This window comes from Pseudomonas sp. GL-B-26 (assembly GCF_019947405.1).
In the GTDB taxonomy this organism is placed as follows: Bacteria; Pseudomonadota; Gammaproteobacteria; order Pseudomonadales; family Pseudomonadaceae; genus Aquipseudomonas.
In genome coordinates this window covers 1-55,677 of record NZ_JAGYGJ010000010.1, presented here as the reverse complement: position 1 = coordinate 55,677, position 55,677 = coordinate 1, and the positions used below count along the sequence as shown (strand labels likewise).

Sequence of the window (55,677 nt, the reverse complement as noted above, 5' to 3'; positions counted from 1 at the left end):
TTCCTGAGATACGGGTTCATACCTTCTCGCCGAAGCATAAACGACCATACGTAATTCGCTCCATTGACATCTGCAAAAAGCTTGTGGTTCACGAATGACTTAAATCTGATTCGATCACATCCGCTGACGATCGTGATGCCCGAGCGACGGGGAGAAAGTAGGCGCTTTGAAAATAGCATGGTGCATAGCTCCACTTGGCTATGAGGGGAAATAATGGACGCCATTCTACACGTAGGCGACACTCTGACGAGTGTTGCCAATTACTCCGCCTGACTCTTGCATTCAGGTGCGTCTCTCTGCCGGGCTGGAATATCATGAAGAAGTTCGGCCGGGAGTTGTCCCGGATTACCGGTTGATAGCAATACGGTCGAGCGTGCCATGCGGCCCTTCGACTGTATCTACCAGCAACGTCTCCTCAAACCCTGATGATTTCACATCCTGTAACGGACACATTTTTGACAGGCTCCAGACATCGCCTAAGTTTGGGAGGCAGCTTCGGAAAAGCTGCTTTCCCAATTGATGTCATGGAGCGTCATTTATGCGTACTGGCTATTTCTACTCTCTGGTTTTTGCCCTGCTCACCAGCGCCTCTATTGCTGCCATTGCTGCGCCGACGGCCAAGCCTGAGGCTGGCAATGCACCCCTGGTGCTGGAGGTTTCTCCCAAGGCGCAGTCCGGCAAGGTCGATCTGAATCAGGCCGATGCGCCAACCCTTCAGCGCGAGTTGTCCGGTGTGGGCGAGGCTAAGGCCAAGGCGATTGTTGCTTATCGTGAGGGTAATGGGCCGTTTGCGTCGGTGGACGAGTTACTCGAAGTGAAGGGGATCGGTAAAGCCATTCTGGATAAGAATCGCGAGAAGCTTGAGGTGAACTAAGCTTATACGTCAGCGCCAGGGGCCGGTCATTGATCGGCCTTTTTGCTATCTGGCGAATGCTGTGATGGTGTGCCTTTCGTCGTGATGAGAAAAATTACGTCTATCATATGCGAATAAGATTATGCCTATAATAAAAGACTTTTCCGCCAAGGCATCCGAGCCTCAGGCGCTTGTCTTTCCTTTAGGCGTCTCCCAGGAGCACAGTCATGAATTCTGTCCAGTCCCAAGGTACGGCCCTCGTCACCGGTGCTTCTTCCGGTATCGGTGCAATTTACGCGCAGCGGTTGGCGGCGCGTGGTTTTGATTTGTTATTGGTTGCCCGTGATCAAGAGCGGCTGGAAGCGGCGGCTACCCAGTTGCGCGCCGAGCATGGCGTTCAGGTCGAGGTGCTCAAGGCGGATCTGACGCAGAAGGATGAGGTGCTGAAGCTTGAGCAGCGTCTTCGCAGCGATTCGAGTATCAGCCTGTTACTGAACAACGCCGGTGTTGCAACGGATGGTTTGTTGGCCAATGCAGACATGGATCAGCTGGAACGCTTGATTCAATTAAATGTTACGACGGTCACGCGACTGGCCTCGGCAGCGGCCGCCAGTTTTGCCAAGGCGGGTCGGGGGACGATCATCAATATTGCGTCAGTGGTGGCGTTGTTTCCCGAGCGCTTCAACGCAACTTACAGCGCCAGCAAGGCCTATGTGTTAAGTCTGACGCAGTCGTTGAACGCCGAGCTGGAGGGCACCGGGATCAAGGTGCAGGCGGTGTTGCCAGGTGTAACACGCACCGAAATCTTCGAGCGCTCCGGTATCGATGCTACCCAGATTCCGGAGGATATGGTTATGGACGCCGGGGAGATGGTCGATGCCGCGTTGTCGGGTCTGGACCAGGGTGAGTTGATCACCATTCCTTCGTTGCCGGATGCGGCCGACTGGGATGCCTTCGTTGCGGCGCGTCATGTATTGGCGCCGAATCTTTCCAAAAGTAAGGCTGCCGCGCGTTACACGTGAGGCGTCATCAATCGGCTTGAGGTATTTGCGGTATGAGTGATCGTCGAGTAGTTGTAACGGGCATGGGCCTGGTGTCGCCATTGGGTTCTGGCGTCGAAGCCGTTTGGTCGCGTCTGTTGGCCGGGCGTTCCGGGTTGCGCAATTTGCCGGACGAGGTGGTTGCCGATTTGCCGGCGAAGGTCGGGGGCGCTGTGCCGACGCTGTCTGAGGATCCCGAGGCGGGGTTTGACCCGGACCGGGCGACGGCGCCTAAAGAGCAGAAGAAGATGGACCGCTTCATTATGTTCGCCATGGAAGCGGCGCGTCAGGCGCTGGAGCAGGCTGGTTGGCAAGCGGCGGACGCCAATGCCCAGGAGCGTACGGCAACCATTATCGGTTCCGGCGTGGGTGGTTTCGGTGCGATTGCCGATGCGGTGCGCACCACGGACAGCCGTGGGCCGCGACGTTTGTCGCCATTCACTATTCCTTCATTTCTGGTCAACCTCGCCGCGGGTCATGTGTCGATCCAGCACGGTTTCAAGGGGCCATTGGGTGCGCCGGTGACAGCTTGCGCGGCCGGGGTGCAGGCGATTGGTGATGCGGCGCGGTTGATTCGTTGTGGCGAGGCAGACATTGCAGTATGTGGCGGCGCGGAAGCGGCGATCGATCGCGTCAGTCTCGCCGGGTTTGCTGCTGCTCGCGCGTTGTCCAGCGGTTACAACGACACCCCGGAACGTGCCTCGCGGCCGTTCGACAGTGACCGGGATGGCTTCGTCATGGGGGAGGGCGCTGGCCTTCTGGTGATCGAATCCCTGGAACATGCCCTGGCCCGTGGTGCTCAACCGTTGGCAGAATTGGTCGGTTACGGCACCAGTGCCGACGCCTATCACCTGACGGCAGGTCCCGAGGATGGCAGCGGTGCGCGACGGGCGATGTCGCTGGCGTTGGCTCAAGCGGGCATTTCGCCGGCGCAGGTGCAGCATCTCAACGCTCACGCAACCTCGACCCCGGTCGGGGACTTGGGAGAGTTGGCAGCCATCAAGGCGTTGTTCGGCACGGATAACAAAATCGCCGTGACGTCGACCAAATCCGCCACCGGGCATTTGCTCGGCGCGGCGGGCGGTATCGAGGCGATCTTCACGCTGTTGGCAATTCGCGATCAGGTCGTGCCGGCCACCCTCAACTTCGACAACCCGGACCCCGCCGCCCAAGGCGTGGACATCGTCCACGGTAAAGCGCGGCCGATGGCCATCGAATACGCGTTGTCCAACGGCTTCGGGTTTGGTGGCGTGAATGCCAGCGTGCTGTTCAAGCGTTGGGAGGGTTAGTCCCGGGGCTGTTTGAGATAGGCGCGAGTCACGTCGAGAATCTGCTGCGCCAGGTCGGGATTCTCGACACTGCGTGACAGCAGTAAAGCCCCGACCAGTGTCGACATGATGACGATGCTTTGGTCGGCGGCGTCCTCGTCTTCAAGAGTGCCTTGCACTTGTTCGAGCCGTGCGTTGAGCACCACATCAGTGGTCGGGCTTTGCTGCCCGCGCAGGCCGAGTTCCGATGACATGGTCGGCAATGGGCAACCTTCATCGGGTGAAGTCTGGTGCCATTCGGACAAATAGGCGTCGATGAACGCTTCCAGCGGACGATCTTGAGCGAAAAGCTCGGCGCAAATCACATCGACCTGCTCGCCCGCGGCTTGCAAAGCCTTTTCCACCAGTTCGTCCTTGGACTTGAAATGCGAGTAGAAACCGCCGTGAGTCAAGCCCAGTGCTTTCATCAGCGGTTGCAGACCTGTCGCGCCAATGCCATCGCGGCGAAAGCGCGCTGACGCTTCCTTGATGATGCGTTGGTGGGTCTGGGCTTTATGGTCCTGCGAGTAACGCATCGGGTATCTCCGCAACAATGCGCCATATTAACCAATGAAAATGGGATGGTGATTGTACTTCTACTTCTAAAAAGCATGCAGATGAGTCCAACGCCGTCCTGCTGTCTAGAATGAACTGGCACGAATAGTGATTACTCATTAACTGACGATTGTTGAACAATCACGAGGCAATGAGTATGAACAGCGGACTGTCCCTGGCCGACCACATCACACTTGAATTGCGCGCCGACATCATTGGCGGCCGTTTGCTGCCCGGCATGGCGTTGGTGGAAAACGATCTGGTGTCTGCCTACAACGCATCCCGCAATACCATTCGCGAAGCGCTGCATCGCCTGGGACAGGAAGGCCTGACCCGTTATGTGCGCAACAAGGGCGTGATGGTGCGCAGGCTGGGCGTCGAGGACGTGCGGGATCTGTTCAAGGTCAGGCGCACCCTGGAGTTGCAGGCCATCAGCGCGAGTCAGCCGCTGCGCGACTATCAATCCGACCGGATGCTCGAAGCCCTGGAAGCCACCGAGCTTGCCCGGGAGCGCGAAGACTGGCGCGCTGTCGGCACCCACAGCCTGGCTTTTCATCAACACATCGTCGGATTGCTGCGCAGTCCGTTGTTCGATGAGTTCTTCACCAACGTCGTCGCGCAATTGCGCCTGGTGTTCTGCACCGCTCCCGATGAGTCTCGTTTTCAGGCGCCCTGGCTGGCGCGCGACCGGCAGATCCATGAGTTGTTGGCCGAGGGCGACAAACGAGCGGCCGAGGACGCCATGAGCCTTTATCTCGACGATTCCGAACACCTCCTGTTGCAAATGCTTACCCCAGTTTCCCATCACTGATCGAGGATTCGTGCCATGTACAAAGACTATCCGGCGGCCTATCAAGTCAGCAAAGGCTCAGCCTTGCAGGTGGACAAAGCCTTCTACGAACGGATTCGCGACAAGAAGGACGGGCGCACGCTGATCGAAGAATTCGAGGTGCCGATCCGCACCGGTCGTGCCTGGAAAGTGCCGGCCGGGCATGTGTTTCGCGTGACCACGCCGGTCGGGCCGCAAGTCGGGGATTTCAACGTCTGGAATGCCAACGATCCCCGGGAGCGTTTGTGGGCGGCACGGACCCGGCAGTTACAGGGCGCACACGTCAGCACCCATGACCGGCTCTGGTCGAACCTGCCTTTTTTGCGGCCGCTGGTGACCATCACCGATGACAGCCTGGCCGGTTACGGCATCGACGAACATGGCGGTCGCTTGCATGATTTGCTCGGCACCCGCTGCGATCCTTATGTGAACAAAATGCTCACCGGTGAAGATTTCCATCATCACTGCCACTCGAACCTGACCCGTGCGGTGCTGCCTCACGGGCTGACCGAGTTTGACGTGCATGACGTGCTGAATATTTTCCAGTGCACGGGCCTGAACCACGACGACATGTACTTCATGAAAGCCTGTCCGGCGCAGAAGGGCGATTACCTGGAATTCTTTGCCGAAATCGATCTGCTGTGTGCGCTCTCGACCTGCCCGGGAGGTGATCTGTCACTGGCCATGTGGGGGCCGGATGCGCAGGATCCGCTGAGCGTTTGTCGCCCGCTCGGGGTAGAGATTTATCGTTTGGAGGATTCGTTGCTTGAGGGCTGGAGCCAGCCGGAACGCGCTGCATACAAAGGGCTGCACGGCCTGCACATCGCCAAGGCCGATTGGGAAAAATAAATCGAAAAATCGCAGCCTCCGACCCCCGTAGGAGCTGCCGAAGGCTGCGATCTTTTGATCTTTTGAACTAGCGGTCCTGCGCATCCTTGGCGTCCGCTTCCGCGTTGCGTTCAGCGACGCGTTTGCGTTGCTCTTCGGTCAGTTCGACCTTGTTGGCGGTGTCACGCAACATCATCAAACCACCAACGATCGAGCCGATTGCAACGATCAGAATCAACCAGGCATACCAGGGCATAGGGCTCTCCTTGAGGGCAGGCCGATTGGCGGGTTTTGCCAACCGATCGTGCATACCACTTTGAGCGATTAATTTTCGCAGTGGTTCCATTCTATGCCTGTTACGTCTTACACATTCCTCGTAGGAGCTACCGAAGGCTGCGATCTTTTGATTTTGGCGTCATTACGATCGCTAAAGATCGCAGCCTTCGGCAGCTCCTACGCGGATCGTGTCTTTATAAGCCAGTCAGCATCGCGTCCGCCGGCGCATCGGCACGCAATTGCGCCGTGAGCATGAAATACACGAACCCCACCGCCATGAAGCCCAGGAAGATCAACCCGATCAGCGTGTTGAACCAGGCCATCGCCACCAGGCAGACCACCGCCAGCACCAGCGCAATGAACGGCACCAATGGATAGCACGGCGCGCGAAAGGTGCGTTCCAGATTCGGTTCGGTTTTGCGCAGTTTGAACAGGCTGAGCATGCTCATGATGTACATCACGATCGCCCCGAATACTGCCATTGTGATCATCGCCGCCGTCAGCGTCATGCCGCCCAGGTTGATCAAACCATCACTGTAAATCGCGGCGATACCGATCACGCCGCCAGCGATGATTGCTCTGTGCGGAGTCTGGAAACGTGACAATTTGGCCAGGGACGCCGGTAGGTAACCGGCGCGGGCGAGGGCGAAGAACTGCCGCGAGTAGCCGAGGATGATTCCGTGGAAACTCGCCACCAGGCCGAACAGGCCGATCCACACCAGCATGTGCAGCCAGCCCGAACTTTCGCCCACCACGGTTTTCATCGCTTGCGGCAGCGGGTCGTTGATGTTCGACAGGGTGCGCCAGTCACCGACGCCGCCGGCAAAGAACATCACACCCATCGCCAGCAATACCAACGTCAGAATGCCGCTGATGTAGGCCTTCGGAATGGTGCGTTTCGGATCCTTGGCTTCTTCGGCGGCCATGGCGGCGCCTTCGATGGCCAGGAAAAACCAGATCGCGAACGGGATCGCCGCGAACATCCCGGCAATCGCCGGCGCGCCGAACACATCGGAACCGGCCCAGCCGTTCAGCGCGAAATTGCTGAAGCTGAACGCCGGAGCGACCACGCCCATGAACACCAGCAGTTCGGCCACTGCGAGTACGCAGACCACCAGTTCGAAGGTCGCCGCCAGTTTCACCCCGAGAATGTTCAGGCCCATGAACACGATGTAGGCACCGACCGCTGCGTGTTTCGGATCAAGCGCTGGAAATTGCACGTTCAGATACGCACCGATCGCCAGAGCGATGGCCGGCGGGGCAAAGACAAATTCAATCAGTGTCGCCAGCCCCGCGATCAATCCGCCTTTCTCGCCAAAGGCGCGGCGGCTGTAGGCAAAGGGACCACCAGCGTGAGGAATCGCGGTGGTCAGCTCGGTGAAACTGAAGATGAAGCAGGTGTACATCGTGGCGACCATAAAGGACGTCACCAGAAAACCGAGTGTGCCAGCCACGCCCCAGCCGTAGCTCCAGCCAAAGTATTCACCGGAAATCACCAGCCCGACCGCAATGCCCCACAGGTGCAGCGTGCCCAGCGTGGGTTTGAGTTGTGTGTTCATGCGTTGCTCCCTGAACGGTTTGGAAAGCTCGGAGGAGGGCGTTTGCAGTGGGCGTGCCAGTGTTGTGATGGCGGTCGTAAAGTGCAGAAAGGCGTCGTATCGGGGATGTTCGGTGCTGGATGTGCATTTTTTGTGCGTCAGTTGAGGGCGTTGTTGTCTGTTGTGCCGCTATCGCGGGCAGGCTTTGAATAGTTGTCGGGTTTGAAAGCCACCCCTCACCCCAGCCCTCTCCCCAATGGGGAGAGGGGGAAAGGGAGCCGATCTTCATCGCTTTCGAAACCTGATTCGCTCGCGATCGCGAATCGACACTTGAGTTCGACTCGGTATTTCAGGTCGATGTAAATCCAAGAACACCTCGGTCAGTCCCCTCTACCTCTGGGCGGTCCGACGTTTCGGGAGGGCTAGGGTGAGGGGCGGTTATCCCTGACACACCGGCAAAGCCCGCTGTAACGCCGGCATAAATCGACTCTTTACGCTTTCTTTATGCCCAGCCAACACCCTCGATCTCGTTCCTTTACAGCCTCCCTGCCGACAATGGCTCCACACGCGGCAATACGCCGTAACACGGAGAACTTCCATGAGCGTTCTGGACGGGGTGTCACTGCTACTGGCAGTGGGGCTGTTCATTTATCTGTTGGTTGCGCTGTTGCGCGCGGACCGGAACTAGGAGCGGCTATGCACAGTTATGACTATTGGCTGATCCTCGCCTTCTTCGCCCTGGTGCTGATTCCGGCACCGTTTCTGGGGCGCTTCTACTACAAGGTGATGGAAGGTCAGCGCACTTGGCTTTCGCCGATTCTCGGACCGGTGGAACGCGGGTGTTATCGGGTGGCCGGCGTTGATCCGCAGGCCGAACAGAGCTGGCAGAAATACACCCTGGCCTTGCTCGCCTTCAACCTCGCGGGCTTTTTGCTGTTGTTCGCGATCTTGCTGTTTCAGGATCACCTGCCGCTGAATCCGCAAAACTTGCCGGGCCAGGAGTGGACGCAAGCGTTCAATACTGCCGTCAGCTTCATGACCAATACCAACTGGCAGTCCTACAGCGGCGAAGCGACCTTGAGCTACCTGAGTCAGATGGTCGGCCTCACCGTGCAGAACTTCGTCAGCGCCGCCACCGGCCTCGCTGTGCTGGTTGCCCTGTGTCGCGGTATCGGTCGCAAGTCGAGTAAAACCCTCGGCAACTTCTGGGTCGACATGACCCGCGCCACCCTCTACGGCTTGCTGCCGCTGTGCCTGCTGCTGGCGTTGTATCTGGTCTGGCAGGGCGTGCCGCAAACATTCGCTCAGTACGTGAATGCGGTGACGATGCAAGGCGTCGATCAGGTGATTCCGCTCGGCCCGGCCGCCAGCCAGATTGCGATCAAGCAACTGGGCACCAACGGCGGTGGCTTTTTCGGCGTCAACTCGGCGCACCCGTTCGAGAACCCGACGGCGTGGAGCAACCTGTTTGAGGTCGGCTCGATCATTCTGATCCCGGTGGCGCTGGTGTTCACCTTCGGCCACTACGTGAAAGACCTGCGTCAGAGCCGCGCGATCATCGCCTGCATGCTGGCGCTGTTCCTGATCGGCGGCGCGACGTCGCTGTGGGCTGAATACCAGCCGAACCCGACCCTGAACAATGTCGCCGTCGAACAGACTGCGCCGCTGGAAGGCAAGGAAGCACGCTTCGGCACGACCGCCACGGTGCTGTGGTCGGTGACCACCACCGCGGCGTCCAACGGTTCGGTCAACGGCATGCACGACAGCCTCAACCCGCTGAGCGGCATGGTCGCGATGGTCAACATGATGGTCGGCGAAGTGATCTTCGGCGGCGTCGGTGCCGGGCTCTACGGCATGTTGCTGAACGTGTTGATCGCGGTGTTCCTCGCCGGGCTGATGATCGGCCGCACCCCGGAATACCTCGGCAAGAAACTGCAGGCGAAGGAAGTCCAGTTGCTGGTGGTGACCTTGCTGGTCATGCCGGTCGGTGTGCTGGTGCTCGGCGCGATTGCCGCGAGCCTGCCGGGCCCGGTCGCGGCGGTGAGCAACCCCGGTCCTCACGGTTTCAGTCAGTTGCTTTATGCCTACACCTCGGCCAGTGCCAACAACGGTTCGGCGTTTGCTGGATTTGGGGCGAACACCGCGTTCCACAACCTGATGCTGGGCCTTGGCATGTTGATCGGTCGCTTCGGTTACATCCTTCCGGTTCTGGCCCTGGCCGGCAGCCTGGCGATGAAGAAAACCGCCCCGATCGGCCAGAACAGCTTCCCGACCCATGGCCCGCTGTTCGTGACCTTGCTGACCGTGACCATTTTGCTGGTGGGTGGTTTGACCTTCCTGCCGACATTGGCGCTGGGTCCTATTGCTGAACATTTGAGCTTGGGCTTCTGAGGAATCAATGATGAATATGCCCGCAACTAAAGCCGCCGCCGTCAAGGCGCCGGAACAACCGAAAACCGCGATCTCGGCCCTCTGGCGTCCGGCGCTGGTGCAAGCCTTCGTCAAGCTCGATCCTCGGCAATTGCAACGTGCGCCAGTGATGCTGGTGGTCGAACTGACCGCGATCCTGACCACCGTGCTGTGCTTCATTCCCGACAGCAGCGTGCCGACTTTTGTCGCCGCGCAAATCGCCTTGTGGTTGTGGTTCACCGTGCTGTTTGCCAACTTCGCCGAAGCACTGGCCGAAGGTCGCGGCAAGGCCCGCGCCGACAGCCTCAAGGCCGGTAGCGAAGGCCTGAGTGCTCGGCGCAAAACCAGCACCGGCGCCTTTCAAGTGGTGCCGGCCACCAGCCTGCGCAAGGGCGATGTGGTCCGCGTTGAGGCGGGGGAAATGATCCCCGGTGACGGCGAGGTAGTCGAAGGTATCGCAGCGGTCAACGAAGCGGCGATTACCGGTGAGTCCGCGCCGGTGATTCGCGAATCCGGCGGCGACCGTTCTGCCGTCACCGGCAATACTCGCTTGGTGTCCGACTGGCTGTTGGTGCGCATCACCGCCAACCCGGGTGAGTCGACACTCGATCGCATGATCGCTTTGGTCGAAGGTGCCAAACGCCAGAAAACCCCGAATGAAGTGGCGCTCGACATCCTGCTGATCGGCTTGACCCTGATCTTCCTGCTGGTGGTCGTCACCTTGCAACCGTTCGCCCACTTCGCCAACGGCAGCCTGCCGCTGGTGTTCCTGGTGGCGTTATTGGTCACGCTGATTCCGACCACCATTGGCGGTTTGTTGTCGGCCATCGGTATCGCCGGGATGGACCGTCTGGTGCGCCTGAATGTGATCGCCAAATCCGGTCGTGCGGTGGAAGCGGCGGGGGACGTACACGTCTTGCTGCTGGACAAGACCGGCACCATCACCTTCGGTAACCGTCGTTGCACTGCGGTATACGCGGCACCTGGCGTCACCGCCAAGGAACTCGCCGAGGGCGCATTGTTCGCCTCGCTGGCCGATGACACGGCTGAAGGTAAATCCATCGTCGAGTACCTGCGCGGCACTCAGCCGCAACCTGAGCCGGCCACCGAGTTGCTCACCGCCGTACCGTTCAGCGCCGAGACGCGTCTGTCTGGCGTCGACTATAGGGGCCGTGTTTATCGCAAAGGCGCGGTGGATTCGTTGCTGGCCTTCGTTGGCCTGAAACGTGCCGATCTGGCCGCGCCGCTGTCCCGGGAAATCGACAAGATCGCCCAGAGCGGAGGCACGCCGTTGCTGGTCTGTGCCGACGGTAAATTGCTCGGCGCGATTCACCTCAAGGACGTGGTCAAACCCGGTATTCGCGAGCGATTCGCCGAGTTGCGCAAACTGGGCATCCGCACCGTCATGGTGACCGGCGACAACCCGCTGACCGCTGCGGCGATTGCGGCCGAGGCGGGTGTCGATGACGTGCTGGCTGAAGCGACTCCAGAGAAAAAACTGGCGCGTATTCGCCACGAGCAGAACGACGGGCGCCTGGTCGCCATGTGCGGCGACGGCGCCAACGACGCTCCGGCCCTGGCCCAGGCGGACGTGGGCATGGCGATGAACGACGGGACGCAAGCGGCACGCGAGGCGGCGAACATGGTCGACCTCGACAGCGATCCAACCAAACTGCTGGACGTGGTGCAGATCGGCAAGGAATTGCTGGTGACCCGCGGTGCGCTGACGACGTTTTCCATCGCCAACGACGTGGCCAAGTACTTTGCGATTTTGCCGGCGTTGTTCGCCTCGATCTATCCGCAACTGGGCGTGCTGAACGTCATGCACCTGAGCAGTCCGCAGAGCGCGATTCTCTCGGCGATCGTGTTCAACGCCTTGATCATCGTGGTGCTGATTCCATTGGCATTGCGCGGCGTGCGCGTGCAGGCGGCCAGTGCGGCGGCGTTGCTGCGACGCAATCTGCTGATCTATGGATTGGGCGGGATTGTGGTGCCGTTTGTGGGGATCAAGGCGATCGACATGCTGTTGACGGCGTTGCATTTGGTTTGAGGCTGAAATCGACCCCCTCACCCTAACCCTCTCCCGGGGGGAGAGGGGACTGACCGAGGTGTTCTTGGAGCTACATCGACCTGAAATATTGAGTCGAACTCAGGTCTTCAAAAGCTTGAAGATCTGCTCCCTTTCCCCCTCTCCCCTATGTGGAGAGGGCTGGGGTGAGGGGTGGATTTCCCTGACACCCCACTACTTCTCCAATTTCGAGGATTTTGAAATGTCCACAATGATACGCCCGGCCCTGAGCCTGCTCGTCCTGATGACCCTGATCACCGGCGTCGCCTATCCACTGGTGGTCACCGGTGTCGCCCAAGTCGCATTCCCGGACCAGGCCAATGGCAGCCTCATACACGACGCCGATGGCAAGGTCCGCGGTTCCTCACTGATTGCCCAGGATTTCGTCGGCGACGCCTGGTTCCATCCACGGCCATCCGCCGGCGCATTTGCCACTGTGTCGAGCAGTGCCAGCAACCTTTCGCCGAGCAACCCGGCCCTGGCCACTCGGGTGATCGACGATGCCAACAAACTGCTGGTGCCGGGACAGGGGCCAGTGCCCTTGGCGATGGTTACCACCTCGGGCAGCGGTCTCGATCCACACTTGCCACCGGCCGCGATTGCCTATCAACTGGCGCGTGTTGCCGCGGCGCGCAATCTGCCGGTGGCGACCCTGCAACAATTGATGGATGCGCACATCGAGCAGCCACTCGTTGGCCCGCCGGTGGTGAATGTATTGGCGTTGAACATCGCGCTGGAAAACCTGTAGATCTGCGGTGGGGCCATTCGCGAGCAAGTCGAATCGTCGCACCGCCGCTCCCACATTGGAATGCGATCAAATGTGGGAGCGGGCTTGCTCGCGAAGACGGCCTCACAGACACCACATCAACATCTGAAAAAAGAGACCCCCGAACATGAGTGACTCCGGCCGCGCCGACGCGCTGTTAGCAGACCTGCCCCGCGACGGCCGTGGCCGGCTCAAGGTTTTTCTCGGCGCCGCACCCGGTGTCGGCAAGACCTACGCCATGCTGCAAGCGGCCCACACCCAATTGCGCCAGGGTGTGAAAGTCATTGCCGGCGTGGTCGAAACCCACGGTCGCGCCGAGACCGAAGCGCTGCTCGGCGGCTTGCCGCAGCAGCCGTTGGTGCGCTCGGAATACCGTGGCGTGATGCTCGAAGAAATGGACCTCGACGGCCTGCTCGCCGCCAAACCGAAACTGGTGCTGGTGGACGAACTGGCCCACAGCAACGCGCCCGGCAGTCGTCACACCAAACGCTGGCAAGACATTCAGGAACTGCTCGCTGCAGGCATCGACGTGTTCACCACGGTCAACGTCCAGCACCTGGAAAGTCTTAACGACAAAGTGCGTGGCATCACGGGTGTGCAGGTCCGCGAAACCCTGCCGGACTGGGTGCTGCAAGAAGCCTACGAACTGCTGCTGATCGACCTGCCGCCGCGCGAGCTGCTCGAGCGTCTGCGCGATGGCAAGGTCTACGTGCCGGAGCAGGCGAGGGCGGCGATCGACGCCTTTTTCACCCAGACCAACCTCACGGCGCTGCGGGAACTGGCGATGCAAACCGCCGCGGCTCAGGTCGATGATGATTTGGCCCAGGGCTATCGCCAACTCGGCCAAGCGGCGCCGGCGGTGCGCGGTCGCCTGTTGGTTGGCGTCGATGGCGATGCACAGGCTGAGCGGCTGGTGCGTCACGCCAGTCGCGTCGCCCAGCGTCGGCATTTGCCGTGGAGCCTGGTGCATGTGGACAACGGCAGTGTGCGCGACGAGCAGTCGCGCTTGCGTCTGCAAAGTGCTCAGCAATTGGCCGAACGCCTCGGCGGCGAAGTGGTGCTGCTGCGCGCCGGTGAGGTGGCGAAAACCCTGATTCAGCACGCCGCCGAACGCCGCGCGAGTCTGGTGTTGGTCGGTCAGTCCCGGCAGCGTTTGCGTCGGCGGTTGTTCGGCGGCGGTCTGGCGTCACGTTTGTTGCGCGATGCGCGCGGGCTGGAAATCAACGTCCTCGACAGCGATCACGAACAGTATCAGCCGCGTCAGCGTTCGGCGCAGGCACTGCTGTGGTTCGACTACGCGCTGGCGCTGGTGGCGACGGTGCTCGCCAGTGCGTTGGCCTGGGCGGTGGCAAGTGTCTTGCCGCTGCCCAATATCTCGCTGGTGTTCCTCGCCGCGGTGTTGCTGGTGGCGGTGCGCAGCAGCCTCGGCCCGGCGCTGGCCTGTGCGGCGCTGTCGTTTCTGACCTATGACTTTCTGTTCATCCCGCCGAATTTTTCCTTCCGCATCCAGCGCGAAGAAGACGTGCTGACCTTGCTGTTCTTCCTGCTGATGGCGGCGCTGACCGGTAACCTCGCGGCCCGACAACGGCGCCAATTGCAGGCGCTTCGCGACACTCAGGAAGAGACCACCGAACTGCTCGACCTGTCGCGCAAACTCACGGCCGCCACCGACCGCCAGGCGGTGGTCAGCGCAGCGGCCCAGCACCTCGATGGCTGGAGTGATCTGCAACTCTGCCTGCTCAATCGAGACGGGCAGGGCGGCTGGAAAGTCGAAACCGGTGGCCCGCTGGAATTTTCCGAAGCCGAGCGCGCTGCCGCCGATTGGGCCTGGCAACACGATCAACCGGCCGGCGCGGGCACCGGCACGCTGCCGTTCGGGCGTTGGTGGTGGTGGCCGTTGTCGGTGGAAGACGGGCCGCTGGCATTGCTCGGTGTGTGTGCCAAAGAGGGCCAGACCTTGAGCGGTCAGCGTCGGCGTTTGTTGACCGCGCTGAGCCAGCCGCTGGCCCAGGCGCTGGCCCGGGCGCAATTGGCCGAAGACCTGGAAGCCGCTCGGCTGCACGGCGAAACCGAGCAACTGCGCAGTGCCTTGCTGGCCTCGGTGTCCCATGATTTGCGCACACCGCTGACCTCCATGCGCGGTAGCATCGACAGCCTGTTGGCCCTCGGTGAGGCGATCCCGCTGGAGGATCGCCGCGAACTGCTTGAAGGCACTCGCGATGAAGCCGAGCGCCTCGATCGCTACATCCAGAACCTGCTGGACATGACCCGCCTCGGGCATGGCGCCCTGAAGCTGGCGCGGGACTGGGTATCGCCGGCCGATATCGTCGGCAGTTCGCTCAATCGTCTGCGGGCGGTGCTGGCGCCGTTGCAAGTGACCACCGAAGTGCCGCCGCAGTTGCCGCTGCTTTACGTCCACGCCGCGCTGATCGAACAGGCGCTGGTCAACGTGCTGGAAAACGCCGCGCGCTTTTCACCGTCTCATGGCCGTCTGCAACTGCGCGCCGGGGCCGATGACAGCGAGCTGTTTTTTTCGGTGAGTGATGAAGGACCGGGGATTCCGCAGGAAGAGCGGGCGAAGATTTTCGACATGTTCTACACCGCCGCGCGCGGTGATCGTGGCGGGCAAGGCACCGGGCTGGGCCTGGCGATCTGTCAGGGCATGGTCGGTGCTCACGGCGGGCGGATCAGCGTCGCCGATGGCATCGAAGGGCGCGGCACCTGCATCACCTTGCACCTGCCGTTGCAGGCTCAGCCGGCCTTTGAAAATTAAGAGCCGAAAGTGAAGCCTGATCCTGCTTGCGCTACTCTCCTGCCACTTCTTTGTGTTGATGTGAATTCATGAGCCAGACCGCGACCATTTTGGTCATCGATGACGAACCGCAGATCCGTAAATTTCTGCGCATCAGCCTCGTCTCCCAGGGCTACAAAGTGCTGGAGGCCGGCACCGGCAGCGAGGGCCTGGCCCAGGCTGCACTGAATAAACCGGACCTGCTGGTACTCGACCTCGGCCTGCCGGACATGGACGGCCAGCAAGTGCTGCGCGAGTTTCGCGAGTGGTCGACAGTGCCGGTGCTGGTGCTCTCGGTGCGCGCCAGTGAAGGGCAGAAAGTCGAAGCGCTCGACAACGGCGCCAACGACTACGTAACCAAGCCGTTTGGCATTCAGGAATTTCTTGCGCGGGTGCGTGCGTTGTTGCGTCAGGCTCCGGCGGGAGAAGCTCAACAAGCGGCGCTGACGTTCGGCCCGTTGACCGTCGATCTGGCGTATCGCCGGGTGTTGCTCGACGGCACCGAAGTCGCGCTGACCCGCAAGGAATACGCGGTACTGGCGCAACTGGCGCGGCATCCGGGGCGGGTCATCACCCAGCAGCAATTACTCAAGGATATTTGGGGGCCGACTCATACCGAGGACACTCACTACCTACGGATTGTGGTCGGGCACCTGCGCCAGAAACTGGCTGATGACCCGACTCAGCCGCGGTTTATCGTCACCGAGGCGGGAGTCGGGTATCGGTTGTTGAGTGAGGACAGTCTTTAGTTTTGTATTGAATGATCCGGCCCCATCGCGAGCAGGCTCGCGAAGGGGCCTTATCATTCACTCGAGAAGTTCAGGAATCCCGCTCATTCTCATACCGATCCAGCGTATCCCGCGCAATCTCCCGCCCTAGCGCGATCAGTTCCGGTGCCTTGTAAAACTCGAAAAACCGGCACACACGTTTCGGCACGTTGATCAAAATATCCGGCGGATAACCGGCGATCTTGTACTGCGCCAATGAGGTTTGCATCACCTCGAAACTCTGGTTGATCAGGTCCAGCAAAGATGCCGGCCCAACGTTGTCGATGATGAACGAGCCGGTGGCGGACTTCGGCGCGCCGGCGCGTTCGGGGGCGGCCGCCGGTTGCTGGGCTTCGGGTTCGGCGGATTCGATCCACGGGTTGATCTCGGCCGCTTCCGCCATCAACGCTTCCTTTTCCAGCAGCAACAATTGTTCCGCCTGTTTGCGGCGGAAGGGCAATTTTGAACCGAGCGAGTTGATCAGGCTGTCGAAACGGGTCTTGAATGCCGCCGGGCGCTGGATCACCGGCAGTTGATAGTGGCGCTGGTTGGTGGAGTTGAGGTTGACCGCGATGATCAGGTCGCAATGACTCGACACCACCGGCACGATTGGTAAAGGGTTGAGGATGCCGCCGTCCACCAGCATGCGGTTGCCCTGCATCACCGGGGTGAACAGGCTGGGAATCGCTGCCGAGGCGCGCATGGCCTGGTGCAGGCAGCCTTCCTGAAACCAGATTTCCTGCTGGTTGGTCAGGTCGGTGGCCACCGCCGTGTAGGGGATGCGCAAGTCTTCAATATTGATCTCGCCGACGATCTTGCGGATCTGCCCGAAAACCTTCTCCCCGCGAATCGCGCCCAGACGAAAACTGACGTCCACCAGGCGCAAGACATCGAGGTAATCGAGGCTTTCGATCCAGTTGCGATATTCGTCGAGTTTACCGGCAGCATAGATCCCGCCAACGACCGCGCCCATGGAACAACCGGCGATGCAGGCGATGTCGTAGCCACGCCGTTCGATCTCTTCAATGACCCCGATATGGGCGTAGCCCCGGGCCCCACCTGAGCCCAGCACCAGCGCGACACGCTTTTTCATGAATCGCCCTCGTCTGACAAGGTTCAACAATGCACCCATCGAGGGGCGCGCTTCAATCGCTAAGGTCGCTCCGCGAGGCGAGGGCGTCGTTTTTTCGATACTCTTTGGCGGCAGATGGGTATTCTCGCGAGCACTTGAGTTTCCGCGGCGGGACCAAGGCACTTTTCACGCGCCAGACCGTCTTAACTGCACGACTGTTTACCTATCTTTGAGGTGTGAATAATGAAAGCCTGGATCTGTGTGCCTTTGATTGCCCTGGCACTCGCCGGTTGCGCCGGCAAAACCGCTTACCGTGACAGCTGCGGCAACGGGATCGATGCCGCGTGGCGTGAACTGGATCTGGCCAAGGCCGAAGGTTTTGCCGGAACTGTCAGCTATTCCAAGGCCCTGTCGTTGCTGACCGGCGCCAAGACCCAGCAGCAATTCGAAGCGTTCGAAGGCTGCGCCAAGAAGGCCGAGAAGGCGCGTTTTTATATTCGTGAATCGCGCGCGGGGCGCTGAAAGCAGCTCTAAGCTCTAAGCTGCAAGCAATAAATCGGTCGCCCCGGATTTCGGCTGGCGGCTTGCAGCTGTTTACGGAGTAAAACCCCATGATTAACCGGTTGGTGGCTCATGTACTGGGCCTGGAAGTCCGTTTGCTGGCCTGTCAGGCACGCTTGAGTGCGCGCACCGACCCTGAAGCGCTGCACGATCTGCGCACCACGGTTCGCCGTTTGCGCAGTCTGCTGCGGCCATTGCGCGGCTTGCCCGGAGTCGAACAGCTGGAAGCGGCGGCGTCCCGGGTCGGCGACCTGACCACGCCGTTGCGCGATCGCGAGGTGCTGGCGGCGTACCTGCTTGAGCATGATCAACCCGAGGCGGCCCATCGGCGCATGGCACAGATGTCCGAGGCTTACCCGGCGGTCGCGACGAGTCCTGAAGTGGCGCAGTTGCTGATGATCCTCGACGCCTTTCCGCGTTTTCTGCGGGCCTCCCAGCGTCAGGGCTTGCTCAAGGGCTTATGCCCGCGCATCGAAAAACGTTTGGCCAAACAATGGAAGAAACTCGATCAGGCCCTGCACGATCCGGCGCATGATCGCCACCGTTTGCGCCTGCTGATCAAGCGCGTGCGCTATGGCATCGAAGCCTATCCCGAACTGGATCGACTGCCGAAAGCCGCGATGCCGCGCTTGAAGTCCGCGCAAGGTGCCTTGGGCGATTGGCACGACTGCTTGCAATGGCTGGCCATAGCTGAGAAGGAAACCGATTTGCAGCCCTGCGTCGCGGCCTGGAAAACTGCCATGGCCAAAGCCGAAGGCCGCGCCGACCGGGTCCTCGACAAATTCAGCGCTGCCTGTTTCAAATCCTGATACCACCACCGATCAAATGTGGGAGCGGGCTTGCTCGCGAAGGGGGCCTAACATTCAACGTAAATGTTGATTGTCAGACCGCTTTCGCGAGCAAGCCCGCTCCCACATTTGATCGGTGTTGAACATTGAATGAGTGTTCGTATCGAGTGCGGCTCATCTGTCAGTGCTTTTGGCCGGTATAAGCGCTGTGTCGCCCCCGCAGGCTGGTTAAGATCCCTTCATCCTTTTCCCGCACCGAGGTTTCCATGCGCTTTTCCGATCTGCTCGACGCTGTCCGCCGCCAGCCGCTGGAGCTGTCTATTCCGGCCAAATGGGCTCAGGGGCGTGCCAGTTTCGGTGGCCTGGTGGCCGCCTTGCAGTACGAAGCCATGCGCGCGAAGGTCCCGGCGGATCGTCCGGTGCGCTCGTTGGCGATCACCTTTGTCGGCCCGGTCGAGCCTGAAGTGCCGGTCAGTTTTGAAGTCGATGTGTTGCGCGAAGGGAAGGCTGTCAGCCAGGTGCTGGGTCGGGCGATGCAGAAGGGCCAGGTGGTGACGTTGGTCCAGGGCAGCTTCGGCGCCTCGCGACCGTCGGAAGTGGCGGTGATCGCCGAACCGGCGCCCGAGATGAAGCACTGGGACGATTGTCAGGAACTGCCGTTCATCAAAGGCGTACTCCCGGAGTTCATGCAGCATCTGGCGATGCGCTGGAGTGTTGGCGGTCTGCCGTTCACGGGCAACAAATCCCGCGAGATGGGCGGCTGGGTGCGCTTGCGTGGGGACGTGAAGGAAGAAGCGGTCAGCGAAGCGCATATTTTGGCGCTGGTCGACGCCTGGCCACCGGCCCTGATGCCGCACCTGAATAAACCGGCGATGGGCAGCACGCTGACCTGGACCGTTGAATTCGTCCAGCCGTTGCTTGAACTGAGCACGCTGGACTGGTGCAAATACCTGGTTGAGACCGAACATGCCGCTGACGGCTACGGTCATGCCGCCGCGAAATTGTGGAACGCAGACGGTCAGTTGATTGCCATGAGCCGGCAGACGGTGACGATTTTCGCCTGATCAGTGACGACGGTGGCGCTCACGCCAGGCGCGCCACCAGCCGCCGCTCAGGAAGAACCGAGGGAAGGTCAGAAACTGCTCGACCAGCAAGCGCGACACGGCATCTTTGCGATCGCTGAACGGCTCGGAGGCTTGCACCTCCAGGCTGTGACCGTGGCGTTGCAGGCCGAGTGCGGCGAACAGGCCGATGACGCCAATCGCGACATTCGCGAAACTCAGACTGAACACTCCCGAGACAATCAGCAGAAACGCCACGATGAACAGCGGCACGGCAATCAGGTGCAGCACCAGATTGGTCGGGTGCTGGTGATTGTTCGGGTACGCTCGCCATTGCCAGGCGGGAAGGTTGGGATGACGTTTGCCCATGATGGTAATCCTTGGTTCGTTGAGGCTCTTGAACAAAGAATAGGCCGGGGCAAACCAGTCGGCGAATCAAGGCTGGCTATCGGAGTGATAGGTGTCATGTTTGGAATTGATGTTGATTGAGCTGACGCCATCGCGAGCAGGCTCGCGATGGGGGCCTTACAGTTTGAGCTGACCGATAGCCTTGCTCAATTCTCCCGCCAACGCCGCCAGTTCATGGCTGGTGGTCGCTGAATCCACGGTCTGCTGCACAGTGTTCTCGGTCACATCCCGAATGCTCACCACCGCCCGATTCATCTCTTCCGCCACGTGGCTCTGCTGCTCGGCCGCCACCGCGATCTGCGTGTTGCTTTCACGCATCTGTGCCACGGCGCTGGTGATTTCCGCCAAGGCTGCGCCGGCCTCCTGAGCCTGCTGCACGCAATCGTCGGCCTTGAACGAACTTTCCTGCATGAAATCCACCGCGTCCCGAGTCCCGGCCTGCAACGCCGAAACCATGATCGTGATCTCGTCAGTGGAGATCTGGACACGCTTGGCCAGGTTGCGCACTTCATCGGCGACCACCGCAAAACCGCGCCCCATTTCACCGGCTCGGGCCGCTTCAATCGCTGCGTTCAGCGCCAGCAGATTGGTCTGCTCGGCGATGCTATGAATCACACTGACCACGCCATTGATCTTCTGACTGTCCTCAGCCAGACGCTGAATCATCTCGGCAGTCTGCTGCACCCCGCTGGACAGGCCGGCAATCGACTTCTGCACCCGACTGACCACTTCCTGCCCGCTGCCGGCCAGGGTGTCGGCGGTTTGCGAGAGATCGCGGGTGGCGCCGGCGTGCTGGGCAATGTGATAAACCGTGGCGGTCATTTCGTTGATCGCCGTGGCGGCCTGATCGGTTTCGCTTTGCTGGCCGAGCATGCCGTGACGCACCTCGTTCATGCTCGACGCCAGCCGCGCCGCGCCGACATCCAGTTGCCGGGCGGTGCTGGCGACGGTGTTGACCACCCGCTGGTAACCGGCCTGCATGGCGTTGAAGGCATTGGCCATCTGCCCGACTTCGTCAGTGCAGGCCAGCGGCACACGGGCCGACAGGTCACCGGTTTTCTCGACGTGGAGCATCACGTCCTTCAGCGTATTGAGCTGGCTGAGCAGGAAGCGGATCAACAACTGCGAAGCGCCGAGCATCGCCAGCATCAGGATCGCCACCGCCACGGCATAGTTGGGGAAGCGCTCGCGAAAGACCTGGGCCAGGCTCGGGCCATGGGCAATTACCGCGACCTGATTGCCATCCGTGCGCGTAAACACTTCAGCGCCCATCAACGGGTTGTTGCCGAACAGCGGCGTGGCATTGATTCCGACCCAGCCGTTGGTATCGGCCAGTTCCAGTACCGGCTGCCCGTTCAGCAACGGTGCTTGCCCGCGACTGAACGTCAGCACGTTTTCGGCTTTGGGGAGCGGTTGCCCGGCGGGCCAGGCGTTGAGCAGTCGCGCCTGGGCTTGTGCCGATGCCTGATAAGCATGGCTGCGGGCCTGTTGTTCGAGTTGTACGGCGTACAACACCAGCAGCAAAGTGGTGACGAAGGCGACGGCGTTGACCGCCCAGAATTTATATTTCAGCGAGATATTGCTAAGCCAGGCACCCATGGAGGTCTTCTCTGATAGCGGAAACAGTTTCGGCAAGGTGCCAGTATTGTGCCGCTACTCAGGGGGCTGGATCTTGATGTGGGTCAACAATCCCGGCCATGCTCGCGCACAGGAATTGCGGGGCGTAATGCGCTATCCTTCGCGCCTTCAAAATTCCCTCGCTACAGGATTCCGCCCCATGAAAGCCGCACTCGTCGAACTCATCAGCAAAATCAGCTCCGGGTGCATGAGCGATGACGAAATCCTGAAAGTCGCTGACGAAGCGGCCCAGGCCTACGCCGATCCCGAGGCTTTTCTGACAGCGAATCCGGATATCAACTACGACGAAACGTTTCCGATTCCGCTGGGCGAGTGGATGGTGGTTGGCAGTTTGCCGGAGACCGTGCTGTTCCAGGCCGACACCTACATGGACCTGTTCGCCCAGATCGTTTCCTCGTTCGGGCCCGGCGTTGATTTCAATATCAAACCCAAGCAACTGGCCAAGACTGAAGCCTTGACAGCGCTCAATCGCATTCAGGTGCAGATGGGCAGCATGAACAAGGAAAACGGCGGTTACACGCTGATGAACTTCAGTCAGTTGCTCGACGACGAACTGCAAGTGGTGCTGGTCTACGGCAACGACGTGCCGCGCGTGCTCGAGTTGTGCGCCAAAGTCGGCATCGCTGCCGCACCTTCGCTGGAAGCCCTCAGAATTGCCGTCCACGTTTAAAAAGCGGAACCCTCGCAAGGCCCGGCTATCCTAAGAGTGCACACCACTCTTAGGGAGCAACACCATGGGTTCCACGTTCAACGGTCTGATTGGCCTGATTATTCTTGCCCTGGATATCTGGGCAATCATCAACGTGCTCAAAAGTGGTGCCGACACAGGGATGAAAATCATCTGGGTGCTGCTGATCCTGCTGCTGCCGGTGCTGGGCCTGATCATCTGGGCCATTGCCGGGCCAAGGGGCAACGTAAGGATTTGACAGACCGCTGGACGGTTCGATCTGTCATGTTCCGCAACGTAGAATTCTCGCCTTTCCCGGGGCAATCGAGCTGATCGATTGGCCATCATGGGCGGGGAACCGTCCGTTGCCACCCGCATTCATCGGAGCACTTCCCATGAGCAACACCCCGACCAGCGAGTACCTGGAAACCCTCTACGAAGGCTACGGCCAGCGTTTTCGCATGGAAAAACTGTTGCACGAAGTGCGCACCGAACACCAACACCTGGTGATTTTCGAAAACCCGCGCATGGGCCGCGTCATGGCGCTGGACGGCGTGATCCAGACCACCGAAGCCGACGAATTCATCTATCACGAGATGTTGACCCACGTGCCGATCCTGGCGCATGGCACCGCCAAGCGCGTGCTGATCATCGGTGGTGGCGACGGCGGCATGCTGCGTGAAGTGGCCAAGCACCGAAGCATCGAGCACATCACCATGGTCGAGATCGACGGCACCGTGGTCGACATGTGCAAGGAATTTCTGCCAAACCACTCCAAGGGGGCGTTCGCTGATCCACGCCTGAACCTGGTGATCGACGACGGCATGCGTTTCGTCGCCACCACCACCGAAAAATTCGACGTGATCATTTCCGATTCCACCGACCCGATCGGCCCGGGCGAAGTGCTGTTCTCGGAAAACTTCTACCAGGCCTGCCGTCGTTGCCTGAACGAAGGCGGCATCCTGGTGACCCAGAACGGCACGCCGTTCATGCAAATCGAAGAAGTCAAAACCACCGCCGGGCGCCTGCGCAGCCTGTTCCCGGACTGGCACTTCTATCAGGCGGCCGTGCCGACCTACATCGGCGGCGCCATGACCTTCGCCTGGGGCGCGACCAATACCGCCTATCGCAAATTGTCCCGCGAAACCCTGCAGCAGCGCTTCGCCGGCAGCGGCATCATCACCCGCTACTACAACCCGGAAATCCACATCGGTGCGTTCGCCTTGCCGCAATATGTCCTGCAGGCTGTGAACAAGCCTAGCAACGACTGATATCGGGCAAGCCAGAAAGGGCCCTCTCAGGTTGTGTGAAAACACACCGGAGACGGCCCTTTTTTCATGCTTCACTTAAAGATGTAGAAGGTCCGGTTGAACGATTGGCCGGGGACGAATGTCGAGATACATGTAAGCCCATCCATGGGTTTTATCGAGGAGGCACCTGATGCAAAAGTGGAAAGTCACTTTCGTTGATGATCACGGTGAACAAGTTGACGAGGTGTTCGAGAGCGATGAATGCCCGAACAACGAGCAAGCTGCGAAGCTCATTCGCGCCCGGTGTCTGCCTGTGGCTGCCGAACTGGACCTCAACGATCTGGAAGGGCGCGCCGATGATCCGACTGTCAAAAGTCTGAAAACCCAGAACAGCATTGAAATCCTCAGCATCACGCCAATCTGAACATCTCCTGTCACATTCCTAACCAGGCCTTGGCAGCGGCTCAATCTTGAGGCTACTCTGCAATCGAGATCAGCGAACGGATCGCTAAGGTCTGGTCTTGTCAGCTACATGCTTGCTTCCCACCGGCAACGTTGTTGCCGCATCGCTCGCCCCTTTCGGTTGCGAGTGCCGGGAATACGGAAAGTCTATCCATCAGTCTGAGGGGGACGTTTCATGAGCACAGCCTATCAAGAAGACATCAGCACCAGCGTCTTGCGCCGCATGAAAGAAGGCGGTTTTGACTTTTCACGATTCCATCCCATCGAGTTCTACGCCATTTTCCCGGACGAGGAGCGGGCACGCAGGGCGGCAGGGCATTACTGTGGTGAATCCTTGAATGCGCAAATCAGCGTGCGCGATGACGGCGCGTGGTACCTGGAACTGAGCAAAGTGATGTACGCCACTTATGACGGCATCGGCGATTTTGAGCAGGATTTCGAGGCGGTGGTCGAGCCTTTGGGCGGCATCATCGAAGGATGGGGCGTCAAGCAGGAGGTACGAGGGCGACTCGCATAACTTATGAACAGTGACAACACTCAGCAACGGCTGACCTCAGGGTTGGCCGTTTTCGTTTGTGGGGTTTGGAAAGATCTTGATCGTGTTTTTGATTCATAACGTTTCAAAAACGCAAAAAAAAACCGCCTAAACAGGCGGCTAAAGGGAAGTTCGTCAAGATTTTCAGCGAATGCGCGGATTATCCGCATCGACTCCCGGGCAGTGAAATCAACTCTGGCTATGCTGGTGATAGGCGACAACATTGCTTCGCAATGAAGCGGGGGCGATCGGGTGGGGGCATTTACCGCACAGGATTGGTGCGGTGCGTGCAGTGCGATTATCCAACTGATTGATATCAAAGCGTTTATGCCGATGGCACGGGCTTTGCGAAGCCCAGATGTCCGGGTGACAAGGAGTACGGCATGATCCGCACCTATTTTGATGAGATGTACGATGCCGGCGGCCAGGTCCGCCCGCATTATCGGGAGTTTGCCCGTTGGCTGGCCGAAACGCCTGACGAGCTTTTGGCACAACGGCGACGCGAGGCCGATCTGTTATTTCATCGCGCCGGGATTACATTCACGCTCTATGGTGATGAGCAAGGGACAGAGCGCCTGATTCCCTTCGACACCATCCCCCGCAGCATCCCCGCCAGTGAATGGCGAGTTGTCGAGCGCGGCTGCATTCAGCGGGTCAAGGCGTTGAACATGTTCCTCGCCGACCTCTATCACGAGCAACGCATCATCAAGGCCGGCATCATCCCGGCCGAGCAAGTGCTGGCCAACGAGCAATACCAGTTGGCGATGCAAGGGCTGGATTTGCACCGCGATATCTATTCCCACATCTCCGGGGTCGATCTGGTACGCGATGGCGACGGTACGTACTACGTGCTTGAAGACAACCTTCGTACACCGAGCGGCGTCAGCTACATGCTGGAAGACCGCAAGATGATGATGCGGTTGTTCCCCGAGCTGTTCGCGGCCCAGCGCATTGCCCCTATCGACCACTATCCGAACCTGTTGCTCGACACCCTGAAAAGCTCCAGCCCGATTGATAACCCGAGCGTGGTGGTACTGACGCCGGGTCGTTTCAACAGCGCGTTCTTTGAACATGCGTTTCTGGCGCGGGAAATGGGCGTTGAACTGGTGGAAGGCGCGGACCTGTTCGTGCGGGATGACAAGGTGTTCATGCGCACCACGGACGGACCGAAAGCCGTCGACGTGATCTACCGTCGCCTCGACGACGCATTCCTCGATCCGCTGGCGTTCAACCCGGACTCGATGCTTGGCGTGCCAGGGCTGCTGTCGTCGTACCGCTCCGGCAACGTGGTGCTGGCAAATGCCATCGGCACTGGGGTCGCGGACGACAAGTCGGTGTATCCATTCGTCACGGACATGATCCGTTTCTATCTGGATGAAGAGCCGATTCTGAAGAATGTGCCGACGTGGCAGTGTCGTAATCCCTCTGAACTGTCCCACGTACTGGCCAATCTTCCGGAACTGGTGGTCAAGGAAACCCAGGGCTCCGGCGGTTACGGAATGCTGGTGGGGCCGGCGGCGACGGCGGCGGAAATCGAGTCTTTCCGCGCGCGGATCAAAGCCAAGCCCCACGCGTACATCGCGCAACCGACGTTGTCCCTGTCGACCTGTCCGACCTTTGTCGAAAACGGCATTGCTCCACGCCACATCGACCTGCGTCCGTTTGTATTGTCTGGCCGCGAAACCCGGGTTGTGCCCGGCGGTTTGACCCGTGTTGCCCTGCGCGAAGGCTCTCTGGTGGTGAATTCATCCCAGGGCGGTGGAACCAAGGACACCTGGGTGGTCGAGGATTGAAGGAAGCCTGCCATGTTAAGTAGAACTGCCTCGGATTTGTATTGGATGTCGCGTTACCTGGAGCGGGCGGAAAACCTCGCACGGATGCTCGACATCAGTTATTCGCTGTCGCTGATGCCACAGGATGGCCGTGGTGACGGCCTGCATGAACTCGCCATGCCGTTGTTGATCACCGGCACCCTGGACGATTACCTGGAGCGCCACGGCGAATTGCACGCCGAACGGCTGCTGCATTTCTTCGCCCTGGACGCGGCCAATCCGGCGAGCATCTACAGCTGCCTCGGCGCCGCGCGGGCCAGTGCCCATGCGGTACGTGGGCGAATCACCGCCGACATGTGGGAAAACATCAATGCCACCTGGCTGGAAATCCGCGGGATTGCCGATCAGGGCTTGAGTCGATACGGCATGAGCCGTTTCTGCGAGTGGATCAAGGAACGTTCCCACCTGTTCCGCGGCGCGTCCTACGGCACGATCATGCGTAACGACGCGTTCCGCTTTATTCGTCTGGGGACGTTTATCGAAAGGGCCGACAACACGTTGCGCCTGCTCGACGCCCGCTACGAAATGGCTGGTGATCAGGCCGAAGCGGTCAGCGATGGCACCGCTCACGCCTATTACCAGTGGAGTGCTTTGCTGCGGGCGTTGTCCTCGTTCGAGGCCTACACCGAGATCTACCGCGACGCACCCGGCGCCCGGCATGTGGCTGAGTTGCTGTTGTTGCGCGCAGACGTTCCGCGTTCGCTGCGGGCCTGCACCGAAGAAATCGACCAGATCCTTGCCCAGCTGCCGGGGGCCAACGGCCGTCCCGCGCAACGTCTGGCAGCGGAAATTGACGCGCGCCTGCGTTACACCGGCATCACCGAAATTCTCGACGAAGGCCTGCACGCCTGGCTGACCGAGTTCATCCCGCTGGTGCGCCAGTTGGGTAACGCCATACACAGTTCCTACCTGGAGGCTGCATGAGACTTTCCATTAGCCACGAGACCACCTATCACTATGAAGATCAGGTGCGGGCGAGCATCCAGTACCTGCGACTGACACCCCACGACAGCGAGCGCCAGCACGTGCTCAGCTGGCAGCTCGACTTGCCGCGCCCGGTGCGTGCGCAACTCGATCCGTTCGGCAACATCCTGCACGTGCTGACCATGGACGAGCCCCACGAGGCGATCATCATCGGCGCCCGGGGCCAGGTGGACATCGACGAATTGCGCGAGGCGGAGCATGAAAGCCAGTCGGCGCTGCCGTTCTTGCGTTTTACGCGCCTGACCGAAGCCGACGAAGCCCTGCGTGCGTTCGCCGAGAAGGAGTGCAAGCAACGCCGGGATCGCACGGCGCTGATCGACTTGATGCATGGCCTGAACCAGCACATGACCTACACGCCGGGCTCCACCGAAGTGGACACCAGCGCCGCCCAGGCCTTCGCCGGGCGTTCGGGCGTCTGCCAGGACCACACCCACGCGTTTCTCGCCTGCGCCCGTAGCCTGGGCATTCCGTCGCGTTATGTGTCGGGTTATTTGTACAGCGAGAACAGCGAACACCTGGCCAGTCACGCCTGGGCGGAAGCCTGGCTCGATGACGCCTGGTACAGCTTTGACGTGACCAATGAATTGGCGCGGCCTGAGCGTCATCTGAAACTGGCGGTGGGCCTGGATTACCTGGATGCCTGCCCGGTGCGCGGCATGCGACGTGGCGGTGGTTGCGAGCAGATGCATGCGAAGGTGTTTGTGTCACCGACACCGGTGCCAGTTATCTCCGTACAACAACAGTAGGATCGGGGATACCGCTTCGCGAGCAAGCCCGCTCCCACATTTAATCCTTGTCGGGCACAAATCCCGTGTTCGCAGAAGATCCAATGTGGGAGCGGGCTTGCTCGCGAAGAGGCCAGTCCAGGCAACACAAGGCTAGGGTTTAACCTTGCGCCCAGCCATGTGCTTCAAATACCCCACCAACCTCTCCAGGTCCCCGTCCGGCAGCACCGTCGCCGAAAATCCGGGCATCTTCGCCTGTGGCCACTGGCGCAAGCTCTGCGGATCACGAATGTAGCGTTTGAGGAAATCCGCGCCGAAGTACTCGGTCGGGTTAAACGGAATATTCAGGTCCGGTCCAAACTGCGCATCCCCGGCGCCGTTCAATCGATGGCACGCCAGGCAATTCTTCTGAAACAGCGCAAAGCCCTTGTTCACCGGGTCGTCAGCCTTCAACGCCGGATCGGGCAGCAGGGCAGGGAAGCGCTCGGCCACTGGGGCCATGCGCTTGATGCTCGCTACTTCGAATGGCCATTGCTCGGGGCTGATATTGCCCGCTTGTGGATCGGTCCAGACCAGATAGAACGGTCCCGCACTGTGCTTTCCCTCTGACAGCGGCGGCCACGGCTTGGCCGGGTCTTCAATCGCCAGCCAGGCCCGCGCACCTTGGGTATTGAGCAACGGCGCGGCTGACAGTTCTGCGGCAAAACCATCCAGGGCTACCGCTTGTAAATGGTCTTCAGGCTTGATGCCCGTCAACAACGCAGCCACCGGAACAGCGCGATAGCTCATGTCCCGTTTGTAGGAAACGTCGTTGCTAATGGTGATGGTCTGAACCTGAGGATGCTTGAGCAACTCCTCGGTTTGCCAGGTGCGACTGCTCGCGCCGAGCTCAAGGTTCAGCTGTGCGGCAGACAGAGGCGTGCTGAGCAGCAAGGCCCCAAACAGAATGAGCGTTTTCAAGTGATCGCCGTCCATGTCGTGAAAGTGCCGCAAAGGTTGGCACACCCACGCGGGCCCGGGTAGCGAACCCGTCATATTTTTAGAGGGCGATATAAAACCTGGCGCCGAATTTTTTATTGACCGACTAGCCGATCACCTTGGTCAGGTTCGGCAAAATCAACAACAGCGTAGTGGCGAAAAGAATGAGCCCGGCTTGACGTACTTTCGATTGTTTGAACATGGCTTGACCGCCTTTATTGTTATTTCCTGATGCCTGCCTGCATTTCTCCATGACGGCAGAGCGTTGCACTTCCTGTTTGACGAGCGCCTCGGCAAAACCCGACGACAACTTCGTACAAGTTCACCTTAGAGCCCGCGTCACGCTTGGTTTAGATCCATTTCGTATGGGCTTCACATAAATTGCTCTTAAAAAGGCATGAGGCCTATTGCCAGCTTCTTGGGCGCCCGTTTGCTAGACAGCTTGGTGTCCTGAATCGGTTAATCCGGTGGTTGCCTACCGTCCGTCTGAGCGTGACCGTCAACATCTGTGAGCACTGCGGTCATTGAATCCAGGCCTGCTCGGCCTAAGGTGGGAACTCTGAATTTACTCCCCTGCCCAGGTTCGAGAACGTCATGACCCACGCTTTTATTTTCGACGCGTTACGCACGCCCCGCGGCAAAGGCAAGGCCAATGGCGCCTTGCACAGCGTCAAACCGGTGAACCTGGTAGCCGGGCTGCTCACGGCGCTGCAACAGCGTACATCCCTCGACACCAGTCAGGTCGACGATGTGGTACTGGGCTGCGTGACGCCCATCGGCGACCAGGGTTCCGACATCGCCAAAACCGCGACTCAGGTGGCGGATTGGGACGTCAGCGTGGCGGGTTTGCAGATCAACCGCTTCTGCGCCTCGGGGTTGGAGGCGGTGAACCTCGGCGCGATGAAAGTGCGTTCCGGCTTCGAAGACCTGGTGGTGGTCGGCGGCGTCGAGTCCATGTCTCGCGTGCCGATGGGCAGCGATGGCGGCGCTTGGGCGCAGGACCCGGAAACCAGTTTTCACAGCCATTTCGCCCCTCAAGGCGTGGGCGCTGACCTGATCGCCACGATTGAAGGCTTCAGCCGTCAAGACGTCGATGCCTATGCGCTGCACTCCCAGCAAAAGGCTGCGCGGGCAAGGGCCGATGGTTCGTTCAACAAATCGCTGGTGCCGGTGCAGGACCAGAACGGCATCATCCTGCTCGATCACGATGAATTTATCCGCGCCGGATCGACCCTGGAAGGCTTGGGCCAGCTCAAGCCGAGCTTCGAGATGATCGGGCAAATGGGCTTCGATGCCACCGCGCTTCGGGTCTTCAGCCATGTTGAGCGGATCAACCACGTGCACACGGCGGGTAACAGTTCCGGGATCGTCGATGGCGCGGCGCTGATGCTGATCGGCTCCGAAGCCAAGGGCCGGGCGCTGGGCTTGCAACCACGGGCGCGGATCGTCGCCACCGCGGTCACCAGCACCGATCCGACCATCATGCTCACCGGCCCTGCGCCGGCCACCCGTAAGGCACTGGCCAAAGCCGGGCTGCGGGTCGAAGACATCGACCTGTTCGAGGTCAACGAAGCCTTTGCCTCGGTGGTGCTGAAATTCATCAAGGACATGGCGATCGATCCGGACAAGGTCAACGTCAACGGTGGCTCCATCGCCATGGGCCACCCGCTGGGTGCCACTGGCTGCGCGATCCTCGGCACGTTGCTCGATGAACTGGAAACCCGGCGCCTGCGCTATGGCCTCGCGACGCTGTGTGTCGGCGGCGGCATGGGCATCGCCACCATCATCGAACGCCTCTGAGCCCCGACCGATTTCAAGGAAACCCTTTCATGACCGAAGCCATCCGTTACGAAAAAGGTCAGGACCAGATCGTCGTCCTGACCATCGACATGCCGGGCCAGAGCGCCAACACCATGAACGCGGTCTACCGCGAAGCCATGGCCGCGTGTGTTGCCAGACTCGTTGCTGACAAAGACACCATCGCCGGCGTGATCATTACCTCGGCCAAGAAAACCTTCTTCGCCGGCGGCGACCTCAACGAACTGATCAAGGTCGGCAAGCCCGAAGCCAAAGCCTTTTACGACATGGTGCTGACACTCAAAGGGCAGCTGCGTACCCTGGAAACCCTCGGTAAACCGGTGGTCGCCGCGATCAACGGCGCCGCGTTGGGCGGCGGTTGGGAAATCTGCCTGGCGTGCCATCACCGGGTTGCGCTGGACGATTCTTCGGTGCAACTCGGCTTGCCGGAAGTGACCCTCGGCCTGTTGCCGGGCGGCGGCGGGGTGGTGCGCATGGTGCGGATGCTCGGTATTGAAAAAGCCTTGCCGTACCTGCTCGAGGGCAAGAAAGTCCGGCCGCAGCAGGCGTTGCGGGCGGGTTTGATTGATGAGTTGGCGGCGGATCGTGATGAACTGCTGGCCAAGGCTCGCGCCTGGATTATCGCCAATCCTTCGGTTGTGCAGCGCTGGGACGTAAAGGGTTACCAGATTCCCGGTGGTACGCCGTCGGACCCGAAAGTCGCGCAAATGCTGGCCATCACGCCGTCGATACTGCGCAGCAAAACCCAGGGCTGCCTGCCCGCGCCAGAGAAAATCCTCTGCGCTGCGGTAGAAGGTGCCCAGGTGGATTTCGACACCGCGCACTTGATCGAAACCCGCTACTTCACCGAATTGACCACCGGCCAGGTGTCGAAAAACCTGATCGGCACGTTCTGGTTCCAGCTTAACGAAATCAATGCCGGTAGCTCACGGCCTCAGGGCTTTTCGCCCTACGTGACGCGTCGCGTGGGTGTGCTGGGCGCAGGCATGATGGGCGCCGGAATCGCTTTTGTCAGCGCGTCGGCCGGCATCGACGTGGTGCTCAAGGACATCAATCTTGCGGCTGCACAGAAGGGCAAGACTCATTCGGCTGCGCTGCTGGACAAGAAGGTTGCGCGTGGCCAATTGAGTGCCGATCAGCGCGATGCAACCCTGGCGCGAATTCACCCTACTGAAAGCGACGCCGATCTGGCCGGTTGCGATCTGATCATTGAAGCGGTATTTGAAGATCGCGATCTGAAAGCCAAGGTCTCTTCGGCGGCGCAAAAAGTCGTTGGCCCGGATGCGGTGATTGCTTCCAATACGTCGACCTTGCCGATCAGCGGCCTCGCGACCGCCGTGCCGGATCAGAGCAAGTTCATCGGCCTGCATTTCTTCAGCCCCGTGGAGAAAATGCCCTTGGTGGAAATCATCAAAGGCGCCCACACCAGTGACGAAACCCTGGCTCGCGGGTTCGATTTCGTCCTGCAAATCAAGAAAACGCCGATTGTGGTCAACGACAGTCGCGGTTTCTTCACCTCGCGGGTGTTCGGCACATTCACCAACGAAGGCATCGCCATGCTGGGCGAAGGCGTGAGCGCGCCGATGATCGAGACCGAAGCGCGCAAGGCCGGCATGCCGATCGGACCTCTGGCGATCTCCGACGAAGTTTCCCTCAGCTTGATGAGCCATATCCGCCGGCAAACCGCCAAAGACCTGCAAGCAGAAGGGAAACCGCTGATTGAGCATCCGGCGTTCGCTGTGATTGACTTGCTGCTCTACGAATACAAGCGTCCGGGCAAGGCTGCTGGTGGTGGTTTCTACGATTATCCGGCCCGTGGGCAGAAGCAACTGTGGCCAGAGCTGAAAAGCTGTTTCGAGAAGGCTGACGGGCAGATTTCGCCGAAGGACGTGCGTGATCGACTGCTGTTCGTGCAAGCCATCGAAACCGTGCGCTGTGTGGAGGAGGGTGTGTTGACCTCGACGGCGGACGCCAACGTCGGATCGGTCTTCGGCATCGGCTTCGCCGCCTGGACCGGTGGCGCGCTGCAGTTCATCAACCAGTACGGCGTGAAAGATTTCGTCGCCCGCGCCCAGTACCTGGCTGAGCAGTATGGCGAGCGATTCGCACCTCCTGCGCTACTGCTGGAGAAAGCGGCTAAAGGGGAGGCGTTTTAGGGGACGGATGACGCATTCCGGGGCTTGCCTTGCCACTGTGTTTCAAGGCAGGCTCAGGGGTGTGCATTATTCCCATCAAGTGTCAGGTATTTTTTATGTCGTTACGCATCTGCATTCTGGAAACCGACATCCTGCGTCCGGAACTGGTCGATCAATATCAGGGTTACGGGCAGATGTTCCAGCGTCTGTTTTCGCAGCAACCCATCGCTGCCGAGTTCACCGTGTACAACGTGATGCAGGGCGAATATCCCAGCAATGAGCTGACGTTCGATGCCTATCTGGTCACCGGCAGCAAGGCCGATTCTTTCGGCGCCGACCCGTGGATTGAAACCCTCAGGGCTTACCTGCTGACCCGCTACGAGCGCGGCGACAAACTGCTGGGCGTGTGCTTCGGCCATCAACTGTTGGCGCTGCTGCTGGGTGGTAAGAGTGAACGCGCGACCCAAGGCTGGGGCGTCGGCACCCACAACTACAAACTCGCCGCCAAGGCGCCGTGGATGAGCCCGGTGAGGGAGGAGCTGACCTTGTTGATCAGCCATCAGGACCAGGTCACCGCGCTCCCGGAAAACGCCACGGTCATTGCTTCCAGCGATTTCTGCCCGTTCGCTGCGTACCACATCAACGATCAGGTGCTGTGCTTCCAGGGGCATCCGGAATTCATTCACGATTACTCGCGCGCGCTGTTGGATATTCGTCAGGAAGCGCTGGGCGAGCAGATTTATTCGAAAGGTATGGCGAGCCTTGAGCACGAGCATCACGGCACTACCGTTGCGGAGTGGATGATGCGGTTTGTGGCGCACAAGCCAGAAGCCGGGGCGGTTTAAAAGATAAAAGCTTCGCGAGCAAGCCCGCTCCCACAGTGGATCTCTGGTGTTGCAGAGATCATTGTGGGAGCGGGCTTGCTCGCGAATGTCACAGGCTCCTCGGTAATGGCTACAACCACCCCGACTTCTTGAAACTCGCCCACAAACCCACGCAACCCACTGCAATAAACCCCAACACCCCGAAATACCCGTAATGCCAACTCAACTCCGGCATGTTCTGGAAGTTCATCCCGTAAATCCCCGCCACCGCCGTCGGGAACGCCAGAATCGCCGCCCACGCCGCAAATTTGCGCTGCACCACGCTTTGGCGTGACGCCTCCAGCAACACCCCAACCTCAATGGTCTGGCTGGCAATGTCCGCCAGGGTCGTCAAGTCTTCCATCTGCCGCGTGACGTGGATCTGCACATCGCGAAAGTAAGGCCGCATGTTCTTGTCGATAAACGGGAAGCTCAGCTTCTGCAATTCCTCACCGATCTCCACCATCGGCGCCGCAAACCGGCGCAAGCGCAATACATCGCGGCGCAGGCTGTGGAGTTTTTGAATGTCGCGCTCGTTCAGGGAGCTACACATGACATTGCGTTCCAGTTCATCGATCTCAGCGTGGATCGCCTCGCCCACGGGCTGGTAGTTTTCGATCACGAAGTCGAGGATGGCATAGAGTACGAAATCTTCCCCGTGCTCCAGCAACAGCGGACGCGCCTCACAGCGCTGTCGGACATGGGCGTAGGACGCCGAGTGACCATTGCGTGCGGTAATGATGTAACCGTTGCCGGCAAAGATATGCGTCTCGATGAACTGCAGTTTGCCTTCATGCCGGATCGGCGAATACGTGACGATGAACAGCGCGTCGCCGAAGGTTTCCAGTTTCGGTCGACTGTGTTTTTCCAGGGCGTCTTCGATGGCCAGTTCGTGCAGGTTGAACTGACGTTGCAGATTGAACAGCTCTTGGGCGTTTGGCTCTTCAAGGCCGATCCAGACAAAGTGGCCAGGCTTTGCCGCCCAGGCAGCGCCTTCGTCGAGGGTGATATTGGTGACTTTCTTACCGGCGCTATAAACCGCAGCAGCAACAACTCTACCCATGATAGTGATTCACTTCTTATTGGCAGCTTTCTATTAGCAAAGATGGCAGTGGCAGGCAGTCTCCAGCTTAGCCCTGTCTGCTGCTTGAGAGTCAGTGAAATCTGCGGAGTTCGTAGGCAAAAGCTCGCAGACAAAAGAAAACCCGCACAAGGCGGGTTTCTTTTACGCGGCTTGCAGTTGCCGATCCATCGAAGCGATGCACTCGCGCATCTGCTCGCGGCACTGGGCAATCAGCAGCGGCATGTCATCCAGGCTCAATCCAGCTGTAGGAATCGCCGGTAACGAGCGGATCAGAATCTTCCCACTGCGCCAACGGTTCAATCGCATGTGTTTAACGTAACTGCTGACACACACCGGAACAATCGGCACTCCGGCGGCAATGGCCATTTGAAAGGCGCCTTTCTTGAACGGCAGCAACTCTTCGCCCAGGTTGCGTGTGCCTTCCGGGAAGACCCAGATCGACGTGTCTTCATTCTGCAGCGTGTGGGTAGTGGTCAGCATCGACTGACGCGCTTTCTGCGCATTGCCGCGATCGATCAGCACATTGCCCGCCAGCCAGAACAACTGACCAAACAGCGGTACCCATTTCAGACTCTTCTTGCCAATACACACGGTGCGGCGGGGCACCACGTTGCCGAACACAAACAGATCGTAGTTGGACTGGTGATTGGCAATGATCACACAGCTGTCGGGTTTATCCATCAGAGGTCCGACGTCGGCCTTCACCCGCAGACGCAAAATGCACATCGCCGGCCATGCATAAAGACGCGCGCACAAACGGCTGTTATCCGGATTGAAAGGTCGGCACAGACCGAGAATCACCCCGAGCACACCAGCCAGAATAAAGTGCAGGCCCATCAATAACATACGAAACACAAACAGCATTTACAGGCCCACCGGGACAAAAGGTGGCGCAGTGTACGGATGTGCACTGTTTTCGGCAATTGCCGCTATAGAGGTGGGAGATAGGCGATGTTTGAGCGCATGTTTCCGACTTATGGGTCAGACGCGATCTAGAGCGGTTGTAGGCTTTTCAACGGAGCGCGTAAGAAAAAGCCCGACACGATGGTCGGGCTTTTCGGTGCGGCACGTTTGGGTTTAACCCAAAACCTCCTGATCCTGGATGATCGCGTTGTCCAGCGTCTCCAGCAGTGCTTTGCGTACTTTGAGCTTGGTGTGCTTGTGAGCGGTCATGTTGATCTTCTTCAACTGACGAGCCGCTGCCAGCGCCGCGCCTTGCAGCTCTTCCGCCGACACCACCAGGTCGAAGAAACCGGCATCCACGGCGCTCTGCGGATTAAACATCTCAGCGTTGATCACAGAGCGATGGAATGCCGACTTGCGCAGACGATCACGGGCCAGCTCGATACCGGCGTGGTGCATGGTCATGCCGATCTGCACTTCGTTCAAACCAATGGTGAACGGGCCGTCGACACCAATGCGGTAATCCACCGACAACAGCAGGAACGCGCCCTTGGCCACCGCATGCCCAGGGCATGCCACGATCACCGGGAACGGGTGCGCCAACAGACGACGGGCCAGGGTTGAACCGGCAGTCACCAGCGCCACGGCTTCTTTAGGACCGGAGGTCATCACCTTCAAGTCATAACCGCCCGACAGCATCCCGGGCGTACCGGTAATGATCACCACCGCACGATCAGTCACCGCCCGATCCAGCGCGGCGTTAAACGCAGCAATCACGTCTGGAGAGATGGCATTGACCTTGCCATTGCTCAAGGTCAGGGTCGCGATACCGTCTTCGAGATGGTAAGAAATCAACTCACTCATGACGCTATTCCTTTCAATAAAGTAGGGCAGACGTTACCCACCGCCGCAGGTCAGGTAAAGCGCTGTGACTGACCGCCCAGTCACCCTTTCCCCGCCCGGCAAGCGTCGCCCGCCACGCCAGCCGCGCATTCCCCTCTATATAGAGGAGGGCGCGAAGCCGGAGATTGGCGGGTTTGCCATGGACTGGAACCTGCTCGAACGACTAAAACGCTAAGCGCATGAAAATTCTGCAAAAAAAGTTTGCCATCGGAAAAGCTTTCGACTACATTAGCGCGCCTCGACAGACAGAACTTGTTTGAAGAGATACGGTGAAGTGTCCGAGTGGCTTAAGGAGCACGCCTGGAAAGTGTGTATACAAGAAATTGTATCGAGAGTTCGAATCTCTCCTTCACCGCCAAATTCGATGTAACCAAAACCCCTGATTTCGAGAGAAGTCAGGGGTTTTGTGGTTTCTGGCGTCTGGATTTTGTGGATGGCAATGTTATTGACCCACGCTCATCGGCGAAGGCGCTTCCGAAATTCATGTAGGACGGGTGATAGGCATGTGGGAAGTAATGCTGGAAAGCCAGGTAGCTGGGTGCTTTCATAGGTTTCGGCACCTGACTCGAGCCGTTTCGTGAGGGGTATTCGCTATGCGCCTTAAGGGGGCAAAATGAATCAACGGCAAGGCACGTGACGCGGCCTATTATCTGGAAGGACGAACGCACGTTATGCAGGAATTCACCATGAAACAGGCCGAACTGGAAAAGGTTCACGTGGAGATCGTCAAGCTGATGGCTGAGCAGCGCAAGCTGAACGCCGAGGCCGGGAAGATGACCCGTGAGACTTTTTGGTATCCGGTGGCTGTAGCGACTGGGTTGATTGGCACGGTGGCCACTGTCACCGCAACTGTCACCGCAGTGTTGGTCAAGCTGCTCTAACCTGTTGGACTGCCCTAAGCCCCTCGAATGGAATCGACACTATGTCTCACCCTCGCGCCGCTTCCCGCGCCATAGCTATTTCCCTCACCGCCGTGTTGATGAGTACCGTCTCCTTATTCGCCACCGCATCTACAACCAAGACTTTCCCCGACGCCATAGCCAGCGACCCCGCAAAACTAGGCTGGATGGTCGGCTCGCCACCACCTGCAGATCGCACCGTACGTTTCGAAGATGGCAGCTATTTCCAGTTCCCGGCGATGCGCTGGAGTGTCTCGAACTTCCGTCAACTGATGCCTACGATCAACGTTTCACGGGGGCTCGGTGCACCGCTTCCATTGGTATCTGCACTGCGCAAAGACATCGATGCGATCAGCTTCGTCCCGCTGGGCGCGAAGGCTCCGATGACCTGGGATCAATCTCTCGCGGCCACCTACACCGACGGGATTGTGGTGATGCATCGCGGGAAAGTTGTCTACGAGCGTTACTTTGGCGTGCTGAAGCCTGTCGGAGCGGATCTGGAGCCGTTTGGGTACTGAGCAGGACGCCTATTTCACGGTGGACTCCATTGGCACCCCATTTGCCGGCGGCGGCTTGAACACCGGCTTGCGTGACCTGGCACGATTTGGCGAGATGTTGCGTAATGACGGCCAGTTCAACGGTCAGCAAATCGTGCCCAAAGCAGTGGTCGACGACATACGTCGCGGCGGTGACAAGCAGGCATTCGCCCAGGCGGGTTACGATTTGTTGAAGGGTTGGAGCTACCGTTCAATGTGGTGGGTGACCAAAAAAGAGGGCGGCGCCTTCATGGCGCGCGGGGTTCATGGGCAGCGCATTTATGTCGATCCGAAAGCCGAGATGGTGATTGTTCGCTACGCCTCCCACCCGGTCGCCAGTAACTCGGCTAATGATCCGGTCACCTTGCCGGCGTTTGATGCGTTGGCTCAACATCTGTCCAGGTTGCCTTGAGTAATTATCCCCGGGCTATGAAGAAGGAAATTTAATGATCACCACCACAACCCACACCATCGAAGGCCGACAAATCACCGCCTATCTGGACATCGTCAGTGCCGAGTCGGTGCAGGGTGTCAACGTGATCCGCGATATGTTCGCCGGGATGCGGGATTTTTTCGGTGGGCGCTCTCAGACATTGGAGCGGGCGTTGAAGGAAGCACGGATTCAGGCAACCGACGAGTTGAAGGAACGGGCGCGGGCACTTCAGGCTGATGCGGTGGTGGGGCTTGATTATGAGATCAGCATGCCGGCCGGGAAGGGCGGAATGGTAGTGGTGTTCGTGACCGGGACGGCGGTCAAGTTGAGGTGATTGAGTCGCGAGGCCGTTCGTCGGGGACGCAATAATCCGAACTACAAGTCCAGTAATGACTGGCTAGTCTCAAAAGCGTTGAAGGTCGACATTTTTCAGGCAAATAGGGCTTGCCGGTGTCGACCCTTTTTTGAGAGGGGAAAGGTATGGCTGATTCGTATATCGAAGACGACGGGTCTGAGTTTCCGATCAATAATTGCGTGCAGTGTGGTCAAGCGGAGTATATGGCGGGCTTTGGTGAAAACCGGACCCGGGTCGCCAAATTGAAATCCAAGGTGCCCCGATCCGAAAAGGCGAATTTCTTGCCCAAGAGGATGCCGTCTTCCAGGAAGTAACCGTCAAACGGACAGCCCCCGCCATTGAGCGGGGTTTTCATTTTCACAAGGTCGGTTGTTGGGATTTGGACTACAGATACATAACTCGCTGTCGGTGTTTTTTTTCACAAACTTTTCACACCTACCTACGTAGGCTCAACTCATCCGTTAGAAAGCAGTACCTGGCCCGTTCCCCAGCGGGCTTTTTTTTGCCTGTCATAAAACCTTTTCTAAAAACGCTGTCCAACCGTCGCCTATTGCGAGGTTGTGCCCGTGCGTGTCTGGACTTTGTCTCCTCTAAAGCATTCAATCTCGCCCCTTTCGGTTACCCCTTTTTTTGAGGTTTTTGTCATGCGTTTAACTCTGCCTGCTCTGGTTCTGGGGCTTTTGGTTGCTCAAGGTGCAATGGCTGCGGGTGACGGCACTGCCGCCATCGGTGGTGGTTTGGGTGGCGCGCTGGGTAATGTGATCGGCCAGAGCATGGGCGGCAGCACCGGTGCAGCGATTGGTGCTGGTGTCGCGGGCGCGGCCGGCAGTGCTGTTGGAGCACGCAAAGGCAGCCGCACTAAAGCCGCCATTGGTGGTGGTGTTGGTGCGGCCGGCGGTTCGATAATCGGCAACAGCCTGGGCGGCAAGACCGGTTCCACCATTGGCGCAGGCTTGGGCGGTGCATTGGGCGGCGGCGTAGGCAGCAACCTGGCCAAAGGGCACAAGCGTCACTGATCCTGATTGATCAGCTCAAAAAGCCCGGCTTGATGCCGGGCTTTTTGTATCTGGATATTTCTTCTTCGCGCTCTTCTAATTTACAGCTGTCCAACGATCAGGGTTGGCGTGATGAAAAAGCTAGACTCACGCCATCCGTAACGAGTTCTCTTACCCCCGATACGGAATTTAGAGGTTCATATCATGCGTTTGACATTGTCCACGTTGGTTCTGGGACTTTTGGTCGCTCAAGGTGCAATGGCAGCCGGTGACGGCACCGCTGCAGTTGGCGGTGGTATTGGCGGTGCACTAGGTGACGTGGTCGGCCGGCAAATGGGCGGCAGCACGGGTGCCGCGATTGGCGCCGGTGTAGGCGGCGCGGCGGGTAGCGCGGTTGGCGCGAACAAAGGCAGTCGCACAGAAGCGGCTATTGGTGGTGGCCTGGGGTCGGCCGGTGGCTCGGTGATCGGCAATAGCGTCGGTGGTTCGACCGGTTCGACCATTGGCGCAGGCCTGGGCGGCGCGGCGGGTGGGGCGGTAGGCAACAACTTGGGTAACGATAACGACAGTTCGCACTCCGGTAGCGGCTACAAGCATAAGCATAAAAACAAGCACAAGAACAAACATCACTGATTCGACATTGAGCTACAGCAGAAACCCGGCCAAGCGCCGGGTTTTTCATTTCTGGACCAAGACTCTGGAACGTTTGGTCGTGGGCCGCCTCGAACTTCATACACCCTGGAACGTTGTGAGGCATGCCATGACTCCTGAAACCGAAGGCAAGGAAGAAAAAGGCCCTAGCGGGCTTCCGTTTATTAACGATCCGGGAAACGAAGACCCAGGCTCGTTGATGGATGATGCAACAGTGCCGCTCAATGATTCCGATGATGCGGGCGATGTCGGAAATATCGAGTTCGAAGACGAAGAAGAGGATGAGGACGAAGATTGACCCTGCTTTGCGACGGACTCGACCGATCGTCTCTCTGATCGAACGCAATGCATGGCGCAATCCTCGAAACTTCAGGGCCTGCTTTTCAGGCCCCAAGAGAGGTGCCTTATGAACGCTGATCCGAAAGACTCCGACATCGACGATACCCCCGAATATCCGCTGCCTTCACCGACCGATCCCCTGAGTCGTGATCAACGTCCGCCTGATGACGACACGGCTGTAGAGCAATTACCGTCTGATGAAGTGAAGCGCGGGGATGTGGAAGCTCTACCTGACGACCCGGACATTGCCGGTGAAGACGGCTCAAACGAACCGAGCTGAACATACACTGTGGCTCAGCGCCGCTCGTCGATTGTGCGGCATCTTTGAAAAGCGATGGCTGCCAGAAATCAGGTACGCACCTTTTAAAGGAGATACACCATGATCAGGTCAAAATTGACGGCCCTGACGATGATCGGCGTGTTGTCGGCCGGCTCAATGTCGGCGTTTGCCCAGTCCTCCGGCAATGATGCACCTGTGGATAAGGGCGGGATGCCGCCGTACTCCGAAATGAATGCGGGCTCCGCGGACGAGAAGGCGTTGCCGCCTGGCGCTATTAAGGGTGGGAATGGTGGTGATGCAAATGGAAGTAGCACCAGCCCGGAGAAGGGAAGCGGGGCGATGAGCGGTGGAGGTTCGAGTGGGAGCGGTTCTGGGAGTGGGTCTGGAGAGTCCGGTAGTTCTGGGAATTCCGGGAGGAGTGGGAGTGGAGCGGGGGGAACGGGTGGTGGAGCTAGTGGCACAGGCGGTTAAAATCCAAATATTTCGGATAGAGTCGAGCCCGGCATTGAGCTGGGCTTTGTAACTTCAAGAGATCAAGGACATTTCTCGGCCACGTAGCCACTTGCAACTATAGTCAAAATTACGTTGTTATCTCTGGCAGCAGCGAAGCAATAACTCGTACCGATTTCCGATGCATCCAATGCTCTTACTTCCTCAGATAACGATGTGACATCTTCCTCATACATCTCTGACACCTCGCAACCGACGGCGCCAACTGCCTTGAATGCTAAGACATTCTGAAAAGTAACCATCCAAAGCTGTTCCTGCCAATCTAGAAACTCAACAAACAAGTTTTCATGCTCACACGTGATGCTTTCGATGGTGCCGTCTGAAACCGGAAATACAGTCATTTTAAGTACCTGGATGCTTTTCACCGACGAGAAAGCCGGTTCCATGGCCAAGCTGATAATTCTGTGGCTTGACCTTTATGATGGCCTTTTTCCTCTCCGCTTGTTTCCAGCTCAAATGGCTAGGCTTGAGCTCAATATGATAATGCTCACCGTGGTGCCTTTCGTTAAATGGACCTGCATCTCCAGGGTGGCTTTCGAATCTGATGCTTGTATCAGCGTTCGGTTGCCACTCCATCCTTTTACTTCCATGTTTGGTTTGCGAAATTTTAGGTTCTACACCGAGAACTTTTGTCAGTTCATTCGGGTCGCTTGGAAATTGGGTATAAGCGGTCGGTAGTTGAGCCTCACCCTCATCAACCTTCGCCGTCCCCGCCGGATCCTCATCCCCAAACGCCGGCCGCTTACACCCATCCCCACCCGGACACTCACTCAACCCCAGCGGATCAACCCACCCTGTCGGGTTCCGCGTGTACTGATACCCGTTTAACCCACCCGCCAACTTGCTCGGATCCGGCGTCAAATATCGTCCAACATCCGGATTGTAGTAGCGATGCCGGTTGTAATGCAGACCCGTTTCCGCATCGAAATACTGCCCCTGAAACCTCAACGGCTGATCCAGTACCTGATGGGTGTCGCGGTTGAGGCGAGTCAGGCGGCCATAGGCTGTGTATCGGGCGGCCCAGATGATATCGCCGCTGTAGTCGGTGAGTTCTTGCGGTGTGCCGAGGTGGTCGAGTTGGTAGTAGAACGGGCAGGCCTTGTGCGGCCCTTTGCCATCGAGCATGGCCAGCGGGCGGAAGCTGCCCGGTTCGTAGAGGTAGCTGCGGTAGTGCTCGCAGCTACTTTCGGCGACGAGGTGGTCGCCCTGCCAGAAGAACTCGGTGGTTTTGCCGTCGACGGTTTTGCTGATGCGGCGGCCGAAGGCGTCGTAGCGGTAGGTCGCCTGGCTGCCGTTGGGCAGGGTGGCGCCGATCAGCCGATGTTGGCAGTCGTAGCGGTACTCGGTGACCAGTTTTTGCCCGGTGCCGCGGAGTTCGCGGATGAGGTTGCCAAAGGCGTCGTAGTCGTAATGGCGGTCGCCTTGCATCAGCAGGCGATTGCCTTTGACGGTGGTCGGGCCAGGACGATCCTGCATCAGCAGGTTGCCCGCCGGGTCGTGGGCGAAGCTTTCCGGTTGTTGATCGCGGGAATGTCGGACGCGGATCAGGCGGTCGAGTGGATCGTATTGGTAGCTGCGTTGGCCGTGTCGGGTGTCGGCAATGTAGTCGAGGTTGCCCTTGGCGCTGTAGGCATAGTCGCGGCGATACAGCGGTTGGAGGTGTTGGCTGACAGCGTGGGCTTTCAGACGGCCTTGGTCGTCATACTGATAATCGCTGAGCAACAGGCCTTGTTGGCGGTTTAGTTCGCGACCGGCGAAGAAAGTATGTGACGTCAATCGCGCGCCGTTGAGGTCGATGGCCGTCAGCGCGCCACCCTTGGCGTGGTGGTAATCGAGTTTGCTGCCGTCCGGCAGGCGCAGGCGATTCAGCTGACCGCAGGTGTCGTAGCCATAACGCAAGGTGCCCCAGCCCTGATGTTCGGTGATGAGGCGATCCTGTTGGTCGTACTCAAACTCCAGCGGATGGTCGTGGCCGTCGTCGACGCTGACCAGTCGGCCGAGGCTGTCGTAGCAGTATTCAACCTTGATGCCATCGGGCAAGGTTTTGACCTGCAACCTTCCCGCCGAATCCCGCTGATAAGCCGTCACCGGCTGCGAGCCGTCCTCACCGAACTCGGTTTTCTCCAACAGCTGGCCGTTGAGGTCGTAGGCGTACGCCGTGCGTTGGCCGTCGAATCCGGTTTCCTGTCGGATCAGGCCATTCGGCGTGTAGTCCAGCTGATATTTTTCACCGGATTCGTTTTCTATCTCTGTGAGTAACAGCTGGGCATTGTCGTAGCGGTACTTCAGCTGGGTGCCGTCGGCATTGATGCGGCGGCTGACCAGGTGCAAGTCGTCGATGTATTCATAGCGGGTGACGCGGCCCAGTTCATCGCGTTCGGCGGTGATTTTTCCGTAGGCGTTGTAGCTGAACGTGCGATTGGCACCGGTAGGCAAAGTCGCCTGGATCAGTCGTCCAACGGCATCCCATTGATACTGGGTAACGGCACCGTGTTCGTCCTGGCGGGTAATCTGCTGCCCCAACGCATCGTAGGAAAACCGCCGCACACCACCATCCGGCAAGGTCTCTTCAAGCAGTTGCCCCAAAGCGTTCCAGACGAACACATGCCGACTGTTGTCCGGGTAGCGGATCGACAGCAGCTGCCCTCGTTCGTCGTAGTGATAGTGGCTGACATGGCCGTCAGGGTCGGTCGCTTCGGTGATGTCGCCTTGCGCATTGCGCTGATATTTCCACACGGCTTTGCCGCGAAACCGCGCGTGCAGGAAACCGTTGCGATACTCGTAGGTCGTCGGCTCGTCTTCCGGCGGAATCAGCGCGATAAGCCGTCCGACCTCGTCGTAACGGTATTCGGTGACGGCGCCGAGCGGATCCTGCTCGGCAAGCAGCCGGCCTTGATCGTCATAGGCCTTGAGGTGTTCGCCGCCGTCCAGCTCGACCTTGCGCACCAGTCGCGCCCGGTCGTCGTGCTCGTAAATCTCTTCGCTACCGTCGGCGTTTTTAACCAGCACACGGCCGTTGTCGTCCCAGACGTAACGCGTGTCCATCTGCGAAAAAGTCGCCCAATGCCGCACGCACCGGGCCGCTTTGCCGGCACGCTCCCACTCCCAGTAGAAACTCGCCCCACCGGCCAACTGCCGCTGCAGAATCACGTGCTGATCGTCGTAGTCGTAGCGTTCGCTTTCGCCGGCGGCATTGGTCGCTTCGATCAAGCGATGACGAGCGTCATAGCGGTAGGCAACCAGTGTTTGCTCGGTACGCCAGGCGTCTTCCAAAGTGTCGGCCGGCTGAAAACGCTGATACTCGACGGCGACGATGTGCCGGCGCTCATAGCGCAGTAGAAGGGAACGCCCTACGCCGTTATCGAGGCGTTTGATCCTGTCAGAAGTGTCCCGCTGCACAGTCAGCCGATTGCCGTAGGCATCGCTGATAGCCGTCAGACGTCCTGCACGAAAGTGGAAAAACCGCGCTTTTTCGCCAGCCAGGGCGAGGATCAGTTCTTCCGGCTCGTCACCTAGATAAATCGCCGCCCGCGACAGGCTGTTGTGAATCGTCGGGCGCTCGATATTCGGTAGCGGAAACGTGGTGCGACGGTTTTCGTGGTCGATCCAGATGACGGTGTCGCCATCGATTTCCAGGTGATGGGCGAGGCTGTGACTCCAGCCGAATCCAAGCCCGCAATCGATCTCCACCGCACTGGTACGATAGAGCCGGGTGAAGTCGAACGGCAAAATCCCGTCCAGTGAACCATCGGTCAGCGTGAGCAGTTCCTCGCCCGTGACCATCGATACCGGACAGCCATTGGTACAGGTCAACGGTCCGCAATCGGCGCTGTCACCGTTGGGGTTTCGCGCTTGATCCGGAGCATCGTCGCGATGTTCCAGCCTGCCAATCCTGGTCATGGCTTCAGACTTGTCGCGAGCAATGGCCACCGGATTCTTCACCAACAAAACCGGCGCAACACCTGCGCTGATTTGCAACGGCACGGCGGGCGCAGGTTTGATCGGTGCATTCCGGGCATTGACCATCAGCGGTTTGAGCGCGCCAGCGTGGGCTGTCAGGTCGGACCTGGCGGTGAGCTCAGCCAATCGCAAACTGGCGGCCGCCAGCCATTGCCGGGTCTGCGGGGACTTGATCCCGGACAGCACCTTCTCACTCAGGCGCAACTCCAGTCCCGCAGGACCGGTGAGGCACATGAGCAGGAAACTGATCAATATCTCCGTACGAATTTCCGCCACGACCTCGGCGATGTACTGCGGCGGCAGCATCCTCAACCAACTGGTGAACGCCGCGAGATGAATGAACATCAACGGTTCGTCGCTCAGCATCAGCAACACCTTGGCGATGGACTCCGCCGAGGCGTTCAGCAGCGTTTCAAGCTCGGATTGGGTCAGGTATTCGAGGAGTTTTTCGCTGTTGGCCTGCAGGTCCGCGATCAGGGCGTAAATCTGTTTCACGTCATCCCACAAACCGTTCAGCGAGTTCTCGAAGCCGCGCCAATCGGCCTGTTGCAGCATGCCGTAGCGCTTGATGAAATTCGCTTGGGAGAACCCGGCCCACGCGGGTTCGAACTCGGTCGTCCACTCGTTGCGCAACCAGCCTTCCAACTCGCCGATGACGCCCTGATAGGAGGCGTAAAGTGCTTTGACGTGATCAGCGGATACATCGGGAAAGAAGGTGATGCGATAACCCTGGCCGCGCTGGCAATCGGGGATTTCCAGGATGCCGCTGGGGCCGATCTCGTTGTAGATCGGCTCGCCAAACGTCTGCTCACCCGCCACCTCGGAAAGCAAAGGTTCAAGCATCACCGGCGTATTGCCAATCGGCACGAAACGCGCTGCCTCAAACATATGCACCAGGGTCAACGGACCGCTGTCCGGGCACGCGGCGACTGTCGAACTGACAGATGTGGTGGAATGCATCGGCGCGCTTAGACGGACTTCATTGCCGACCTTGAATACTTGCTCGACATCCAGGGCCTTGCCGGTCCAGAAACTTTCAGCCCAGACATCGTAGTCATTGAGGCACAGCCGAAAGTCATCGAGCAGCGCTTCGACATCCGGCTGCTCAGGGTCCATGGCGGCGACCACCAGCAGCCCGATGGTATTGTTCAAGGCCAGGAGGTTGTCAGGTATGAACATTCGCAGTCCCTCGCGCGGATCAATTCAGAGCGCGAGACTTTGCGGGGGATCGGCGGGGAAAGAAGTCGGGAAAGTAAGTGTTTGGTGTAGGGGAAATCGCTAAATGACGAAGAGCACTTCGGCGCAGGTTTTAGTACCGATCAGGCATTGCCCGTTGCCCTATGCCCGCCGCGCTCGCTATGCTGCTGAATCCTTTAATCGATCGCGGACCCGGCCGTACCTGAGCCGCCTCTGGGATGTCATTAGAAAACGGATCAGATGCGATGAATGCACCGCTGAATCAATTCGGCCCGATCAAGGCCGTGATTTTCGATATGGACGGCTTGTTGCTGGACACCGAGGGCATTTACACCGAGGTCACGTCCATGATTGCCGCGCGTTACGGTCGGGTCTTCGACTGGAGCGTCAAACAGAACATCATCGGCCGTGGCGCGGGTGATCTGGCGCGTTATGTGGTCGAGGCGCTGGACCTGCCGATCACCGCCGAAGAGTTCCTGGTGATCCGCGAACCGCTGATGCGCGAGCGTTTTCCTACAGCGCTGGCGATGCCTGGCGCACAGGAGCTGGTTCGGCATCTGAAGGCCAACAACATTCCGATCGCGGTGGGCACCAGCTCTTCGCGTCAGTCGTTCGGCCAGAAAACTACCTTGCATCGCGACTGGTTTGCGCTGTTCGATTTCATCGTGACGGCTGACGATCCGGAAGTCGGCGCGGCCAAACCGGCGCCAGACATCTTCCTCACGGCGGCGCGGCGCCTGGGTGTCGCGCCTGAAGATTGCCTGGTGTTCGAGGATTCACCGTTTGGTGTCACGGCGGCGAAAGCGGCGGGAATGACCGCGATTGCGATCCCGGATGCGGCGATGGCTGACGAAAAATACGCACACGCCGATGGCATTCTTCGTACGCTGAAAGCGTTCAAGCCGAGTGCTTGCGGTTTGCCAGCGCTCGAATGGGCTTAAAGCTGCGTAGATGAAAACGCCGGCAACCTGGTCAGGGTTGCCGGCGTTTTTTTATGCGTGATTCAGAACATCAGGCGCCGAAACCACCGTCGATGGTCAGGCTGGCACCGGTGATGTAGCCGGCTTCAGGACCGACGAGGTAGGCGACGAAGCTGGCGATTTCTTCCGCTTTGCCGTAACGACCCACCGCCATCAACGGGATCAGGCTTTCGGCGAAGTCGCCACTGGCCGGGTTCATGTCAGTGTCGACCGGGCCCGGTTGCACGTTGTTGATGGTGATACCGCGCGGGCCGAGGTCGCGCGCCAGGCCTTTGGTCAGGCCGACCAGCGCCGATTTGCTCATGGCGTACGGGCCACCACCGGCGAAGGGCATGCGGTCGGCGTTGGTGCTGCCGATGTTGATGATGCGACCGCCTTCGGTCATGTGTTTGGCAGCGGCCTGGGTGGCGATGAATACGCTGCGCACGTTGATCGCGAGGGTCTGGTCGAAGTCTTCGAGTTTGAAGTCTTCCAGCGGTGCAACGGCCAGCACGCCTGCGTTGTTGACCAGAATGTCCAGTCGACCAAAGGCTTTTACGGTGGCGCTCACGGCGTTGCGGATGGCCTCGGCGTCGGCGCTGTCAGCCTTGATCGCGAGGGCTTTGCCGCCGTTACCGGTGATGCTGTTTTGCAATTCTTCGGCTTTGGCCGTGGAGCTGACGTAGGTGAAGGCGACTGCCGCGCCTTCAGCAGCCAGGCGTTTGACAATGGCGGCGCCGATACCGCGGGATCCGCCTTGAATCAAAGCCACTTTGCCGCTGAGGTTCTGAGTAGTCATATCGATCTCCAAAGTCCCGAGGCGAGATGCCTCGGTTGATGGAGCCTAGTATCGATTCAGGATTACCGGCTGAGTAGACGGTAATTGCGATAGTCTGTGTAAACCAAAAGTTTATAGTGGCGCCTATGGAAACCTTCAGCAGTATCGAATGCTTCGTGCGCAGTGCCGAGGTCGGCAGCTTCGCCGAAGCCGCGCGCCGCCTGAGTCTGACCCCGGCGGCGGTGGGCAAGAGTGTTGCCAAACTTGAGGCACGGCTGGGTGTGCGGCTGTTTCAGCGCAGCACTCGCAGCCTGACGCTCACTGAAGCGGGTCATCGTTTTCTCGGCGAAGTGAGTTCCAGTCTTCACACGATCCAGAATGCCGTGGCCAATCTGGCCAGCGCCGAAGGGCTACCCGCGGGGACGTTGAAGGTCAGCATGGGTACCGTGTTCGGGCGTTTGTACATCGTGCCGTTGCTCGGGGAGTTTCTGCGGCGCTTTCCGGCGATCAACCCGGACTGGCATTTCGATAATCGTCAGGTCGATCTGATCGCTCAGGGGTTCGATGCGGCGATTGGTGGAGGATTCGAGCTGCCGCAGGGGGTGGTGGCACGCAAGCTGACGCCGGCCCATCGGGTGTTGGTCGCGTCAGCCGACTACCTTGCAGGGCGTGAGGTAATTGCCGAGCCCGATGATCTGAAGCATCACGATGGCATCCTGATTCGATCGCCGCAGACCGGTCGTGTGCGCTCCTGGCAATTGACCAGTCGCACCCAGCAACACAGCCCGCTGATGCTCAAGGCGCGGATGACCATGAGTGATTCGGAGGCAGCCTGCGCCACGGCCGCCCAAGGGTTGGGCATTGCCCTGGTGAGCATGCCGTTTGCCGTGGGCTATCTGGAGGCTGGGACCTTGCAGCGGGTGCTGCCGGACTGGTATGTCGACGATGGCAACATTTCGATCTATTACGCGGAGCACAAACTGCTGCCCGGCAAGACCCGGGCGTTTGTGGATTTCGTCATTGAGCAGTTTGCGGTGCAGGGGTTGGGACAGCGGTTTAGTGCTCTTTGAGCCTGGCTCAAGACCGAGGCGTGGCCATCGCGAGCAAGCTCGGCTCCCACATTGGATCTGCGGCGTTCACAAATCCCCTGTGGGAGCCGAGCTTGCTCGCGATGAACGATAACGCGGTCTACTGCCCGAAACGCCCCGACCAGCCAATAATTTTCTTCGGCCGCGGTGTCGCATAAGTCCGCACCTTGGACGTCGACAAGCCCAACCGCACCAACGACTCGGCAATCGTCACCGCCGCCGTCACACCATCCACCACCGGCACCCCGGTGCGCCGGCGTATCTGTTCATCCAGCCCGGCCATACCGCCGCACCCCAGGCAAATCACCTCGGCCTTATCTTCAAGCACAGCCAATTCCGCCTGACGAATAATGGCCTCCAGCGCACGCTCAGGATCGGATTCCAGTTCCAGTACCGCCAAACCACTGGCCCGTACGGACGCGCAACGGTCCCAGAGTCCGGACAGTTTGAGGCGATCCTCGATCAGTGGCACGGTGCGGTCCAGCGTGGTGACCACCGAGTAGGTATGGCCGAGGAACATGGCGGTGCTGGCCGCCGCATCGGTGATGTCCACCACCGGCACGTTGAGCAACTCCTGCAAACCCTCGCGGCCGTGTTCGCCGTAACCGGCCTGGATCACGGCGTCGAAGGGTTGGTCGTAAGCCATCACCCGATCCATCACCGCGATGGCGGCCAGGTAGCTTTCGAAATTGCCTTCGATGGAGTCAGCACCGAAGTAGGGCGTCAGGCCGATGATTTCCGTGCCCGGCGCGGCCACGGACTGAGCCGAACGCGCGATGGCCTGGGTGATGGATTCGGTGGTGTTGACGTTGACCACGAGAATTCGCATGGAAAGTCCTTATAACGGGTGGTTCTGCGGCCCGACGGTGCCGGGCCGCCAAGGGATTAGTGGCTGACGTTATCGACGGCGATGGCTTCACCGCTGACGTCTGCGTAATGGGGCTGCCGTTTGGCGATGATCAGGTAGAGCGTCCCGGCAATCCCGGCACCGATCAGCCAGGAGAAGGGCGATACGCTGTCGAAGCCCGGTACCAGCGCCAGGACGATGGCGATCAGCGCGGCAGGAATGAACGCCGCGACAGCGCGTAAATTGACTCCGCGGCTGTAGTAATAAGCGCCGTTAGGGTCTTCGCTGTACAACTGCGGCACGTTGACCTGACCTTTTCGTACGAGCCAGTAGTCGACCATGATCACGCCGTACAACGGGCCGAGCAGGGCGCCGAGGCCTGACAGGAAATACACGATCACCAACGGGCTGTTGTAGAGGTTCCACGGCAGGATCAGCACCGCGATGGTCGCGCTGATCAACCCGGCGCGGCGGAATGTCAGGTATTTGGGCGCCAGGTTGCTCAGCACGAAGGCCGGGGCGACGAAGTTGGCCATGATGTTCACCGCCACGGTGACGATCAGGAAGGCCAGGCAGCCGAGCACCAGAAAGAAGGTGTTGGGAATCGAGGCAATGATCTCGGTCGGGCTTTCGATGATCCGGCCGTTGATCTGAAATTGCGCGCCGCAGAGCAGGACGGTGATGCTGGCGAACACCAGAATATTCACCGGCAGGCCCCAGAAATTGCCGACCTTGATGGTCTTGCGGCACGGCGAAGAACGGGCGAAGTCGCAGAAGTTGAGGATCAGCGTGCCGTAGATCGACAGCCACAACGCACCACCGGCAAAGATGTTGCGCCACATCTCACCGCCAGTCAGCGGTTCGCGGATCGACCAGGCGATGGTCGCATTGGCCTGAAAGTACATCCACCCGGCGAGGGCGGCGACGGTCAGCAGAATCACCGGCCCGGCGAACGCTTCGTAACGCCGAACCATTTCCATGCCGTAGGCGAGAATCGCCAATTGCACGAACCAGATCGCCACAAAACACACCCAGCCCAGGCTCGATAAACCGAGGATTGAGTTGTGGTCGTAGTCGGCGAAGCCGGGATGAACCGCTGTCAGCAGTACGCGAAAGACCACCGAGGCTAGGTAGGTCTGAATCCCGAACCAGGCGATGGCGATAACAGCGCGGATCAATGCAGGAATCTGCGCCCCGTGAATGCCGAAACTGATCCGGCTGATGACAGGAAACGGCACACCGGTCTTTTGCCCCATGTAACCGGAGAGGTTCATGAAGCAATACACCAACGCCGCACCGATCCCCAGGGACAGCAGGATTTGCCAGCCGCCCAGTCCGAGGGCATACAGCCCGATGGCGAATGAATAATTGGCGATGTTGTGAACGTCGTTGGTCCACAGGGCGAAGATGCTGTAGCGGCCCCAGCGTCGACCTTCGGCCTTGGTCGGCGCCAGGTCCTTGTTGTGCAGGCGGGGGCTGAGTACGACAGGTTCTTGAAACGTTTGGTCGTGAGGGGTTGAAGTGGGTGGGAAGGAGGGCAGATCCAGCGCGATGTTGTTATTGGAGAGGCTAGTACGCATTCCGGCAGGCTCCGAGCTTGGCGTCGCGATGACTGTGCATGAGCGTTGGCTCGACAAATCTTCGTCGCGGGCAGTCAGCATCATTTGGTTACGGGGCATCTGCAGCCTGTACGGGATAGGGCGCTTCAGGCTTGCGGATCTAAAGTGTGTGTATGTTTTGATGTGATTGTATACAAAACATGTATGCACTTAAGCCAGATCCATGCCAGATGGCGATCTATGAAAATCATCGCTAATTTCGTTTTGTTATTGGCAGTCGATAAGTGACTGAAATAAAGGCGATATAAATTGACTGTTTGAACAGGTATTTATTTTTCAGTGGGATGTGTACGAAAGGTCGACTGAGAAAGTCTGGAAAGGGGCGTGTAACTTTTTGGGGCGCTGAAATGAAAAGTGCACACATAAATGGCACCTATGGTGACATTCGTGTGTACACATTTGTTGAAGCGGTTTTTAAGCTTTGGATTTGCTGATGATGTTGCCAGCGTGCAGCCCGCATTCTTTCTGCGTCGCTTCTTCCCACCACCAGCGACCTTCGCGCTCGTGCTGGTTCGGCAACACCGGGCGGGTGCACGGTTCGCAGCCGATGCTGATGAACCCGCGTTCGTGCAAGCTGTTGTACGGCAGCTCCAGCATGCGGATGTAACCCCAGATCTCTTCACTGGTCATTTGCGCCAGCGGGTTGAATTTGTACAGGGTGCGTTCCGGGGTGGAGAACGCGGTGTCGATTTCCAGCACCGCGACGGCGCTGCGTGTTCCAGGGCTCTGATCCCGACGCTGGCCGGTGGCCCAGGCCGTCACTCCCGAGAGCTTGCGACGCAGCGGCTCGATCTTGCGGATGCCGCAGCATTCGCCATGGCCGTCCTTGTAGAAACTGAACAGGCCCTTTTCCTTCACGAAAGGTTCGAGCTTGGTGTAGTCCGGCGACACCAGTTCGATGTCGATCTTGTAGTGCTCGCGCACCTGATCGATGAAGCGGTAGGTCTCGGGGTGCAAGCGGCCGGTGTCGAGGCTGAACACTTTGACGTTCTTGTTCAGCTTCCAGGCCATGTCTACCAGCACCACGTCTTCGGCGCCGCTGAAAGATATCCACAGGTCATCGCCAAACTCGGCGAACGCGAGTTTCAGGATGTCCTGGGCGGATTTGTTGGCATAGGTCGTGGCGAGTTCCACGACGTCGAACGTTGGGCTCATCAGGGTGGCTTCCTACAGGTCGGTGGCGCTGGGCGCTCTATATGGGTCTGATGGTAACAAAATCCTGCAGCGACTGGCGCGTCCTCTGCGTTGCACCGGTCAGCCTGAGTCGCTAGAGTTCGGCAGTCTTTTGGCTCGCTCGACTCAATAATCAATACAAATGGGAGTGTCTTGTGGAAATTGCCTGTCTGGATCTTGAAGGTGTACTGGTCCCGGAAATCTGGATCGCCTTCGCCGAAAAAACCGGGATCGAGTCCCTGAGGGCTACCACCCGGGATATCCCCGACTACGACGTGCTCATGAAGCAGCGTCTGCGGATTCTCGACGAGCACGGCTTGAAACTCACCGACATCCAGGAAGTGATCGCCACGCTCAAGCCGCTGGATGGCGCCATCGAGTTCGTCAACTGGCTGCGTGAGCGCTTTCAGGTGGTGATTCTGTCGGACACGTTCTACGAGTTCTCCCAGCCGCTGATGCGTCAACTGGGCTTCCCGACGTTGCTCTGCCATCGTCTGATTACTGACGATTCCGGTCGGGTGACGAGCTATCAATTGCGTCAGAAGGATCCCAAGCGCCAGTCGGTTTTGGCCTTCAAGAGCCTTTACTACCGGGTGATCGCGGCGGGGGATTCCTACAACGACACCACGATGCTGGGCGAGGCGGATGCGGGGATTCTGTTCCATGCGCCAGACAATGTGATTCGCGAGTTTCCGCAGTTCCCGGCCGTGCACAGCTTTGAAGAGCTGAAGCAGGAATTCATCAAGGCTTCTAACCGGGCCCTAAGTCTGTAAACCGATACCTGTGGCGAGGGGGCTTGCCCCCGTTCGGCTGCGAAGCAGTCGTAAAACCTTTACACGCGTTCTATCTGAAGAATCGCAGTGTCTGGTTTTGGGGTCGCTTCGCAACCCAACGGGGGCAAGCCCCCTCGCCACAAAAGCTAAAGGTTTTGCAAGGTATCGAGCAGTACTTTTACCTTGGTAATCGATTCCTGATACTCGGCCTGCCACTCTGAATCCGCGACGATCCCGCCACCGCCCCAGCAACACACCTGCCCATCTTTCACCAGCAAACTGCGAATGGCGATGGAGCTGTCCATCTCGCCGCGCACGTCCAGATACAGCAAAGACCCGCAATACAACCCGCGACGCGTCGGCTCCAGCTCGTCGATGATCTGCATCGCACGAATTTTCGGTGCACCGGTAATCGAGCCGCCAGGGAAGCTGCCAGCGATCAGGTCCAGCGCGTCCCGATCATCCGCCAGTTCTCCGGTCACGCTGCTCACCAGGTGATGCACGTTCGGGTAGCTTTCCAGGCTGAACAACTCCGGCACCCGCACCGAACCGATACGGCACGTACGGCCGAGGTCATTGCGCAGCAGGTCGACGATCATCAGGTTTTCCGCGCGGTCCTTGGGGCTGACCAGCAGTTCGGCGGCGTTTGCCGCATCTTCGGCAGCGGTCAGTCCGCGAGGGCGGGTGCCTTTGATCGGGCGGGTTTCCACATGGCGTTCGCTGACTTTGACGAAACGTTCTGGCGACAGGCTCAACACCGCGCCGCCGTCGGGCAGGCTCTGAAAACCGGAAAACGGCGTCGGGCACGCCGCCCGCAGCGCGCAATACGCGGCCCATGGATCGCCCTGGCACTGAGCGCGGAAACGCTGGGCGAAGTTGACCTGGTAACAGTCGCCGGCCTGGATGTACTGCTGAATGCGTTCGAGCGCGTGGCGATATTCGTCAGCGCTCAGGTCGGCCTTCATCGGGGCTTTCAACTTGAAAGACTCGACTGCTTCAGCCGTAGGCTTACTGAATAGCGTGATCAGGCGCTGACGTTCGCTGTCGATCAGCGACGGATGGAAGACCAACTGACTCGTACTCAGTTGGTGATCGCTGATCAGCGCCCAGTCATACAGCCCGAAACGTGCGTCGGGCAATTGCAGATCGTCCTGAGCCTGACTCGGCAGGTTTTCCAGATGCCGGCCGAAGTCGTAGCTCAGATAGCCGATGAGGCCGCCAGCGAAGGGCAAATCGCAAGGAACAGCCGCTTCACCGAGTCGTGTCAGATTGTCGCGAAGGCGTTGCAGGAAATCGCTGCCACTTTCGTCAGGCAATACCGCTATTTGCTCCAGCGGCCAGGCACTGAGCAGGTCATAACGTCCACGCTCGGCACTCGGCCGGCCACTGTCGAGCAGCACGGCACCGGGGGCATGACGAATCGCCGCGAAGTACTCGGCGGGGTTGGCGCAATAGGGAAGCGGGTGTACGGAACAGGTCAACATGGGCGGGGCAGATCAGCCAACGAGGCGGGGGTGGCGATTGTAGTCTCCTCGGGGAATTGCTCCTAGAGGGGATGTCGGGGATTGGCAGGTTGGTGGAGGTTCAGTAT

At 59.2% G+C, this 55,677-nt stretch carries 53 protein-coding genes, 1 tRNA gene and 1 pseudogene (1 of these 55 only partly in view); 37 read left to right on the top strand and 18 right to left on the bottom strand.

All coding sequences use genetic code 11. The annotated features are described in order from the left end of the window. Positions 1–179, bottom strand: partial view of a putative nucleotide-diphospho-sugar transferase gene (locus tag KGB23_RS08955; RefSeq protein ID WP_223430727.1) — the 5' portion only. The gene continues 589 nt to the left of window position 1, outside the view; 179 of the gene's 768 nt are visible here — the first part of the coding sequence; the start codon lies at positions 177–179; the stop codon falls past the left edge of the window. Positions 180–538: 359 nt separating this feature from the next. On the opposite strand from KGB23_RS08955, the gene KGB23_RS08950 reads away from it, so the two are divergent. The 3 genes from KGB23_RS08950 to fabF all read left to right on the top strand — a co-directional run bounded on the left by KGB23_RS08950 (position 539) and on the right by fabF (position 3,182). Continuing rightward, a complete protein-coding gene (locus KGB23_RS08950) occupies positions 539–874 on the top strand; it encodes a ComEA family DNA-binding protein (RefSeq protein ID WP_150655224.1) in 336 nt (111 codons plus the stop codon). Between the two features lie 206 nt (positions 875–1,080). Further along, a complete protein-coding gene (locus KGB23_RS08945; protein ID WP_223430726.1) occupies positions 1,081–1,875 on the top strand; it encodes an SDR family NAD(P)-dependent oxidoreductase in 795 nt (264 codons plus the stop codon). Positions 1,876–1,907: 32 nt separating this feature from the next. Beyond that, positions 1,908–3,182: a beta-ketoacyl-ACP synthase II gene (gene fabF, locus KGB23_RS08940; RefSeq protein WP_223430725.1), complete on the top strand. Its 1,275-nt coding sequence runs from the start codon at positions 1,908–1,910 to the stop codon at positions 3,180–3,182. On the opposite strand, the gene KGB23_RS08935 is transcribed toward fabF, so the two are convergent. Next, entirely contained in the window at positions 3,179–3,736 is a 558-nt protein-coding gene (locus KGB23_RS08935) for a TetR/AcrR family transcriptional regulator (protein WP_150655227.1), read from the bottom strand. The two genes, fabF and KGB23_RS08935, sit on opposite strands and share 4 nt — an antisense overlap. A 176-nt stretch (positions 3,737–3,912) precedes the next feature. Here KGB23_RS08935 and KGB23_RS08930 point away from each other — a divergent pair, with 176 nt between their 5' ends. Continuing rightward, entirely contained in the window at positions 3,913–4,566 is a 654-nt protein-coding gene (locus KGB23_RS08930; RefSeq protein ID WP_223430723.1) for a GntR family transcriptional regulator, read from the top strand. 15 nt (positions 4,567–4,581) lie between these two features. Further along, complete coding sequence (locus tag KGB23_RS08925) at positions 4,582–5,433, top strand: urea carboxylase-associated family protein (protein WP_008148761.1); 852 nt, start codon at positions 4,582–4,584, stop codon at positions 5,431–5,433. A gap of 67 nt (positions 5,434–5,500) precedes the next feature. Here KGB23_RS08925 and KGB23_RS08920 read toward each other — a convergent pair whose 3' ends face one another. Together KGB23_RS08920 and eat are read right to left on the bottom strand one after the other, a co-directional pair. Further along, positions 5,501–5,668 (bottom strand): DUF2897 family protein, encoded by a 168-nt coding sequence (locus tag KGB23_RS08920; protein ID WP_008006000.1) that lies wholly within the window; start codon positions 5,666–5,668, stop codon positions 5,501–5,503. A 214-nt stretch (positions 5,669–5,882) separates the two neighbouring features. Continuing rightward, positions 5,883–7,247: an ethanolamine permease gene (gene eat, locus KGB23_RS08915; RefSeq protein WP_033055766.1), complete on the bottom strand. Its 1,365-nt coding sequence runs from the start codon at positions 7,245–7,247 to the stop codon at positions 5,883–5,885. Positions 7,248–7,824: 577 nt separating this feature from the next. On the opposite strand from eat, the gene kdpF reads away from it, so the two are divergent. From kdpF to KGB23_RS08885, 6 genes are all read left to right on the top strand, one after another. Further along, positions 7,825–7,914, top strand: coding sequence for a K(+)-transporting ATPase subunit F (kdpF, locus tag KGB23_RS08910; protein ID WP_007899818.1), 90 nt, complete (start codon positions 7,825–7,827; stop codon positions 7,912–7,914). An 8-nt stretch (positions 7,915–7,922) separates the two neighbouring features. Then, positions 7,923–9,617: a potassium-transporting ATPase subunit KdpA gene (kdpA, locus tag KGB23_RS08905; RefSeq protein ID WP_223430722.1), complete on the top strand. Its 1,695-nt coding sequence runs from the start codon at positions 7,923–7,925 to the stop codon at positions 9,615–9,617. 10 nt (positions 9,618–9,627) lie between these two features. Then, the gene (gene kdpB, locus KGB23_RS08900) at positions 9,628–11,685 is read left to right on the top strand and encodes a potassium-transporting ATPase subunit KdpB (RefSeq protein WP_223430721.1); all 2,058 of its coding nucleotides are present in this window, start codon (positions 9,628–9,630) and stop codon (positions 11,683–11,685) included. Positions 11,686–11,905: 220 nt separating this feature from the next. Beyond that, on the top strand, positions 11,906–12,451 hold the full coding sequence (gene kdpC / locus KGB23_RS08895; RefSeq protein WP_223430720.1) for a potassium-transporting ATPase subunit KdpC: 546 nt from the start codon (positions 11,906–11,908) through the stop codon (positions 12,449–12,451). Between the two features lie 145 nt (positions 12,452–12,596). Beyond that, positions 12,597–15,242, top strand: a complete 2,646-nt coding sequence (locus KGB23_RS08890; protein ID WP_223430719.1) for a sensor histidine kinase — start codon at positions 12,597–12,599, stop codon at positions 15,240–15,242. A gap of 68 nt (positions 15,243–15,310) precedes the next feature. Further along, positions 15,311–16,009, top strand: coding sequence for a response regulator (locus KGB23_RS08885; RefSeq protein ID WP_223430718.1), 699 nt, complete (start codon positions 15,311–15,313; stop codon positions 16,007–16,009). A gap of 70 nt (positions 16,010–16,079) precedes the next feature. On the opposite strand, the gene KGB23_RS08880 is transcribed toward KGB23_RS08885, so the two are convergent. Continuing rightward, positions 16,080–17,120, bottom strand: a complete 1,041-nt coding sequence (locus KGB23_RS08880) for a patatin-like phospholipase family protein (protein WP_046047943.1) — start codon at positions 17,118–17,120, stop codon at positions 16,080–16,082. A 222-nt stretch (positions 17,121–17,342) separates the two neighbouring features. Here KGB23_RS08880 and KGB23_RS08875 point away from each other — a divergent pair, with 222 nt between their 5' ends. From KGB23_RS08875 to KGB23_RS08865, 3 genes are all read left to right on the top strand, one after another. Next, the gene (locus KGB23_RS08875; protein WP_095130267.1) at positions 17,343–17,621 is read left to right on the top strand and encodes a hypothetical protein; all 279 of its coding nucleotides are present in this window, start codon (positions 17,343–17,345) and stop codon (positions 17,619–17,621) included. Between the two features lie 89 nt (positions 17,622–17,710). Beyond that, positions 17,711–18,469: a CHAD domain-containing protein gene (locus KGB23_RS08870; protein WP_223430717.1), complete on the top strand. Its 759-nt coding sequence runs from the start codon at positions 17,711–17,713 to the stop codon at positions 18,467–18,469. Positions 18,470–18,714: 245 nt separating this feature from the next. Beyond that, positions 18,715–19,512, top strand: coding sequence for an acyl-CoA thioesterase (locus KGB23_RS08865; protein ID WP_223430716.1), 798 nt, complete (start codon positions 18,715–18,717; stop codon positions 19,510–19,512). Here KGB23_RS08865 and KGB23_RS08860 read toward each other — a convergent pair whose 3' ends face one another. Both KGB23_RS08860 and KGB23_RS08855 read right to left on the bottom strand, forming a co-directional pair. Then, positions 19,513–19,878, bottom strand: a complete 366-nt coding sequence (locus KGB23_RS08860) for a terminase (protein ID WP_223430715.1) — start codon at positions 19,876–19,878, stop codon at positions 19,513–19,515. 156 nt (positions 19,879–20,034) lie between these two features. After that, on the bottom strand, positions 20,035–21,516 hold the full coding sequence (locus tag KGB23_RS08855; RefSeq protein WP_223430713.1) for a methyl-accepting chemotaxis protein: 1,482 nt from the start codon (positions 21,514–21,516) through the stop codon (positions 20,035–20,037). A gap of 178 nt (positions 21,517–21,694) precedes the next feature. On the opposite strand from KGB23_RS08855, the gene KGB23_RS08850 reads away from it, so the two are divergent. The 8 genes from KGB23_RS08850 to KGB23_RS08815 all read left to right on the top strand — a co-directional run bounded on the left by KGB23_RS08850 (position 21,695) and on the right by KGB23_RS08815 (position 28,031). Next, the gene (locus KGB23_RS08850) at positions 21,695–22,225 is read left to right on the top strand and encodes a hypothetical protein (protein ID WP_223430712.1); all 531 of its coding nucleotides are present in this window, start codon (positions 21,695–21,697) and stop codon (positions 22,223–22,225) included. Positions 22,226–22,289: 64 nt separating this feature from the next. Further along, complete coding sequence (locus KGB23_RS08845) at positions 22,290–22,481, top strand: PLDc N-terminal domain-containing protein (RefSeq protein WP_008148797.1); 192 nt, start codon at positions 22,290–22,292, stop codon at positions 22,479–22,481. A gap of 136 nt (positions 22,482–22,617) precedes the next feature. Further along, positions 22,618–23,493 (top strand): polyamine aminopropyltransferase, encoded by an 876-nt coding sequence (gene speE, locus KGB23_RS08840; RefSeq protein WP_056744151.1) that lies wholly within the window; start codon positions 22,618–22,620, stop codon positions 23,491–23,493. A 169-nt stretch (positions 23,494–23,662) separates the two neighbouring features. After that, on the top strand, positions 23,663–23,896 hold the full coding sequence (locus KGB23_RS08835; RefSeq protein WP_008148802.1) for a hypothetical protein: 234 nt from the start codon (positions 23,663–23,665) through the stop codon (positions 23,894–23,896). Positions 23,897–24,109: 213 nt separating this feature from the next. Beyond that, entirely contained in the window at positions 24,110–24,451 is a 342-nt protein-coding gene (locus tag KGB23_RS08830) for a ribonuclease E inhibitor RraB (RefSeq protein ID WP_008148805.1), read from the top strand. 401 nt (positions 24,452–24,852) lie between these two features. Beyond that, on the top strand, positions 24,853–26,262 hold the full coding sequence (locus KGB23_RS08825) for a circularly permuted type 2 ATP-grasp protein (protein ID WP_074874854.1): 1,410 nt from the start codon (positions 24,853–24,855) through the stop codon (positions 26,260–26,262). 12 nt (positions 26,263–26,274) lie between these two features. Further along, positions 26,275–27,225, top strand: a complete 951-nt coding sequence (locus KGB23_RS08820) for an alpha-E domain-containing protein (protein WP_111450675.1) — start codon at positions 26,275–26,277, stop codon at positions 27,223–27,225. Beyond that, positions 27,222–28,031, top strand: coding sequence for a transglutaminase domain-containing protein (locus KGB23_RS08815; RefSeq protein WP_223430710.1), 810 nt, complete (start codon positions 27,222–27,224; stop codon positions 28,029–28,031). The genes KGB23_RS08820 and KGB23_RS08815 overlap by 4 nt, the downstream gene beginning before the upstream one ends. A 132-nt stretch (positions 28,032–28,163) precedes the next feature. Here the strand turns inward: KGB23_RS08815 and KGB23_RS08810 are convergent, their stop codons facing one another. After that, positions 28,164–28,985, bottom strand: coding sequence for a c-type cytochrome (locus KGB23_RS08810; RefSeq protein ID WP_223430808.1), 822 nt, complete (start codon positions 28,983–28,985; stop codon positions 28,164–28,166). 597 nt (positions 28,986–29,582) lie between these two features. On the opposite strand from KGB23_RS08810, the gene KGB23_RS08805 reads away from it, so the two are divergent. The 3 genes from KGB23_RS08805 to KGB23_RS08795 all read left to right on the top strand — a co-directional run bounded on the left by KGB23_RS08805 (position 29,583) and on the right by KGB23_RS08795 (position 33,786). After that, positions 29,583–30,788, top strand: a complete 1,206-nt coding sequence (locus tag KGB23_RS08805; protein WP_223430709.1) for an acetyl-CoA C-acetyltransferase — start codon at positions 29,583–29,585, stop codon at positions 30,786–30,788. Positions 30,789–30,817: 29 nt separating this feature from the next. Further along, entirely contained in the window at positions 30,818–32,962 is a 2,145-nt protein-coding gene (locus tag KGB23_RS08800) for a 3-hydroxyacyl-CoA dehydrogenase NAD-binding domain-containing protein (RefSeq protein WP_223430708.1), read from the top strand. 95 nt (positions 32,963–33,057) lie between these two features. Continuing rightward, the gene (locus KGB23_RS08795; protein ID WP_223430706.1) at positions 33,058–33,786 is read left to right on the top strand and encodes an amidotransferase; all 729 of its coding nucleotides are present in this window, start codon (positions 33,058–33,060) and stop codon (positions 33,784–33,786) included. Between the two features lie 109 nt (positions 33,787–33,895). On the opposite strand, the gene KGB23_RS08790 is transcribed toward KGB23_RS08795, so the two are convergent. The 3 genes from KGB23_RS08790 to KGB23_RS08780 form a co-directional block, all read right to left on the bottom strand. Next, positions 33,896–34,867: a magnesium and cobalt transport protein CorA gene (locus KGB23_RS08790; protein WP_223430705.1), complete on the bottom strand. Its 972-nt coding sequence runs from the start codon at positions 34,865–34,867 to the stop codon at positions 33,896–33,898. Between the two features lie 162 nt (positions 34,868–35,029). Beyond that, positions 35,030–35,752 carry a 1-acylglycerol-3-phosphate O-acyltransferase gene (locus KGB23_RS08785; RefSeq protein WP_056744165.1) on the bottom strand — a complete coding sequence of 241 codons (723 nt, stop codon included), beginning with the start codon at positions 35,750–35,752 and terminating at the stop codon, positions 35,030–35,032. Between the two features lie 213 nt (positions 35,753–35,965). Beyond that, the gene (locus tag KGB23_RS08780) at positions 35,966–36,655 is read right to left on the bottom strand and encodes a crotonase/enoyl-CoA hydratase family protein (RefSeq protein ID WP_223430704.1); all 690 of its coding nucleotides are present in this window, start codon (positions 36,653–36,655) and stop codon (positions 35,966–35,968) included. Between the two features lie 64 nt (positions 36,656–36,719). On the opposite strand from KGB23_RS08780, the gene KGB23_RS08775 reads away from it, so the two are divergent. From KGB23_RS08775 to KGB23_RS08730, 9 genes and pseudogenes are all read left to right on the top strand, one after another. Next, the gene (locus KGB23_RS08775; RefSeq protein WP_185049171.1) at positions 36,720–36,869 is read left to right on the top strand and encodes a hypothetical protein; all 150 of its coding nucleotides are present in this window, start codon (positions 36,720–36,722) and stop codon (positions 36,867–36,869) included. Between the two features lie 93 nt (positions 36,870–36,962). After that, positions 36,963–37,052: transfer RNA gene (locus KGB23_RS08770), tRNA-Ser, on the top strand. Between the two features lie 328 nt (positions 37,053–37,380). Then, entirely contained in the window at positions 37,381–37,575 is a 195-nt protein-coding gene (locus tag KGB23_RS08765; RefSeq protein WP_082555884.1) for a hypothetical protein, read from the top strand. A gap of 41 nt (positions 37,576–37,616) precedes the next feature. Continuing rightward, positions 37,617–38,541 (top strand): annotated as a pseudogene (locus KGB23_RS08760) (hypothetical protein). Positions 38,542–38,575: 34 nt separating this feature from the next. Next, positions 38,576–38,896, top strand: a complete 321-nt coding sequence (locus KGB23_RS08755) for a YbjQ family protein (protein ID WP_095130296.1) — start codon at positions 38,576–38,578, stop codon at positions 38,894–38,896. 665 nt (positions 38,897–39,561) lie between these two features. Then, positions 39,562–39,933 (top strand): bacteriocin, encoded by a 372-nt coding sequence (locus KGB23_RS08745; protein ID WP_095130298.1) that lies wholly within the window; start codon positions 39,562–39,564, stop codon positions 39,931–39,933. A gap of 183 nt (positions 39,934–40,116) precedes the next feature. Beyond that, a complete protein-coding gene (locus tag KGB23_RS08740) occupies positions 40,117–40,545 on the top strand; it encodes a glycine zipper domain-containing protein (protein WP_223430701.1) in 429 nt (142 codons plus the stop codon). Between the two features lie 127 nt (positions 40,546–40,672). Continuing rightward, the gene (locus KGB23_RS08735; protein ID WP_046047922.1) at positions 40,673–40,861 is read left to right on the top strand and encodes a hypothetical protein; all 189 of its coding nucleotides are present in this window, start codon (positions 40,673–40,675) and stop codon (positions 40,859–40,861) included. Between the two features lie 108 nt (positions 40,862–40,969). Continuing rightward, the gene (locus KGB23_RS08730) at positions 40,970–41,182 is read left to right on the top strand and encodes a hypothetical protein (RefSeq protein WP_223430700.1); all 213 of its coding nucleotides are present in this window, start codon (positions 40,970–40,972) and stop codon (positions 41,180–41,182) included. Between the two features lie 533 nt (positions 41,183–41,715). On the opposite strand, the gene KGB23_RS08720 is transcribed toward KGB23_RS08730, so the two are convergent. After that, positions 41,716–42,033 (bottom strand): hypothetical protein, encoded by a 318-nt coding sequence (locus KGB23_RS08720; protein ID WP_223430697.1) that lies wholly within the window; start codon positions 42,031–42,033, stop codon positions 41,716–41,718. A gap of 1 nt (position 42,034) precedes the next feature. After that, positions 42,035–46,831: an RHS repeat-associated core domain-containing protein gene (locus tag KGB23_RS08715; RefSeq protein ID WP_223430696.1), complete on the bottom strand. Its 4,797-nt coding sequence runs from the start codon at positions 46,829–46,831 to the stop codon at positions 42,035–42,037. 263 nt (positions 46,832–47,094) lie between these two features. Here KGB23_RS08715 and KGB23_RS08710 point away from each other — a divergent pair, with 263 nt between their 5' ends. Then, positions 47,095–47,790, top strand: coding sequence for an HAD-IA family hydrolase (locus KGB23_RS08710; RefSeq protein WP_046047919.1), 696 nt, complete (start codon positions 47,095–47,097; stop codon positions 47,788–47,790). A 70-nt stretch (positions 47,791–47,860) separates the two neighbouring features. Here the strand turns inward: KGB23_RS08710 and KGB23_RS08705 are convergent, their stop codons facing one another. Next, a complete protein-coding gene (locus KGB23_RS08705; RefSeq protein ID WP_150655255.1) occupies positions 47,861–48,607 on the bottom strand; it encodes a 3-oxoacyl-ACP reductase family protein in 747 nt (248 codons plus the stop codon). A gap of 125 nt (positions 48,608–48,732) precedes the next feature. Between KGB23_RS08705 and KGB23_RS08700 the strand changes: the two genes are divergently transcribed. Continuing rightward, positions 48,733–49,656, top strand: a complete 924-nt coding sequence (locus KGB23_RS08700) for a LysR family transcriptional regulator (protein WP_223430695.1) — start codon at positions 48,733–48,735, stop codon at positions 49,654–49,656. A 118-nt stretch (positions 49,657–49,774) separates the two neighbouring features. Here KGB23_RS08700 and KGB23_RS08695 read toward each other — a convergent pair whose 3' ends face one another. The 3 genes from KGB23_RS08695 to KGB23_RS08685 form a co-directional block, all read right to left on the bottom strand. Next, the gene (locus tag KGB23_RS08695) at positions 49,775–50,503 is read right to left on the bottom strand and encodes an aspartate/glutamate racemase family protein (RefSeq protein ID WP_223430694.1); all 729 of its coding nucleotides are present in this window, start codon (positions 50,501–50,503) and stop codon (positions 49,775–49,777) included. Between the two features lie 56 nt (positions 50,504–50,559). Beyond that, positions 50,560–52,101 (bottom strand): NCS1 family nucleobase:cation symporter-1, encoded by a 1,542-nt coding sequence (locus tag KGB23_RS08690; protein ID WP_223430693.1) that lies wholly within the window; start codon positions 52,099–52,101, stop codon positions 50,560–50,562. Positions 52,102–52,554: 453 nt separating this feature from the next. Further along, entirely contained in the window at positions 52,555–53,295 is a 741-nt protein-coding gene (locus KGB23_RS08685) for a phosphoadenylyl-sulfate reductase (RefSeq protein ID WP_008027340.1), read from the bottom strand. A gap of 173 nt (positions 53,296–53,468) precedes the next feature. On the opposite strand from KGB23_RS08685, the gene thrH reads away from it, so the two are divergent. Beyond that, positions 53,469–54,086, top strand: a complete 618-nt coding sequence (gene thrH / locus KGB23_RS08680; protein WP_056744191.1) for a bifunctional phosphoserine phosphatase/homoserine phosphotransferase ThrH — start codon at positions 53,469–53,471, stop codon at positions 54,084–54,086. A 146-nt stretch (positions 54,087–54,232) separates the two neighbouring features. On the opposite strand, the gene pabB is transcribed toward thrH, so the two are convergent. Next, positions 54,233–55,570, bottom strand: a complete 1,338-nt coding sequence (pabB, locus tag KGB23_RS08675) for an aminodeoxychorismate synthase component I (RefSeq protein ID WP_223430691.1) — start codon at positions 55,568–55,570, stop codon at positions 54,233–54,235. Positions 55,571–55,677 lie beyond the last annotated feature (107 nt).

What these genes read in the sequence shown, in the direction of transcription:
- KGB23_RS08860 (WP_223430715.1), bottom strand. Translation starts at nt 19,878, where the DNA reads ATGGGCAAACGTCATCCCAACCTTCCCGCCTGGCAATGGCGAGCGTAC.
- KGB23_RS08690 (WP_223430693.1), bottom strand. Translation starts at nt 52,101, where the DNA reads ATGCGTACTAGCCTCTCCAATAACAACATCGCGCTGGATCTGCCCTCC.
- KGB23_RS08795 (WP_223430706.1), top strand. Translation starts at nt 33,058, where the DNA reads ATGTCGTTACGCATCTGCATTCTGGAAACCGACATCCTGCGTCCGGAA.
- KGB23_RS08890 (WP_223430719.1), top strand. Translation starts at nt 12,597, where the DNA reads ATGAGTGACTCCGGCCGCGCCGACGCGCTGTTAGCAGACCTGCCCCGC.
- KGB23_RS08765 (WP_082555884.1), top strand. Translation starts at nt 37,381, where the DNA reads ATGAAACAGGCCGAACTGGAAAAGGTTCACGTGGAGATCGTCAAGCTG.
- kdpF (WP_007899818.1), top strand. Translation starts at nt 7,825, where the DNA reads ATGAGCGTTCTGGACGGGGTGTCACTGCTACTGGCAGTGGGGCTGTTC.
- KGB23_RS08885 (WP_223430718.1), top strand. Translation starts at nt 15,311, where the DNA reads ATGAGCCAGACCGCGACCATTTTGGTCATCGATGACGAACCGCAGATC.
- KGB23_RS08950 (WP_150655224.1), top strand. Translation starts at nt 539, where the DNA reads ATGCGTACTGGCTATTTCTACTCTCTGGTTTTTGCCCTGCTCACCAGC.
- KGB23_RS08880 (WP_046047943.1), bottom strand. Translation starts at nt 17,120, where the DNA reads ATGAAAAAGCGTGTCGCGCTGGTGCTGGGCTCAGGTGGGGCCCGGGGC.
- KGB23_RS08865 (WP_223430716.1), top strand. Translation starts at nt 18,715, where the DNA reads ATGCGCTTTTCCGATCTGCTCGACGCTGTCCGCCGCCAGCCGCTGGAG.
- KGB23_RS08740 (WP_223430701.1), top strand. Translation starts at nt 40,117, where the DNA reads ATGCGTTTGACATTGTCCACGTTGGTTCTGGGACTTTTGGTCGCTCAA.
- KGB23_RS08870 (WP_223430717.1), top strand. Translation starts at nt 17,711, where the DNA reads ATGATTAACCGGTTGGTGGCTCATGTACTGGGCCTGGAAGTCCGTTTG.
- KGB23_RS08825 (WP_074874854.1), top strand. Translation starts at nt 24,853, where the DNA reads ATGATCCGCACCTATTTTGATGAGATGTACGATGCCGGCGGCCAGGTC.
- fabF (WP_223430725.1), top strand. Translation starts at nt 1,908, where the DNA reads ATGAGTGATCGTCGAGTAGTTGTAACGGGCATGGGCCTGGTGTCGCCA.
- KGB23_RS08695 (WP_223430694.1), bottom strand. Translation starts at nt 50,503, where the DNA reads ATGCGAATTCTCGTGGTCAACGTCAACACCACCGAATCCATCACCCAG.
- KGB23_RS08945 (WP_223430726.1), top strand. Translation starts at nt 1,081, where the DNA reads ATGAATTCTGTCCAGTCCCAAGGTACGGCCCTCGTCACCGGTGCTTCT.
- KGB23_RS08735 (WP_046047922.1), top strand. Translation starts at nt 40,673, where the DNA reads ATGACTCCTGAAACCGAAGGCAAGGAAGAAAAAGGCCCTAGCGGGCTT.
- KGB23_RS08855 (WP_223430713.1), bottom strand. Translation starts at nt 21,516, where the DNA reads ATGGGTGCCTGGCTTAGCAATATCTCGCTGAAATATAAATTCTGGGCG.
- kdpB (WP_223430721.1), top strand. Translation starts at nt 9,628, where the DNA reads ATGAATATGCCCGCAACTAAAGCCGCCGCCGTCAAGGCGCCGGAACAA.
- KGB23_RS08875 (WP_095130267.1), top strand. Translation starts at nt 17,343, where the DNA reads ATGAAAGCCTGGATCTGTGTGCCTTTGATTGCCCTGGCACTCGCCGGT.
- KGB23_RS08805 (WP_223430709.1), top strand. Translation starts at nt 29,583, where the DNA reads ATGACCCACGCTTTTATTTTCGACGCGTTACGCACGCCCCGCGGCAAA.
- KGB23_RS08785 (WP_056744165.1), bottom strand. Translation starts at nt 35,752, where the DNA reads ATGCTGTTTGTGTTTCGTATGTTATTGATGGGCCTGCACTTTATTCTG.
- KGB23_RS08845 (WP_008148797.1), top strand. Translation starts at nt 22,290, where the DNA reads ATGGGTTCCACGTTCAACGGTCTGATTGGCCTGATTATTCTTGCCCTG.
- KGB23_RS08710 (WP_046047919.1), top strand. Translation starts at nt 47,095, where the DNA reads ATGAATGCACCGCTGAATCAATTCGGCCCGATCAAGGCCGTGATTTTC.
- KGB23_RS08930 (WP_223430723.1), top strand. Translation starts at nt 3,913, where the DNA reads ATGAACAGCGGACTGTCCCTGGCCGACCACATCACACTTGAATTGCGC.
- KGB23_RS08720 (WP_223430697.1), bottom strand. Translation starts at nt 42,033, where the DNA reads ATGACTGTATTTCCGGTTTCAGACGGCACCATCGAAAGCATCACGTGT.
- KGB23_RS08835 (WP_008148802.1), top strand. Translation starts at nt 23,663, where the DNA reads ATGCAAAAGTGGAAAGTCACTTTCGTTGATGATCACGGTGAACAAGTT.
- speE (WP_056744151.1), top strand. Translation starts at nt 22,618, where the DNA reads ATGAGCAACACCCCGACCAGCGAGTACCTGGAAACCCTCTACGAAGGC.
- KGB23_RS08685 (WP_008027340.1), bottom strand. Translation starts at nt 53,295, where the DNA reads ATGAGCCCAACGTTCGACGTCGTGGAACTCGCCACGACCTATGCCAAC.
- KGB23_RS08920 (WP_008006000.1), bottom strand. Translation starts at nt 5,668, where the DNA reads ATGCCCTGGTATGCCTGGTTGATTCTGATCGTTGCAATCGGCTCGATC.
- KGB23_RS08935 (WP_150655227.1), bottom strand. Translation starts at nt 3,736, where the DNA reads ATGCGTTACTCGCAGGACCATAAAGCCCAGACCCACCAACGCATCATC.
- kdpC (WP_223430720.1), top strand. Translation starts at nt 11,906, where the DNA reads ATGTCCACAATGATACGCCCGGCCCTGAGCCTGCTCGTCCTGATGACC.
- KGB23_RS08700 (WP_223430695.1), top strand. Translation starts at nt 48,733, where the DNA reads ATGGAAACCTTCAGCAGTATCGAATGCTTCGTGCGCAGTGCCGAGGTC.
- KGB23_RS08925 (WP_008148761.1), top strand. Translation starts at nt 4,582, where the DNA reads ATGTACAAAGACTATCCGGCGGCCTATCAAGTCAGCAAAGGCTCAGCC.
- KGB23_RS08830 (WP_008148805.1), top strand. Translation starts at nt 24,110, where the DNA reads ATGAGCACAGCCTATCAAGAAGACATCAGCACCAGCGTCTTGCGCCGC.
- eat (WP_033055766.1), bottom strand. Translation starts at nt 7,247, where the DNA reads ATGAACACACAACTCAAACCCACGCTGGGCACGCTGCACCTGTGGGGC.
- KGB23_RS08790 (WP_223430705.1), bottom strand. Translation starts at nt 34,867, where the DNA reads ATGGGTAGAGTTGTTGCTGCTGCGGTTTATAGCGCCGGTAAGAAAGTC.
- KGB23_RS08730 (WP_223430700.1), top strand. Translation starts at nt 40,970, where the DNA reads ATGAACGCTGATCCGAAAGACTCCGACATCGACGATACCCCCGAATAT.
- KGB23_RS08780 (WP_223430704.1), bottom strand. Translation starts at nt 36,655, where the DNA reads ATGAGTGAGTTGATTTCTTACCATCTCGAAGACGGTATCGCGACCCTG.
- KGB23_RS08815 (WP_223430710.1), top strand. Translation starts at nt 27,222, where the DNA reads ATGAGACTTTCCATTAGCCACGAGACCACCTATCACTATGAAGATCAG.
- KGB23_RS08850 (WP_223430712.1), top strand. Translation starts at nt 21,695, where the DNA reads ATGAAAGCCGCACTCGTCGAACTCATCAGCAAAATCAGCTCCGGGTGC.
- KGB23_RS08810 (WP_223430808.1), bottom strand. Translation starts at nt 28,985, where the DNA reads ATGGACGGCGATCACTTGAAAACGCTCATTCTGTTTGGGGCCTTGCTG.
- KGB23_RS08755 (WP_095130296.1), top strand. Translation starts at nt 38,576, where the DNA reads ATGATCACCACCACAACCCACACCATCGAAGGCCGACAAATCACCGCC.
- KGB23_RS08800 (WP_223430708.1), top strand. Translation starts at nt 30,818, where the DNA reads ATGACCGAAGCCATCCGTTACGAAAAAGGTCAGGACCAGATCGTCGTC.
- KGB23_RS08715 (WP_223430696.1), bottom strand. Translation starts at nt 46,831, where the DNA reads ATGTTCATACCTGACAACCTCCTGGCCTTGAACAATACCATCGGGCTG.
- KGB23_RS08745 (WP_095130298.1), top strand. Translation starts at nt 39,562, where the DNA reads ATGCGTTTAACTCTGCCTGCTCTGGTTCTGGGGCTTTTGGTTGCTCAA.
- kdpA (WP_223430722.1), top strand. Translation starts at nt 7,923, where the DNA reads ATGCACAGTTATGACTATTGGCTGATCCTCGCCTTCTTCGCCCTGGTG.
- KGB23_RS08820 (WP_111450675.1), top strand. Translation starts at nt 26,275, where the DNA reads ATGTTAAGTAGAACTGCCTCGGATTTGTATTGGATGTCGCGTTACCTG.
- pabB (WP_223430691.1), bottom strand. Translation starts at nt 55,570, where the DNA reads ATGTTGACCTGTTCCGTACACCCGCTTCCCTATTGCGCCAACCCCGCC.
- KGB23_RS08705 (WP_150655255.1), bottom strand. Translation starts at nt 48,607, where the DNA reads ATGACTACTCAGAACCTCAGCGGCAAAGTGGCTTTGATTCAAGGCGGA.